General features: G+C 44.4%; 55 protein-coding genes and 1 pseudogene (2 of these 56 running past the window's edge). 29 read left to right on the plus strand and 27 right to left on the minus strand.

Annotated features, from left to right (window positions below; translation table 11 throughout):
- The 4 genes from ABFW99_RS11275 to ABFW99_RS11290 form a co-directional block, all read right to left on the minus strand.
- A protein-coding gene (locus ABFW99_RS11275) for a hypothetical protein (protein WP_349354120.1) crosses the window boundary here: on the minus strand, positions 1-68 show its 5' portion. The gene continues 301 nt to the left of window position 1, outside the view; 68 of the gene's 369 nt are visible here — the first part of the coding sequence; the start codon lies at positions 66-68; its stop codon lies beyond the left edge, outside the window.
- 72 nt (positions 69-140) lie between these two features.
- Entirely contained in the window at positions 141-1,355 is a 1,215-nt protein-coding gene (locus ABFW99_RS11280) for an alanine dehydrogenase (RefSeq protein ID WP_349354121.1), read from the minus strand.
- Positions 1,356-1,497: 142 nt separating this feature from the next.
- Positions 1,498-3,495: an NAD-dependent DNA ligase LigA gene (ligA, locus tag ABFW99_RS11285; RefSeq protein ID WP_349354122.1), complete on the minus strand. Its 1,998-nt coding sequence runs from the start codon at positions 3,493-3,495 to the stop codon at positions 1,498-1,500.
- Between the two features lie 12 nt (positions 3,496-3,507).
- The gene (locus tag ABFW99_RS11290) at positions 3,508-4,593 is read right to left on the minus strand and encodes a helix-turn-helix domain-containing protein (RefSeq protein WP_349354123.1); all 1,086 of its coding nucleotides are present in this window, start codon (positions 4,591-4,593) and stop codon (positions 3,508-3,510) included.
- Positions 4,594-4,691: 98 nt separating this feature from the next.
- On the opposite strand from ABFW99_RS11290, the gene ABFW99_RS11295 reads away from it, so the two are divergent.
- Complete coding sequence (locus ABFW99_RS11295; RefSeq protein ID WP_349354124.1) at positions 4,692-5,396, plus strand: ComF family protein; 705 nt, start codon at positions 4,692-4,694, stop codon at positions 5,394-5,396.
- Between the two features lie 30 nt (positions 5,397-5,426).
- Positions 5,427-6,098: a hypothetical protein gene (locus tag ABFW99_RS11300; protein ID WP_349354125.1), complete on the plus strand. Its 672-nt coding sequence runs from the start codon at positions 5,427-5,429 to the stop codon at positions 6,096-6,098.
- Positions 6,099-6,352: 254 nt separating this feature from the next.
- Here ABFW99_RS11300 and ABFW99_RS11305 read toward each other — a convergent pair whose 3' ends face one another.
- From ABFW99_RS11305 to ABFW99_RS11320, 4 genes are all read right to left on the minus strand, one after another.
- Positions 6,353-6,877, minus strand: a complete 525-nt coding sequence (locus tag ABFW99_RS11305; RefSeq protein ID WP_349354126.1) for a DinB family protein — start codon at positions 6,875-6,877, stop codon at positions 6,353-6,355.
- A 101-nt stretch (positions 6,878-6,978) separates the two neighbouring features.
- The gene (locus ABFW99_RS11310) at positions 6,979-9,051 is read right to left on the minus strand and encodes a M16 family metallopeptidase (protein ID WP_349354127.1); all 2,073 of its coding nucleotides are present in this window, start codon (positions 9,049-9,051) and stop codon (positions 6,979-6,981) included.
- Between the two features lie 43 nt (positions 9,052-9,094).
- Positions 9,095-10,618: a M16 family metallopeptidase gene (locus ABFW99_RS11315; protein WP_349354128.1), complete on the minus strand. Its 1,524-nt coding sequence runs from the start codon at positions 10,616-10,618 to the stop codon at positions 9,095-9,097.
- Between the two features lie 57 nt (positions 10,619-10,675).
- Positions 10,676-11,461 carry a GntR family transcriptional regulator gene (locus ABFW99_RS11320; RefSeq protein WP_349354129.1) on the minus strand — a complete coding sequence of 262 codons (786 nt, stop codon included), beginning with the start codon at positions 11,459-11,461 and terminating at the stop codon, positions 10,676-10,678.
- 117 nt (positions 11,462-11,578) lie between these two features.
- Here ABFW99_RS11320 and ABFW99_RS11325 point away from each other — a divergent pair, with 117 nt between their 5' ends.
- Genes ABFW99_RS11325 through ABFW99_RS11345 form a run of 5 tightly spaced genes read left to right on the plus strand, consistent with a single transcriptional unit; the run spans position 11,579 to position 15,171 of the window.
- Complete coding sequence (locus ABFW99_RS11325; RefSeq protein ID WP_349354130.1) at positions 11,579-12,142, plus strand: YeeE/YedE family protein; 564 nt, start codon at positions 11,579-11,581, stop codon at positions 12,140-12,142.
- Between the two features lie 10 nt (positions 12,143-12,152).
- On the plus strand, positions 12,153-12,560 hold the full coding sequence (locus tag ABFW99_RS11330; protein WP_255132987.1) for a DUF6691 family protein: 408 nt from the start codon (positions 12,153-12,155) through the stop codon (positions 12,558-12,560).
- Positions 12,561-12,575: 15 nt separating this feature from the next.
- Positions 12,576-14,006: an MBL fold metallo-hydrolase gene (locus ABFW99_RS11335; protein WP_349354131.1), complete on the plus strand. Its 1,431-nt coding sequence runs from the start codon at positions 12,576-12,578 to the stop codon at positions 14,004-14,006.
- Positions 14,006-14,758, plus strand: coding sequence for a sulfite exporter TauE/SafE family protein (locus tag ABFW99_RS11340; RefSeq protein WP_349354132.1), 753 nt, complete (start codon positions 14,006-14,008; stop codon positions 14,756-14,758). Before ABFW99_RS11335 ends, ABFW99_RS11340 begins: the two co-directional genes overlap by 1 nt.
- A 14-nt stretch (positions 14,759-14,772) precedes the next feature.
- Positions 14,773-15,171, plus strand: a complete 399-nt coding sequence (locus ABFW99_RS11345) for a rhodanese-like domain-containing protein (protein WP_349354133.1) — start codon at positions 14,773-14,775, stop codon at positions 15,169-15,171.
- A 164-nt stretch (positions 15,172-15,335) separates the two neighbouring features.
- On the opposite strand, the gene ABFW99_RS11350 is transcribed toward ABFW99_RS11345, so the two are convergent.
- Positions 15,336-15,905 (minus strand): DNA-3-methyladenine glycosylase I, encoded by a 570-nt coding sequence (locus tag ABFW99_RS11350; RefSeq protein ID WP_349354134.1) that lies wholly within the window; start codon positions 15,903-15,905, stop codon positions 15,336-15,338.
- Positions 15,906-16,015: 110 nt separating this feature from the next.
- Here ABFW99_RS11350 and ppc point away from each other — a divergent pair, with 110 nt between their 5' ends.
- The 3 genes from ppc (at position 16,016) to crcB (ending at position 20,368) form a co-directional block, all read left to right on the plus strand.
- Positions 16,016-18,817 (plus strand): phosphoenolpyruvate carboxylase, encoded by a 2,802-nt coding sequence (ppc, locus tag ABFW99_RS11355; protein ID WP_349354135.1) that lies wholly within the window; start codon positions 16,016-16,018, stop codon positions 18,815-18,817.
- Between the two features lie 68 nt (positions 18,818-18,885).
- Entirely contained in the window at positions 18,886-19,977 is a 1,092-nt protein-coding gene (locus tag ABFW99_RS11360; RefSeq protein ID WP_349354136.1) for a branched-chain amino acid aminotransferase, read from the plus strand.
- Position 19,978: 1 nt separating this feature from the next.
- Positions 19,979-20,368, plus strand: a complete 390-nt coding sequence (gene crcB / locus ABFW99_RS11365) for a fluoride efflux transporter CrcB (protein ID WP_349354137.1) — start codon at positions 19,979-19,981, stop codon at positions 20,366-20,368.
- On the opposite strand, the gene ABFW99_RS11370 is transcribed toward crcB, so the two are convergent.
- Both ABFW99_RS11370 and ABFW99_RS11375 read right to left on the minus strand, forming a co-directional pair.
- Entirely contained in the window at positions 20,365-21,294 is a 930-nt protein-coding gene (locus tag ABFW99_RS11370; RefSeq protein WP_349354138.1) for a 2-hydroxyacid dehydrogenase, read from the minus strand. The two genes, crcB and ABFW99_RS11370, sit on opposite strands and share 4 nt — an antisense overlap.
- 203 nt (positions 21,295-21,497) lie before the next feature.
- Positions 21,498-22,133, minus strand: coding sequence for an NUDIX hydrolase (locus ABFW99_RS11375; protein ID WP_349354139.1), 636 nt, complete (start codon positions 22,131-22,133; stop codon positions 21,498-21,500).
- Positions 22,134-22,225: 92 nt separating this feature from the next.
- Here ABFW99_RS11375 and ABFW99_RS11380 point away from each other — a divergent pair, with 92 nt between their 5' ends.
- From ABFW99_RS11380 to ABFW99_RS11425, 10 genes are all read left to right on the plus strand, one after another.
- Positions 22,226-22,732 carry a hypothetical protein gene (locus tag ABFW99_RS11380; protein WP_349354140.1) on the plus strand — a complete coding sequence of 169 codons (507 nt, stop codon included), beginning with the start codon at positions 22,226-22,228 and terminating at the stop codon, positions 22,730-22,732.
- An 87-nt stretch (positions 22,733-22,819) separates the two neighbouring features.
- Complete coding sequence (locus ABFW99_RS11385; RefSeq protein ID WP_349354141.1) at positions 22,820-23,815, plus strand: adenosine kinase; 996 nt, start codon at positions 22,820-22,822, stop codon at positions 23,813-23,815.
- A gap of 8 nt (positions 23,816-23,823) precedes the next feature.
- The gene (locus tag ABFW99_RS11390) at positions 23,824-24,084 is read left to right on the plus strand and encodes a PQ-loop domain-containing transporter (RefSeq protein ID WP_349354142.1); all 261 of its coding nucleotides are present in this window, start codon (positions 23,824-23,826) and stop codon (positions 24,082-24,084) included.
- A complete protein-coding gene (gene rdgB / locus ABFW99_RS11395) occupies positions 24,081-24,665 on the plus strand; it encodes an RdgB/HAM1 family non-canonical purine NTP pyrophosphatase (protein ID WP_349354143.1) in 585 nt (194 codons plus the stop codon). Before ABFW99_RS11390 ends, rdgB begins: the two co-directional genes overlap by 4 nt.
- A gap of 60 nt (positions 24,666-24,725) precedes the next feature.
- Positions 24,726-25,688, plus strand: coding sequence for an isoaspartyl peptidase/L-asparaginase family protein (locus tag ABFW99_RS11400; protein WP_349354144.1), 963 nt, complete (start codon positions 24,726-24,728; stop codon positions 25,686-25,688).
- Between the two features lie 10 nt (positions 25,689-25,698).
- Entirely contained in the window at positions 25,699-27,225 is a 1,527-nt protein-coding gene (locus tag ABFW99_RS11405; RefSeq protein WP_349354145.1) for a sodium:solute symporter, read from the plus strand.
- Positions 27,218-27,685: a nuclear transport factor 2 family protein gene (locus tag ABFW99_RS11410; RefSeq protein ID WP_349354146.1), complete on the plus strand. Its 468-nt coding sequence runs from the start codon at positions 27,218-27,220 to the stop codon at positions 27,683-27,685. Before ABFW99_RS11405 ends, ABFW99_RS11410 begins: the two co-directional genes overlap by 8 nt.
- A 63-nt stretch (positions 27,686-27,748) precedes the next feature.
- Positions 27,749-28,423, plus strand: a complete 675-nt coding sequence (locus tag ABFW99_RS11415; RefSeq protein ID WP_349354147.1) for an FAD-binding oxidoreductase — start codon at positions 27,749-27,751, stop codon at positions 28,421-28,423.
- 155 nt (positions 28,424-28,578) lie between these two features.
- Positions 28,579-29,502 (plus strand): aminotransferase class IV, encoded by a 924-nt coding sequence (locus tag ABFW99_RS11420; protein ID WP_349354148.1) that lies wholly within the window; start codon positions 28,579-28,581, stop codon positions 29,500-29,502.
- Positions 29,503-29,585: 83 nt separating this feature from the next.
- Complete coding sequence (locus tag ABFW99_RS11425; protein WP_349354149.1) at positions 29,586-30,314, plus strand: sulfotransferase family protein; 729 nt, start codon at positions 29,586-29,588, stop codon at positions 30,312-30,314.
- 125 nt (positions 30,315-30,439) lie between these two features.
- On the opposite strand, the gene ABFW99_RS11430 is transcribed toward ABFW99_RS11425, so the two are convergent.
- From ABFW99_RS11430 to uvrA, 6 genes and pseudogenes are all read right to left on the minus strand, one after another.
- A complete protein-coding gene (locus ABFW99_RS11430) occupies positions 30,440-31,714 on the minus strand; it encodes an adenylosuccinate synthase (protein WP_349354150.1) in 1,275 nt (424 codons plus the stop codon).
- A gap of 61 nt (positions 31,715-31,775) precedes the next feature.
- Entirely contained in the window at positions 31,776-32,117 is a 342-nt protein-coding gene (locus ABFW99_RS11435; protein ID WP_349354151.1) for an STAS domain-containing protein, read from the minus strand.
- Positions 32,118-32,138: 21 nt separating this feature from the next.
- A complete protein-coding gene (gene secF, locus ABFW99_RS11440) occupies positions 32,139-33,050 on the minus strand; it encodes a protein translocase subunit SecF (protein ID WP_349354152.1) in 912 nt (303 codons plus the stop codon).
- A 40-nt stretch (positions 33,051-33,090) separates the two neighbouring features.
- Positions 33,091-34,905 (minus strand): protein translocase subunit SecD, encoded by a 1,815-nt coding sequence (secD, locus tag ABFW99_RS11445; RefSeq protein ID WP_349354153.1) that lies wholly within the window; start codon positions 34,903-34,905, stop codon positions 33,091-33,093.
- Positions 34,906-35,032: 127 nt separating this feature from the next.
- Positions 35,033-35,587 (minus strand): hypothetical protein, encoded by a 555-nt coding sequence (locus ABFW99_RS11450; RefSeq protein ID WP_349354154.1) that lies wholly within the window; start codon positions 35,585-35,587, stop codon positions 35,033-35,035.
- 63 nt (positions 35,588-35,650) lie between these two features.
- A pseudogene (gene uvrA / locus ABFW99_RS11455) lies at positions 35,651-38,489 on the minus strand (excinuclease ABC subunit UvrA).
- 246 nt (positions 38,490-38,735) lie between these two features.
- Between uvrA and ABFW99_RS11460 the strand changes: the two are divergent.
- On the plus strand, positions 38,736-38,999 hold the full coding sequence (locus tag ABFW99_RS11460; RefSeq protein WP_349354233.1) for a cupin domain-containing protein: 264 nt from the start codon (positions 38,736-38,738) through the stop codon (positions 38,997-38,999).
- 1 nt (position 39,000) lies between these two features.
- Here ABFW99_RS11460 and ABFW99_RS11465 read toward each other — a convergent pair whose 3' ends face one another.
- Complete coding sequence (locus ABFW99_RS11465) at positions 39,001-40,305, minus strand: adenylate/guanylate cyclase domain-containing protein (protein WP_349354155.1); 1,305 nt, start codon at positions 40,303-40,305, stop codon at positions 39,001-39,003.
- A 124-nt stretch (positions 40,306-40,429) separates the two neighbouring features.
- Here ABFW99_RS11465 and ABFW99_RS11470 point away from each other — a divergent pair, with 124 nt between their 5' ends.
- The 4 genes from ABFW99_RS11470 to clpB all read left to right on the plus strand — a co-directional run bounded on the left by ABFW99_RS11470 (position 40,430) and on the right by clpB (position 47,327).
- A complete protein-coding gene (locus ABFW99_RS11470) occupies positions 40,430-41,788 on the plus strand; it encodes a class II 3-deoxy-7-phosphoheptulonate synthase (RefSeq protein WP_349354156.1) in 1,359 nt (452 codons plus the stop codon).
- 355 nt (positions 41,789-42,143) lie between these two features.
- A complete protein-coding gene (locus ABFW99_RS11475; protein WP_349354157.1) occupies positions 42,144-42,572 on the plus strand; it encodes an Hsp20/alpha crystallin family protein in 429 nt (142 codons plus the stop codon).
- 162 nt (positions 42,573-42,734) lie between these two features.
- Entirely contained in the window at positions 42,735-44,222 is a 1,488-nt protein-coding gene (locus ABFW99_RS11480) for a Do family serine endopeptidase (RefSeq protein ID WP_349354158.1), read from the plus strand.
- Positions 44,223-44,753: 531 nt separating this feature from the next.
- The gene (gene clpB, locus ABFW99_RS11485; protein WP_349354159.1) at positions 44,754-47,327 is read left to right on the plus strand and encodes an ATP-dependent chaperone ClpB; all 2,574 of its coding nucleotides are present in this window, start codon (positions 44,754-44,756) and stop codon (positions 47,325-47,327) included.
- A 155-nt stretch (positions 47,328-47,482) separates the two neighbouring features.
- Here clpB and ABFW99_RS11490 read toward each other — a convergent pair whose 3' ends face one another.
- The 7 genes from ABFW99_RS11490 to ABFW99_RS11520 form a co-directional block, all read right to left on the minus strand.
- Entirely contained in the window at positions 47,483-47,905 is a 423-nt protein-coding gene (locus tag ABFW99_RS11490; protein WP_349354160.1) for a VOC family protein, read from the minus strand.
- A 99-nt stretch (positions 47,906-48,004) separates the two neighbouring features.
- Positions 48,005-48,355: a VOC family protein gene (locus ABFW99_RS11495; RefSeq protein WP_349354161.1), complete on the minus strand. Its 351-nt coding sequence runs from the start codon at positions 48,353-48,355 to the stop codon at positions 48,005-48,007.
- A 15-nt stretch (positions 48,356-48,370) separates the two neighbouring features.
- A complete protein-coding gene (locus tag ABFW99_RS11500; protein WP_349354162.1) occupies positions 48,371-48,826 on the minus strand; it encodes a DUF1801 domain-containing protein in 456 nt (151 codons plus the stop codon).
- A 20-nt stretch (positions 48,827-48,846) separates the two neighbouring features.
- Positions 48,847-49,407, minus strand: coding sequence for a DUF4199 domain-containing protein (locus ABFW99_RS11505; RefSeq protein WP_349354163.1), 561 nt, complete (start codon positions 49,405-49,407; stop codon positions 48,847-48,849).
- Between the two features lie 119 nt (positions 49,408-49,526).
- Positions 49,527-49,952, minus strand: a complete 426-nt coding sequence (locus tag ABFW99_RS11510) for a response regulator transcription factor (protein WP_349354164.1) — start codon at positions 49,950-49,952, stop codon at positions 49,527-49,529.
- Positions 49,953-49,968: 16 nt separating this feature from the next.
- Entirely contained in the window at positions 49,969-51,069 is a 1,101-nt protein-coding gene (locus ABFW99_RS11515) for an aminopeptidase (protein WP_349354165.1), read from the minus strand.
- Positions 51,070-51,338: 269 nt separating this feature from the next.
- Positions 51,339-51,959, minus strand: coding sequence for an ABC transporter ATP-binding protein (locus ABFW99_RS11520; RefSeq protein WP_349354166.1), 621 nt, complete (start codon positions 51,957-51,959; stop codon positions 51,339-51,341).
- 139 nt (positions 51,960-52,098) lie between these two features.
- Here ABFW99_RS11520 and ABFW99_RS11525 point away from each other — a divergent pair, with 139 nt between their 5' ends.
- The 4 genes from ABFW99_RS11525 to ABFW99_RS11540 all read left to right on the plus strand — a co-directional run bounded on the left by ABFW99_RS11525 (position 52,099) and on the right by ABFW99_RS11540 (position 56,786).
- On the plus strand, positions 52,099-53,754 hold the full coding sequence (locus tag ABFW99_RS11525; RefSeq protein ID WP_349354167.1) for a hypothetical protein: 1,656 nt from the start codon (positions 52,099-52,101) through the stop codon (positions 53,752-53,754).
- A 14-nt stretch (positions 53,755-53,768) separates the two neighbouring features.
- The gene (locus ABFW99_RS11530) at positions 53,769-55,319 is read left to right on the plus strand and encodes an acyl-CoA carboxylase subunit beta (RefSeq protein WP_349354168.1); all 1,551 of its coding nucleotides are present in this window, start codon (positions 53,769-53,771) and stop codon (positions 55,317-55,319) included.
- Positions 55,320-55,481: 162 nt separating this feature from the next.
- A complete protein-coding gene (locus ABFW99_RS11535) occupies positions 55,482-56,351 on the plus strand; it encodes a hypothetical protein (RefSeq protein ID WP_349354169.1) in 870 nt (289 codons plus the stop codon).
- 69 nt (positions 56,352-56,420) lie between these two features.
- A complete protein-coding gene (locus ABFW99_RS11540) occupies positions 56,421-56,786 on the plus strand; it encodes a hypothetical protein (protein ID WP_349354170.1) in 366 nt (121 codons plus the stop codon).
- Positions 56,787-56,837: 51 nt separating this feature from the next.
- Here the strand turns inward: ABFW99_RS11540 and ABFW99_RS11545 are convergent, their stop codons facing one another.
- The gene (locus ABFW99_RS11545) at positions 56,838-57,641 is read right to left on the minus strand and encodes a purine-nucleoside phosphorylase (protein ID WP_349354171.1); all 804 of its coding nucleotides are present in this window, start codon (positions 57,639-57,641) and stop codon (positions 56,838-56,840) included.
- Positions 57,616-57,671: the end of an MBL fold metallo-hydrolase gene (locus ABFW99_RS11550; RefSeq protein WP_349354172.1), read on the minus strand. 757 nt of this gene lie beyond the right edge of the window; only the last 56 of its 813 coding nucleotides appear in the window; its start codon lies off the right edge, out of view; it ends in the stop codon at positions 57,616-57,618. Before ABFW99_RS11550 ends, ABFW99_RS11545 begins: the two co-directional genes overlap by 26 nt.

Below are 57,671 nucleotides of genomic sequence, written 5' to 3' on the forward strand. Positions count from 1 at the left end.
ATTGGAACAGTAAGCAACCAGTTGATGATGGAAATACGCTTATAGTTGGATTCGTTTAATTCTGACAAGGAAATGTTCAATTTTAAATGTTAAGTGTTAATGAGCTAAGACATTTAACACTTAACATTAATCATTTAAAATCAAATTTGGGAAGCAATCAGCATTTCAATTTCCCGATAGGGCATATCGAACATTTTGGCCAGCGTTTTCTTTGTAATGTGCTTTTTGTAGGAATAAGTACCATTTCTAAGTGCAACATTTTCCCATAAACACTCTTTGATTCCTCCGGCGTTTCCAATTGCCAAAACATAAGGTACCAATACATTATTCAAGGCGTAAGTAGCTGTACGGGGCACATTCGCCGGAATATTGGGCACGCAATGATGGATAACATCATGCTCGGAATAAACAGGATTTGAGTGTGTGGTTGGCCGGCTGGTGGCTACACATCCACCCTGATCAATAACGGTATCCACGATTACACTTCCGGCTTTCATTCCGGCAACCATTTCATCGGTTACCCAACAGGGAGACCGCTCTCCTTCAGCCATTGCTGCGCCAATTATAATATCCGCAAACTTTAAAGCGGTACTTAAATACTGATGATTAGCCACAGCGGTGATTATTCGCCGGTCTAGTGCATTCTCGAGCCTGCGCAGAGCGGTTAAATCAGTATCCATCACAAAAACCTGGGCACCATATCCCAGAGCTGTACGTGCGGCATATTCACCGGTAATGCCAGCTCCTAAAATAACCACAGTTGCAGGAGGGACTCCGGAAATTCCACCTAACATTATTCCCTGTCCACCGCTCATGCTTTCCAGGTAATGAGCCGCAATTTGTACCGACATCGACCCCGTAATTTCATGCATCATTCGTACGATGGGAAACTCTTTGTCTTCCCCGCGAATAAATTCATATCCAATTCCGGTAATGGATTTTTCGGTAAGTGCCTTCAGGTAATCCTCAGTTTGGCTACCCATGTGAAGAGCAGAAATCAAAGACTGGCCGGGCTGTAATAGCTCGAACTCATCTTTAGTTAGAGGGGCAATCTTCAGAATTAAATCAGACTTCTTGAAGACATCATCTGGGGAGTAGGCCACTTCAGCACCTGCATCGGCATATTCACGGTCCGGAAAATTGGCATCTTCACCGGCTCCTTTTTCGATAAAGATTTCATGTCCGTTCGCCCTCAGGATGGAAACCCCGCCGGGTGTTAGCGACACCCGACGCTCATCAAAAGAAATCTCTTTGGGTAAACCTATTTTCAGGGACACCTCACTTTTGGAACGCATAAGATGTTTCTCCAGCGTCTTTAGTCCAATCTGTTCGGTGTCCAGCGGTTTAATATCCATATACAGCGGGGCTTAGGTGAATTTCGGGAAGATAGGGAATTTTGAGGAGTGATTGGTGGTGGGAGATATGGTGATATAGTGATAGGGTGATATGGTAGTTATTCATTTCTTTCACCCTATCACTATATCACCTTTTCACTACTCATTCTCCAATTAAATCCCGGAATTTGGCTTCATCCAAAACGGTGACTCCAAGCTCATTGGCCTTATCAAGTTTACTTCCGGCTGATTCACCGGCTAAAACATAATCTGTGTTACCGCTTACGGAAGAGGCTGTCTTCCCTCCGTGTTTTTCAATCAGATTGGTAGCTTCTTTTCTTGTATAAGTGGGAAGGGAGCCGGTAAGTACAAATTTCTTCCCTTCGAATATATTGGATGCGAGCTCTTCTTCCTCTAATTCAAACTGAAGTCCTTTTTCTTTAAGGTGTCGTACAATTGCCCTATTCTTTTCATTACTGAAGAAATCAACCACCGACTCGGCTATTCTGGGACCGATGGAATCTACGTCAGTCAGTTCCTCTTCGGAGAGCGATTGTAACTTCTCCATAGATTTAAAAGCCTTGGCTAAATCTTTGGCCACGGTTTTACCGACAAAGCGAATACCCAGCGCATAAATAACCCGTTCAAAAGGCTGCTCCTTACTTTTTCCGATGGCATCAATCAGGTTCTGTGCACTTTTCTCTGCCATGCGTTCCAGTTCCACAATCTGCTCTTTCTTCAAGTCATACAGATCGGCATAGGTTTGAATAAGTCCTTCGGAAACCAGCTGATCTACCACAGATTCTCCCAGCCCTTCAATATCCATGGCATCGCGGGAAGCAAAATGTTCAATGCGAATGCGCACCTGGGGCGGACAAGTAGGATTTACGCACCGCCAGGCGACTTCATCTTCGTATTTGATGAGTTCGGAATCACAAGCCGGGCAGGTTTTCGGAAATTTGAACGGCTTACTTCGATCCTTACGATCCGGGTTGACCACACTTATAACCTGCGGAATAATTTCCCCGGCTTTCTCAACTACAACGGTATCACCAATTCGAATATCTTTTCGCTGAATTTCATCTTCGTTGTGAAGAGAGGCTCGTTTTACCGTAGTGCCGGCTAATTCAACAGCCTCCAGTTCAGCAACCGGAGTGATAGTACCCAGCCGGCCAACCTGGAGGGTAATATCGTTTATGGTAGTAGTGGCCTGCTCGGCCTCAAATTTATAGGCGATGGCCCAGCGGGGGAATTTGGATGTCGTTCCGAGTTCTTCCCTGAGATGGCTTTGATTTACCTTTATTACCACGCCATCGGTTTCGTATGGAAGCTGATGACGCAAATCGTCCCACTCTTTGATTACAGAATGAACTTCGCTTATGGAAGTACACACTTTATAATATTCTGAAACCGGAAGACCAAATTCGGCTAACCGTTCTGCTCTAAGAAACTGAGTTAATGAATGGTCTTCTTTATCCAGCAGCAAATCGAAAGCAAAAAAGCGGATAGGGCGTTGGGAAACTGCTTTAGGATCCTGCATTTTCAATGATCCTGCCGTGGAGTTTCTGGGATTAGCGAAAACAGCGAGCCCCTGTTCTTCGCGGTGTTGGTTCATACGGGCAAAAGCCTCGCGCTCCATATAGGCTTCACCCCGAACTTCAACCACCTGAGGATAATCTCCCTCCAGTTTCAAGGGGATATCACGGATGGTTTTTACATTGTTGGTGATGTCGTCTCCCTGCTGACCATCACCACGGGTAGCCCCCAAAACCAATTTTCCCTCTTCGTAGCGAAGACGGAGGGAAGCTCCATCAAATTTCAGCTCCACCATATACTCATAATCTTCATGGCCGAGTATCTTCTTAACCCGCCCGTCAAAATCATTCAGCTCTTCTTCATTATAAGTATTGTCTAAACTGAGGAGCGGGACCGGATGCTGAACGGTTTCAAATATTGAAGAGACTTCCCCACCAACTCGTTGTGTAGGGGATTCCGGATCTTGTAGATCAAATTCTTTTTCCAGCTGTTCGAGTTCTTTGAGGGTTTCATCAAACTCTTTATCGCTCATAAAAGGCTGAGCATCCTGATAATAGGCTTTATTAGCCTGGTCAAGAAGATCACGAAGTTCGTTTACGCGTTTTCGGGCTTCTTTCTTTGTCATTGTATAATGCTGCTAAAATCTGATTCTGTAAACGGTGCTGTCCGGCGGGCCTACGCTGAGTGGAAATTCATTGGGTGGCGGAGCAAGGTATCGGGGCTGATCCAGCATATCCCGTGTTATCATGATGGAGTTGAAAGCGGAATTAAAATAATTCTGGCGTGGATTCTCAATTACATGTCCGTTAAACATTAACAGCAGCCTGCTGTATTGGCCGCGAACCAGCAAGGTATCATTGAAATCGAAGTAATAGGATTCCCCTTGCTCCATCCAAAAAGGGTTGGTTCGCCAGTTTAAATCGCTGGTCACGCGAATAGGTTCAAGTTGTCCGTACGCCGCATAAACTGAAATGGTAAGGGTGTCATCCAGTTCTATAGGGTCTGCCGGAGTTGTTTGCTCATTTGCATTAGCCGGTGTTTCCCCCGTTTCGGTTTCATTATTCTCAGTGATAGCAGTGGAATCTACCGGTGCAGGGGGAATGGCATTTTGATCAGATGGTTCTTCTGTTGGCTGCTCGGTTTCTGCGGTTTCATTTTGGAAAAAAGAACCGAGATCGTCCCAGAATATATACCCTGTTGTTCCAAGGGACCCTGCAATCACTAAAATCAATACAAACAGCCAAACCCTGGAATTCTTACTCACCGTAGTGAATTTTCGTCCCATATCTGCCCAGTTAATGAAATCTTCATCCGGTGCAGGTGGAGTTCTTTTTGGTTCAGTGGACTCCGGTTTAGGTTCCGGCTCCTGAAAGGAATGTTGGTCTTTATCAGGGCTTTCAGAAGGGAGTGTGTCTTTGGGGTCTAAATTGAATTGTGCCTCGGTCATCTCTTCTGCAGATTCTCCAATCAAGCTGCCTGAATATGTGCCATCTTCAACTTCATCGAGTGCCTGAACAATTTCCTCATCATCAATTTTTAAAACCTTGGCATAGCTTCTTACAAAGCTGCGGACATAGGTTTTGTTCTTCCCTGAATCAGAGAAAATGCTATTATTCTCAATGCTTTGGAGTGTAGTGAGAGGAATTTTAATAGCATTTTGTATATCCTCTAATGAGAGGTTTTGGCTTTTACGTATAGAGGCAAGGTCTTTTCCCAGAGACATATAAAAAGATTTTGATCTGCTTACAAAATTATAAGAAGCTAAGTAATTAAATGTGATAGGAAAAGCAAACTTTTAGCTTTAATTGATGCGGAAAAATTATGCTGCTTACAAAATTTAAAGAAGGGGTTTTAGAAGTTTTATTTCCCAAAGTATGTACGGTTTGCGGGTTGAAACTATCGACCAATGAGAACTTTGTCTGTAACCCATGCTTGAATGAAAAATTCGAAGAGGCCTGCCGGACCGGAAAACAAACTTCCGGCGATATTCTGCTGCCGGAAGGGATTCATTTACAGCATGCGCTGTGGAATTTTGATAAAGGCGGTCACCTTCAGGAGCTTTTGCATCAGCTTAAGTATAACCGGTTAATAGGCGTGGGAGAAGATGTAGGGCGGCAATTGGGTAAAAGTCTGCTTGGCAATCCTCTGTTCGTTAATAAAATCAAAAATAAGAAAGCACTGCTGCTTCCGGTTCCCCTGCATAAAAAGAAAAGAAGAATGCGGGGCTATAATCAGGCTTTTCATATTGCAAAAGGGGTGGCCGAGGTAACGAATCTGCATATTATAAAGCAGGAAACGGTCATCAGGACAAAGAACACGAGTACACAAACCGGTTTCACCCTGGAAAAGCGAAGAAAGAATATTGCCGGGGCTTTTCAGGTACAGAAACCAGAAGCTATTAAAGATGCCGTGTGTATTGTGGTTGATGATGTATTTACCACCGGAGCTACCACATTTGAGCTGGCATCCAAGCTTAAGGAAGCAGGGTGCCGGGAAATTATGATAGCCACGGTTGCCCAGGCCTGAAACCTTCTGTTTTAAAGCCTATATTTGGTCATGGAAAATTTTAAAAGAGGACGTTTTGAATGGCAGATGCTGGAGCTTCCGGATGGAATTACCACTTCCAACGGAAACTGGTATCATATTACACGGGAAGGAATAGAGAAATATGTGCCGGGCTTGTTGAAGGAAAAACCCCTGGAGCATATCATAAAGGAAGCCGATGCCTGGGTAAAAAGCTCGAACGGACTGGCTTTGATGCTGTACTTCATTCTAGTGTATGCAACCGTTGATGCATTATGGGCTTTCCTGATTTCTCTGACGGTTTACTTCTTTTGGTATTTCAATACCGGTGTGTTTGTGAATGTGATCTCGACTCCGATTGCCAATCTGTTAAACAAAGATGGTTTTATCTACACCGTTTCCGGGGTATTTCTGATCGGGATCAGTCTCAATGATATGATTGCAGGACTGGGTATAAGCGTTGAATTTAATGCCCTTTGGTATGGTTTGGGACTGTTCTTCTTGTTCAAAGTGGGGTTGTTGTCTCTTCTCATTCAATTTCTGCGAAACAAGTTCTTCGGTAAACCAAATGTCCCCAAACCGGATCGTGTGTTGAACATGCTGCTTATCCGATATGGCATGAAACACGGTATTTTAACCGGCAAAATCGAGGATATGGAAAAAGAGCTTATCCGTATAGCCAATTATCATAAGGGGAAGAAGTAAGGTTCCGGTAATCTCTGCTTTTCACTTAATCTTTCTCTCGTTCCGCTGCTCTGCTGCGGAACGATTAGTAGAGGCTCTGCCTCAAACTATATATAGTGCCGAATAAAGTTGGGGGGGTAATAGCTATGAAAGTATTTGAGTTGCCGGGCAAACAATTTTTAATATGAGGCTGAGCCTCAATTGGGCATTCCGGAGCGGAGCACCGTAACGAGGGTAAAACCTGTAAACAAGGTTCAAAAGAAGAGGGACATGGTCTACAAGTACTTCTGTCGAATAATCTCTTTGTGATGTAGCTCATGTCCGGCAATGATAAAGGGGATGGATCTTACCGTAAATTCTGCATTACTGGCGGTTCCCTTCAGGGAGATCATCTCTTTGGTAATGTTTTGAAAGAGGTGGATGGTAGAGATGCGGACAGCTAAATACTCATTGGCGAGGTTGTGAATTGTCCGGCTGTTGTAGTTGGAATATTTTACATAGTCATCTTGCTCCATAGAGGGCAGGGGGTTCGGGTCGCGACGGGAAAAGGCTAACCCCCGATAACTAAATACACGCTCTGTCTCTATGATATGCCCGATCACCTGCTTTACCGTCCATTTGCCTTTGGCATACGCATGGAAAGCTTTATCGCCGGGAATGGCATTAATAAAGGTGTACATCTCATGCATTTGAGTGTTGAGTGTCTCAATGATATTCCCTTTCGGAACGTGAGAAACATAGCCTGCATAATAATGGGCGTATTCTGAACTGGATGGATATTCGTTGTCCCATGCTGACATGATGATTCTCCTCTTTTTAATTAAGCGACCAACTATATATAATAAAAAAATCCCGCATCTCAATTAAGAAATGCGGGAGTTGAAAGGGATTAAGAAATGTGTTACTCAGGTATAGAATGACTTTCAACAGTCAATTCCGCGGCAACCTGATCATCCACATAGGTAACTACAGTGTAAGCATACATTACACCGCCGGCTTCTTGCCAGTCAGAGTATACGCTTTTAGCTTCCTGCCGCTGTCCGGTTTGTGGATTCATCTCGGTATAACGGCTCATATGTGGAAGGCCGGTTTCCTGATCCAGAAGATAAGTTACCTTAACCTGATCGTTAGTCATTCTAACCACGGCATAATCTTCACCGTCAACGGTTTCATCGCCAAGGTATTCAGCCTGAATATCCTCATGGTTGATGGCTATGGAGAGGTAGTTACGCTTCATCTCATTCAGCATAGGCTTAGCCATTTGCGGTGGTAGCTGTCGTTGCTGTCCGCCCATCTGCATGGTTCCACCCCCGTCTTTGAAAGACATGGTCATTTGACCCTGAGGTGTGGTCAGATTTCGCTCTGTGGAATAATCCACGTAGTTCGTGATGGAAGAATTTTGAATGTCCATATCCCCCATCTGTGTTTTTTGGGTGATTACAGACTGTTCTTCAATGGAAACCACATCACTGCCCGGTTCAATCAGGGCATTTGCCATTTTCTCGAGCCATTCTTTTCCTTTGGTGGCATCACCGTCAACCACCGGTTCATCTGAACCCGGCTCGGGAATGGAAATATCAACTTCATTCACATCACCGAATTGCTGCAGCTGATCGCCGATTTCATCTTTGTTGCCAACCACCATAATTTGCAGGTAATCAGGATTCAGATATTCTTTGGCAACACGCTGAACATCTTCGATGGTCGTATTCTTAACGCCTTCAATATACTGGTCAAAAGCATCGCCGGGCAGGCCCCGATAATCGTAAGACATCTGCTGGCTAAGCACTTCCTCATAGCTGTCGTATTCAAATACCGATGAATTCAGGATTTGGTCTTTGGTATCCTGAAGCTCTTTTTTGGTGATCGGTTCATTCTGAAGACGACGGATTTGTTCAATAACGGCTTCGATGGCTTCAGCGGTTGTTGAGCTCTTGGTTGAAACACCGGCAAAGAAAAATCCGGGGTAGAAGGAGTTCATGCTGTACTGACCAAAGGCCGAATAGGCGAGCCCCATTTCAGTTCGGATGACTTGCATCAATCGGCCTGAAAAGCCACCGCTCAGAACCCGATTCATCACCTGGATTTGCGAATAGTCAGGATTGTCTCGCATACCACCCAGGTGCCCCATCAGGATGAAGCTCTGGTTCACATCCGATTTATGAGCAAAGTTGATGGTGCTTTGAGGCTCATAATCAACTTCAGGGAAGTCGAGAGAGGTTTCTCCACTGGAAGGAACATTACCAAAGGCTTCTTCCAATTTTTGCTTCATCTCGGAAGCATCAAAATCACCAACCACGCCAATCATCATGTTCTCAGATACAAAATGATCTTTATGGAAGTTGACGATGTCTTCCCGGGTAATATTATCGATGGTTTCATATTCCGTAGTTCGGGCATAGGCCGATTCCGGTCCATAAATTAGCTTCTGGAATTCACGAACCCCTACACTTTGCGAGTTATCATTCCGGCGTGAAATACTACTTTTGGTCTGAGTTTTTGCAAGCTCAATCTTGTCGTCCGGAAAAGCCGGGTTGGTAAGCAGGTCAATGAATACGGGAAGCAATTCATCAAAATCTTCTGCCAACACATTCATCCAGGCGCTGCCTGATGTAAACCCGATTCCGGTTTCCATACTCGCGGCTTTGTTTTCAAGCAGCACATTCAGGGAATCGGCTGGGATAGATTGTGTTCCTCCGGATCGGATTACGGTTCCGGTAATGGAAGCCAGTCCTTCTTTTTCGGCAGGCACTAAAACGCCTCCGGTTTTAATATTTACCCGCAGCTCTATCAAAGGAAGCTCAGTGTCTTCCAGCAAATAGTAGGTGATGCCATTATTGGCCGTGTAGGTTTCTACCTCAGGAACCTGAAAGCTGTTCAGCTCCGGGTATTTGATCTCATCGTACTTCTTTTGTGCAAAAAGCGCAGAGCTTGTGAGTGCTAACGCGAGGCACAAAAGGCTTAATTTTTTCATGGTTGATATCATTTTATCAGCACCTGTTCTTTTAAAAATTCTGTTATTGATTCGCATCTGCAACCTCCCCGGCCGGAGCATTCACAATGGAACCTACCGTTCGGTTTTCTTTTACTAAATATTTCTTCGCTACGCGCTGAATATCTTCAATGGTAACTGCGTCAAGGTCTTCAAGGTTGGTGAATACTTTTCTCCAGTCGCCTTGCAGTGATTGAGCCTGCCCAAGTCGTACAGCAAGGCCTGAGTTGGAATCAAGCCCCCGAATTAACCCGGCGCGTGCATTGGTGCGAACGCGGTCAAGTTCTTCCTGGGTAATTTCACCGTTCTTAATTTTTTCCAGCTCCTCGTAGATAGCAGTTTCAAGGGTATCGGTGTCATAGCCTCGGTTTGGTACGGCCAACAGAGCGAACATGCTCTCATATTTAGTTCCCGGAACCCCATTCAGGTTTTGGAAACCAAGGGCAACCTGCTCTTTTTCAACAAGTCGTTTGTACAGTTTAGATGTTCTTCCTCCCACCAGAATATTGCCGAGCAGATTCAATGCATTGTAATCAGGATGCTGATCGTTCACCGTGTGATACCCCAATAACAAAAACGGCTGAGATTGCTGCTCGATAGCGAATCTTTTTTCAGCTATTTGCTCGGGTTCTTCTGTAAAGATAGGAGGTGGGGTTGGGCCTTTTTTCAGTCTTCCAAAATAGGTTTTCGCCAGTTTCTTTACTTCATCAGGATCCACATCCCCGGCAATGGCTATGGTGATGTTGTTAGGCACATAATACGTCTCGTAAAACTCGCGGGCATCTTCCATCGTTGTTGCGGTGATGTCGGAATGCCAGCCGATGTTTGGAGTGCCGTATGGGTGAGCTTTATAGGCCGTGGTCAGAAACGCCTCGTACAATTTTCCAACCGGACTTGACTCATAACTTGAGCGGCGTTCTTCGCGAACCACTTCTTTCTCTTTATAGAACTCACGGAATACCGGGTTCAGAAACCGGTCTGATTCCAGGCTGAACCAAAGTTCAATCCGATTCTCTGGAAGGCTGTAGAAATAGTTGGTACGGTCGGCGCTGGTAGTGGCATTCATCCCCGTACCACCGTTCCGGTTTACGATTTCAGAAAACTCATTATTAACTACATACTGTCCGGCTTCTTCCTGAAGGGCTTCGAATTGATTCCAAAGACCATTTAATAATGTAGTATCCGGATTGATGGAATATTTTTCTCTCAGCCATTCCTGATAAGTAGCATCCAGCTTCTGAAGTACTTTCTTCTCTTTTTTCCAGTTGCTGGTTCCCACATCGTGAGTGCCTTTAAAGGCCATATGCTCAAAAACGTGTGCAAGTCCGGAATTGCCAAGCGGATTGTTTGCACCCCCAACATTTACATAGGTAGCAAAACTTACTACCGGTGCAACAGGGCGTTCAACTACAACAAACGTAAGTCCGTTGTCGAGCGTGAACTCGGTTACTTTCTCTTCAAACTCCTCAAGATACTGTGCCTGTACTCCCGAAAACGTAAAGGCGAACAACAGCATCGAGGTTACCAATATTTTCTCTGTTATTTTCATTAGATCAATACGATTAGTGAATAGTGATTAGATACTCAGAAAATGATGTTTTCATTACTATTTAGCAAATGAAGGAGAGAATTCTTTCAGCGGTAATCCATCTTTATAGGAACCGCTTTCATCTTCATTTCTGTACAGCTCCATTACATAGGAAACATGGGCCGTATTGTAATATCGTTTTTGGAAGTAGACTTTCTTATCTCCGGTGGTTCGGGAGCATCGGTCTATTTCCAGTACAGCACTTCCGGTTTCTATATTTAAATGATCAGCAATGGTTTTTTCTGCATTCTTTGCTGTGATTCGGTAACTGCCACCCAGAATCAAAATGTCGTACTTGTCTTCAAACACATCGTAAATGGTCTGGGTGGTGAGGTCTTCATCAAACAATAGCTGTCCATACCCGGGTGGCAGCCAGGTGATATCGAAAGCAACCGGTTTCCCGTTTGCCAGCCTTACACGTTTTATTTGAATGAGCTTCATATCGGGGCGCAGCTGCAGTACTTCATTAACCTCGGGGACAGGGTCTATGCGGTCAAGAGAAATCAGCCGGGAACTGCTTTCCAGTCCGGCCTGCCTCATATCTTCAGAAAAATCAGTAAGCCGAACCAGGGAGTTTTTTAGTTTTTTGTCACTTACAAAAGCCCCGACTCCCTGTTTTCGATAAATCAACCCTTCATTTTCAAGGGTAGATAATGCATGGCGAACGGTAACACGGCTCACCTTGAAGTAATCGCATAATCTGTTTTCTGAAGGAAGCTGGTCGCCGGGCTCATATTCCGTTCCGGTAATTTCATCACGCAGTTTTGCAGCTACTTTTTCATGTTTTGAATTATAGTCAGCCATAATGAATTCATGAATTGCAATGGAGACGAAAGATACTTGTTATAACATGTTGTAACAAATTATATCAGCTTCTTATCATTGTCACGAATCAAAAAGACATTCATCAAACAAGATCAAATGACAGAACTATTCACTCAGCCAATCCCATGGTATGTAGCCGGTCCGTTAATTGGGCTGATGCTTCCGCTGCTTTGGATAATTGGAAATAAGACGTTCGGCATATCCTCCAGTTTCCGGCATGCCTGTGCTTCGATGGTACCTTCAAAAGTGGAATATTTTAATTACGACTGGATTAAGGATGGCGCCTGGAATTTAAAACTCGTAGCAGGTGTGGTAATCGGTGGTCTAATTGCCGGTTTAACGAATGCTCGGGATTATTCGGTGCAAATTGCAGAGGCCACAAAGTCGGAACTCACCGCATTGGGAATCAATAATTTCACAGGGCTGATTCCGCCTGAAATTTTTAACTGGTCGAATATTGTGAGTCCGGCCGGCTTTGTGTTAATGATATTAGGCGGCTTCCTTGTCGGTTTTGGGGCACGTTATGCGGGTGGCTGTACATCCGGTCATGCCATTACGGGACTAGCCACACTTCAGAAAGCTTCCCTGATTGCCGTTATTGGTTTCTTTATCGGTGGGTTGATAACAACCTACGCCATATTACCACTCATTCTAAATTAAGCAGGTTCTCATGAGATTTATTCTATCCGGTATTGTATTTGGATTTATTCTGGTGAAATCAGAAGTGGTTTCCTGGTTCAGAATTCAGGAAATGTTCCGTTTCGATTCTATCCATATGTACGGCATCATTGGACTGGCCGTCGTGGTTGGGATGATTGCCACCATGTTTATTAAAAAGTGGAATGTGAAAGATGTGAATGGTGATCCAATTTCCATCAAAGAGAAAGATAATTCTAAAACTAAAAACTACATCATAGGCGGAACCATATTTGGCCTTGGATGGGGACTTACAGGTGCTTGTCCGGGCCCCATGTATGCGCTAATTGGGAGTGGATATTTAATATTTCTGATCCCAACCTTAAGTGCTATCTTTGGCGCACTAGCATATGGATATCTGAAACCAAATCTGCCTCATTAACTAATACCAAGCTTTATGTTTTTTCAGCAAATATTTGAAGAGAAATTAGCACAATACGCCTACCTGATCGGCTGTCAGCGTACCGGCGAAGCTATCATCATTGATCCCATGCGGGATGTGGACCGATACAAGGAGCTCGCCATGAAGCACAACCTTAAGCTTGTGGCTGCAGCCGAAACACATATCCACGCCGATTACCTGTCCGGTTTAAGAGAGTTAGCTGAACAGGGCCTCAAAGTGTATGCTTCAGACGAAGGCGATGAGGATTGGAAATACGAGTGGCTTGTTGACAGCGATTACGACCACAAATTATTGAAAGACGGTGATGAGTTTTCAATAGGAAACATCAAATTTGCGACGGTTTATAGTCCGGGACATACGCCGGAACACGTCAGCTACCTGGTTACCGACGGAGCGGCTACCGATGAACCCATGGGTATCCTATCCGGTGATTTTGTTTTTGTGGGAGATGTAGGCCGGCCGGATTTACTTGAATCCGCTGCCGGACAAAAAGGGGCAATGAAGAGTTCAGCCAAAGTGCTGTATCAGTCACTACAGCGATTTAAGGAAATGCCGGAGTACCTTCAGCTTTGGCCGGGACACGGAGCCGGTAGTGCTTGTGGTAAAGCACTGGGTGCAGTGCCGGAATCAACAGTTGGTTATGAGCAGCGATTTAATGGTTCCATCCGTGCGGCAATTAGTGAGCAAGAGTTTGTGGATTATATTTTGGACGGCCAACCTGAGCCGCCCCTCTATTTCTCGCGCATGAAGCGGGATAACAAAAAAGGGCCGAAAGTACTTGGGGAAATACCACATCCGGAGCACATATCTATTGAAAAAATGATTGGTGACGTAAGGCTTGGAAATGCCGTGATCGTGGACACCCGAAACCGCACAGAGTTCATGAATAAGCATATTCAGGGTGCTTTACTATCACCGATGAATAAGCAGTTCAATACCATTGTCGGTTCGTATGTGAATGAAGATGAAGACATTTATCTGATCATTGAACAGGAGAAAGTAGAAGAAGCGGTAAAAGACCTGATCCGCATTGGTCTGGATAATGTGAAAGGATATGCAACTCCGGATCAACTTGAAGAATTTTCTAAGAAAGGCGGTGAGCTTTTTACCACCGAAACCATTGACTTCAAAAAGGCAGAAGAGTATCTGGCAAAAGGAGAAGCCAATATTCTGGATGTTCGTAAGAAATCCGAGTTCAATGAAGGCCATCATCCTGAAGCTAAGAACATCGCCCATACCAGGCTTCTTGACCGACTTGAGGAGGTTCCTAACGACAAACCAATCATGGTTCATTGTAAGTCAGGTGCGCGGGCATCGGCAGCATCAGCCATGCTTGAAAGAGCCGATTATGCGGTGAAATATATTGACGACATGGTTGAACCATGGTTAGAGAAGAATAACTGGACAACTGCAGAGGCTAACTAATGTGGTTAGCCTGGTGCGGGGCCTTACTTATTGGAATATCACTTGGACTGCTTGGTTCGGGCGGCTCAATCCTCACTGTTCCGGTGCTCATCTACCTTGTAGGGGAGCCCGAAAAGCTGGCCATTGCTGAATCGTTAGGGATTGTGGCGGCAATCAGCTTTATAGGTTCGATTCCTTATGTGATAAAAAAAGAAGTTCATTGGGTGAGTTTGATCTTCTTCGGAATCCCGGGCATGATTGGTACTTATGGCGGTGCGTCTCTTTCCCAATACATCTCCGGAAATACACAGCTGATAATTTTTGCCGGAGTGATGATCATAGCCGCTTTCATGATGATCAGGGAAAGAACAAAGATTTCGTACAAGAAACCGGCATCCATACCGAAGTGGGTGTTGGTTATCGAAGGGTTGGCTGTGGGAGTGTTAACCGGCTTGGTTGGTGTAGGGGGAGGATTCCTCATTATCCCGGCGCTGGTACTCATAGGCGGGCTTTCGATGCGAGTGGCCGTAGGAACCAGCCTATTGATTATTACTCTCAAAAGCATCCTGGGCTTCTATAAGTATATAGAAGTGTTAGCCATGGAAGGCCTGGAGATGAACTGGGAGTTGATCGGAGTGTTTAGCCTGATTGGAATAGCCGGAAGCTTTGTGGGGAACAAAATCAGCCAAAAAGTTCCCCAGAAACAACTCAAAATCGGTTTTGGTTATTTCCTTATGGTGATGGGAGCCTATATCATTTACACAAATTTTTAATAATAGGGTCAATTATGAAGACAGTAATAACCGTTTTAGCTGTAGTTTTTTTAGCCGTGGTACTATTCATTAGTTTTAACTCAAAAAAAGAGGGAGCCGGAAATACGACGTTAAACCCTGAATCTTTCAAGGAAAAGCATCAGCAAACCCCGGGTGTAGTTATTGATGTTCGGACAAAGGATGAATTTAAAAGCGGGCATCTTGCCTTAGCAGATCATAATTTTGATTTGTTGAACGGGGATTTCGAATCTAAACTGGATAGCCTGGATAAGAGTGAAACGTATTATCTTTACTGCCGATCGGGTAACCGTAGCGGACAAGCCACCAAGCTGATGAAAGAAAACGGTTTTGAGAAGGTGTATAACATAGGTGGGTTCAGAAATCTTGCCAATTCCGGGCTGGAAGTGAATTAGAAAGGCATGAGTTTGATCTATCACCCCGTTTATGCTTCCACCTACGCATTTCGTGCTTTAGTAAGGAAACGGAATGATGAATATTCCTTAGAAACCATCATTCGGCTTGGTTAAAGTTAGGCACAAAGCCTGAATAAAGGAGAGCCGGGTGATGGGTGGTATTGTTATTTCAGCTCGTTGTACCTGAAACAGTCTACGGTATGATCCATCACCAACCCACAAGCCTGCATATGGGCATACATGATGGTGCTGCCGGTAAACTTGAATCCCCGCTTTTTCAGGTCCTTTGCCAATGCATCCGATTCTTTGGTGGTAGCCGGAACTTCCTTCATGCTTTTCCAGTGATTAATAATCGGTCCACCCCCAACAAAACCCCAGATGTAGTTATCAAAACTGCCAAATTCTTCCTGAATTTCGAGAAAGTGTTGAGCATTGGTCACAGCTGAGCGTACCTTTAGCTTGTTGCGAATGATACCCTCAAACTGAAGCAGCTCCTTTATCTTATCTTCATTGAAACGGGCCACTTTCTCCGGGTTGAAATCCGCAAATGCCTTCCGGTATCCATCCCGTCTTTTAAGAATGGTTGACCAGCTTAAACCGGCTTGTGCCCCCTCCAGAATCAGGAACTCAAAATGGGTTTTATCATCATGAACCGGAACGCCCCATTCCTCGTCATGGTAGGTGACGTATTCTTCGAATTGATCTTCAGCCCAGCCACAGCGTTTTATACTCATTGCATGTATATTTAGTATTGCGTTAAGTTTTAAGAAATTATAAAAGAGTTTATTTATTTCTACCTTAACTATTTAATCACTCACACGCTCATTTCAAACTTTTATTATTCATGCAGTGGAAAGAAACCGTCCGGAATCTTACTGAAAGCAGTGGGATCAGCCAAAGCTTATCAAAGAGAGTTATTAACCTCACCGAGATTTTAGAGGAAATTGCTGCCCGGCAACATGGCGCGGAATTGGTTGAGAAACTCGGAAGACTTCCCCTTGAAAGTGTTAAAGCACTTGATGAAGGAGATGAGGTAGCACTGGAATCTCTTCAGAAAGAAATGAGTGGGATGTCGCTGGAAGAAATTAAGGAAGTGCTGCGTATGTACACTACCTTTTTTCATCTTGTGAATTCGCTGGAACAATATGAAATCAGCAGGGTGAACCGAAGCCGGGAGTTTGAAGAAACACCTGAATCGCCACGGAAAGAGAGTATTGCCGAAGCCGTTTACAGGCTGAAGGAAGAGGGCTGCAGCTTTGAAGAAGCTCTGGATGTATTTCATCAAATGGACATACAGCCTACTATTACAGCTCATCCCACGGAAGCTCGCAGAAGAAGTGTATTGTTAAAGCAGCAGGAGCTGGCTTCTATGATTTCCCGGTTGGGCGACAGCGACATCACCCCGGATGAGAAAATTGATTTGCGCCGAGAAATCCTGAACCTGTTGAACCTGCTTTTGTTGACGGATGAAGTGCGTGCAGAACGTTTATCGGTGGAAGACGAAGTGGAGAATGGCCTGTTCTATTTTACACATTCCATCTGGGATTCAATTCCGGTTTTGTACAGAGATATTCGCCACGCTTTTGACACTTACTACAACCGGCGCCCGGAAGTGCCTATCGTGCTGAAGTACCGCTCCTGGATTGGAAGTGACAGAGACGGGAACCCGAATGTAACCTCCAGTGTGACCTGGGATACAGTTATTCAGCAACGCAAAACAGTGCTCAGTAAGTTTTTGAAAGATCTTAATGAGCTCAGAAGGTACCTGAGCGTTTCCAATAAGCAGGGAACGGTTTCTGATGAACTGAAAGAATCCCTGAAAGAGGATGAAAAAGAATTTCCGATTCCCGAACGGATCAGCAGAAGGTATGTGCACGAGCTTTATCGCCGTAAAGTGGTCCACATTATGGAGAAGATTCAGTATTTGCTGGATGCTCTTGAGGGGGATAAAAACGACATTCTGGAGAAATCTCAGAAATACACCGCCTCCGAATTTATAGCTGATCTGGAATTGATAAAAGAGAGTTTGGCAGAGAATGGCCTGCCGGGACTCTCTCAGCAGGGTAAACTTCAGGATATGATTATTCGGGCTAAGACCTTTGGCTTTCATTTAAGTGCTCTGGACATCAGGCAGCACAGCAGCCTGCATGAAGAAACAGTGACCGAGTTGCTGTCACAAGCTAAAGTAGTTGATGAATACGGAGACCTCAGCGAAGATGAAAAAATTGAGGTTTTAGTTCAGGAGCTTTCAAATCCACGTCCGCTTAGCCCTATAAAAAGCGATCGTTCTGATGTAGCCAGTCGGGTTATGACGGTGTTTGAGGAGATTGGTGATATGCTGGCGCTTAATCCGGATACATTCGGCAGCTATATCATCAGTATGACTCATGGCATAAGTGATATGCTGGAGGTGATGCTGATTGCCAAGGAATCAGGTTTATGGAGCCTTTCAAAGGGAGAAGTGGATAGTAAGTTAGATATCGTACCTCTTTTTGAGACTATCGAAGACCTGGAGAACAGTGCAGGTCTGATGGGACAAATGTATGAGCATGAACTATTCTCCCGACACCTGAAATCAAGGGATACCTTTCAGGAAATTATGCTGGGGTATTCGGATAGTAATAAAGACGGCGGATATTGGATGGCCAACTGGGCGTTGAACAAAGCCCAGTATGAATTAGGTACGGTTTGCCGCAAACATGAAGTTGATTTTCGTCTTTTTCATGGCCGCGGAGGTACGGTAGGCAGGGGCGGAGGCCAGTCTAACCAGGCTATTGTAGCCATGCCTGCGGTTGCCAACAACGGGCGTATTCGCTTTACCGAACAGGGAGAGGTGATCTCATTCCGATATATGCTGTCATCGATCACTCACCGCCATCTTGAGCAGATTGTGAATGCCATGACTAAAGTAACGATGGCCCAATATTCGGAGGCGCCGGGGTATTTATCCGGTAAAGCTGAGGAGCGCGAAATCGTCGAAGCACTGGCAGAACATTCCATGAAAGCTTATAGGAACCTGATTGACGATGCGGATTTCTGGGATTGGTATTCCGGAATCACCCCGATTGAACACATTGGTAAGTTGCCGATAGCTTCCCGGCCGGTATCACGAGGATCATCTGATTCCATGACTTTTGATACGCTAAGGGCCATTCCCTGGGTGTTTGCCTGGACACAGGTTCGTTATAATACTCCGGGCTGGTACGGCATCGCTGAAGGGCTGGATGCCGCCAGGCAAAAGAATGATCAGGTACAGGAAATTCTGAAGAAATGGAACAAAGAGTGGACCTTTTTCCGGACAGTTTTAAATAACTCTCAGCGTGAAATGGCCCGCACGCATTTGCCAACTTCGGATTTGTACAACACTAAATCCTCGAAATTTCATAAACTTTTGATCGAAAATTTCGAAAGAGCCAAAAACTGGGTCACCTCCATCACCGGGTACGAAAACATACTCGACCATAACAAAGTGATTCAGAATTCGATTTTATTCAGGAATCCGTTCACTTATCCACTCAATATTATTCAGGCAGAATTGTTATCAAGATGGAAAGAAGCGGACGAAAAAGAACAGAAAGAAGAACTTACTGAGGTTTTATTCCTGAATATTAACGGAATTGCCGCTGCCATGCAGAGCACCGGATAGAGATTAATGAAACATTAATTAAGTCAGGATGTTCTGTTATTTAACCCGAAACGTGTTATTTTAGGAGCATGATGAACGAGATAATTTCAGGCACCAATATCACAGTAAACCCAACGGAAGAAAGCCGTATTCATGAGGTTGATTTTAATAACCTTGTGTTCGGTAAAAAGTTTTCGGACCACATGTTCGAAATGAAGTTTTCTGAAGGTGAATGGCAGCAGCCGTTGATCAAACCTTTTGGGACGTTTGAAGTTTCACCTGCTACCAATACATTTCATTATGGTCAGGCCGTTTTTGAAGGGATGAAAGCTTTTTATGTTGATGAGAATACCATCAACATTTACCGGCCGGAAACACACCACGAACGGTTCAATCACTCCTGCCGCAGAATGTGTATCCCGGAAACATCGTATGAAACATTTATTGATGCCCTTGAAACACTAATTCGTTTAGATCATCAGTGGGTACCCAAGAAAAACGGTACGGCGCTATATATCAGGCCATTTATATTTGCGTCAGATGATCTGCTTGCAGCACGTTCATCCGATAAATTTACTTATCAAATCATTACTTCACCGGTGGGTGCCTATTACGCAGAAGGCTTTAATCCCGTTTCGCTGACAACGCCCGAAAAATATGTGCGTGCCGTGGTGGGCGGAACCGGCAACGTAAAAACGGCCGGAAATTATGCAGCCAGTTTTTTGCCAGCTCAAAAGGCTAAAGAAAAAGGGTTTACGCAGGTACTTTGGTTAGATGCCAAAGAGCAAAAATACATTGAAGAAGTGGGAACCATGAACATACACTTCCTGATTGGCGATACGTTGATAACTCCCGGACTCAATGGCTCTATTCTGCCCGGTGTTACCCGACGGTCGGTAATAGCTTTAGCCAAAGAATGGGGCTTAAATGTGGAAGAACGTAAGATTTCTCTTCAGGAAGTTTTTGAGGCTTATGAAGATGGAAGTCTTAAGGAAGTTTTTGGTTCCGGTACAGCAGCGGTTGTATCTCCGGTGGGACTGATTGAGCACAATGGAAACACTATTAAACTGGATCAGGATAAGCCCGGTGAGTTTGCCCAGAAATGCTTCGACGAAATCACTGATATCCAGTACGGCCGCAAGGAAGATACCTTTGGATGGGTGCATCCGGTAAGTATTTAGGATGAATATAGATTGGCTTAAAGTCGTAGCAGTGGGTTCCGGTGGTTTTGTCGGGGCTGCTGCGCGATACTTGCTCTCCCTTTTTACCCAATCCCGGTTTCCGGACAGTTCATTTCCTTATGGCACTGCATTGGTAAACATTGTTGGGTGTCTTCTTATTGGCTTTTTCGCCGGCCTGTTTGAAATGAAATCGTGGGTAAACCCGGAATTCCGTCTGTTTATTTTCGTGGGAATTCTCGGCGGTTTTACTACTTTTTCTACCTTCTCTCATGAATCCTTTTTGTTGTGGGAAAACAGTAAGCTTCTGCTGGGTTTTTTGAATCTTGGGCTGCAGGTAATCTTTGGCCTTTTCTTTGTATGGCTGGGATACCAGCTAGTCAGGCTTTTTTAATAGCCCTTATTCCTGTCCACTTCATACAGCAAGTCCATCCCGGATAAAGCTCGTTTATAATTCTCAACGATTACTTCGGCCGCCTCTTTAGCAGGTGTGATTGCCGCGATGTGCGGGGTGATCATGATATTTTTTCGATTCCAGAGGGGGTGATTTTCGGGCAAAGGCTCCGTTTCAAAAACATCAAGGCAGGCTCCTTCAAGGTGGCCGGAGTCCAGAGCGTAAATCAGATCTTCTTCCACCAAATGACTTCCTCTTCCAACATTAATCAGGAAACCGGGTTTTTGGAGCTTTTTGAATACTTCGAGGTCCAGAATTCCTTCTGTCTCATCAGTTAGCGGGAGCAGGTTGACCAGGATTTTAGTTTGCTTCAGGAAGTCATCAAGGTCTTCATTCCCAGCAAATGATATCAAGCCTTCAATGTCTTTTTTACTTCGTGACCAGCTACTTACTATATATCCTTGTTGTAACAATAATGTTGCAACAGCTGAACCCATTTCTCCCATACCTAAAATCCCTACAGGGGAATGTTTTTTGGGTATAGAGCTCTTTGGTGCCCAATTAGCTGTTCTTCTTTGGTCGGCATAGGTGATTGTATGTAACCGGTAATTGGTAATGCCATTCAGAATATACTCGGCCATTTGGTCTTTGAGGGAGCTGGTAATCAAACGACAAATGTTTATATCCTCAGAAAGATCTTTATCATTTAACAAATGGTTCACCCCGGCACCCAGCGAGGAGACCGCACGAAGGTTAGGGTAGCTGTCTAACACATGTTTGGGATGGTTCCAGCAAACGGCAAACTGCACCCGTTTCCTATTCTCAACACCCGGCCAGATTTCTACATCCAGATTGGGGTCTTTCTCTAGTAATGCTTTCTTAAGGGAAGTGAAATCCCGGTTCTTTGTAATCAGTACTAACGACATAAACCTCTTTTAAAATTGATAAGTATAAAATAGCGATTAGTTGTTTTAATAATTAATGACGAATGTCTAACGACCAACGACCAACGACCAACGACCAACGACCAACGACCAACGACCAACGACCAACGACCAACGACCAACGACCAACGACCAACGACCAACGACCAACGACTAACGACCAAGGACCAATGAGGATTAACGAATTACCGATTAACGAATTCCCTATACAGTTCAACCAGTTCGCTCATCATCATGGCGGTTGCTCCCCACAGTGGAACGCGGTGAATGTTCCAGAAGGGCACGTGATAGGGAGTGCCTCTTAAATTCCATTCTTGTTCCACACGGTTATGCTCTGTGATTAAATCAGAAACCGGAACCGTGATGATTTCGTCCACCTCATTTGGGTTTGGAGTGAACGACTGTTCTTCCTTTAAAAAAGCAATGACCGGTGTTACCATGTTGTCAGAATGACCTACATACAGCGGGGTAAGTTGCCCGATAATCTCAACCTTTTGAGTATGCAAACCGATTTCTTCCTGAGCTTCACGGAGAGCAGTTTCTTCAATGGTTTCATCTCCTTCCTTTCCTCCGCCGGGAAAGCTTAGCTGACCACCGTGATTGATAGATTGAGTACGTAAGGTCAGAAGGATTTCCAACTCCGGTTTCCATGCTATAAATGGGATCAAAACACTGCTGTTCCGAAAATCATCATGTGAAGGTTCATAATGTGTTTTATTTGGTTTACCATTTTTTGGAAGAGGGGCCATTATGCGTTGGGCATCCTGTCCGGGGAGGGCTTGAGATAGTCTATCTTTCAGAAAAAGTTGGAATGAAGTCATAGCTTTTTATTTCAGAACCCAACATAACAGGGGAACTCAGCATTTCAAAGAAATAGTCTCTGAGCTTATTATGAATTTTTATATAATGAATAATGATGAAGAAGATATTGCTTACATCCGTGATTTTCCTATATCTCACCCAAATAGGGTATAGTCAACTTGGAGTAGATTCATTGGAGACTAAGGATAAGGTCCAAGCTAAAAATGCCATCTTCTTTGAAATTGCAGGAAGTGGTGGGCTTTATTCCATTAACTATGAAAGAGTTATTGCGGAAAACCGGACACTTCGCGGTGGTATAAGTTATGTAAACGGTGATGGCTTCATATTTGGTCATATGCTTACGATACCTGTATCAACATCTTATTTATTCCCTACGGATAAAGACTCACACATCGAATTGGGTGTGGGAAATACATTTATTCTTAATGAGGGTGAGTTCTCAAATGCAATAGGACCCATTTTTGGACTTAGGGAACAGGATTTACTTACTGGGGGAGCTTATGCCCGAATTACCTTTACCCCGGTTTTACTGATAGGAAGAGAAGTTGAGATGGTACCTGTCTGGGCCGGCATTTCTTTCGGCAAGAGCTTTAAATAGCCAAGGCCTTAATTGGTTTTTAAAGCTTAGTTCATGTCCGTACTTTTAGGGCTCTGAAAATTTGATACAGAGTCACAAAATTATTCCATGAGTAAAAAGCATAATGTGTACGGCATTGGGAATGCCCTGGTAGATTTAGAATTTAAAGTAACTCCCGAGTTTCTTCAGAAACATGAAGTTCAAAAAGGATTGATGACCCTGGTAGACGAAGAAACACAGCACCGGCTGATTGGTGCCATTGATCATCAAAAAACAGAGAAGAAGTCGGGCGGGTCGGCAGCCAATACGGTTATTGCCGTAAGTCAGTTCGGCGGAAAAGCATTTTATTCTTGCAAGGTTGCTGCTGATGAATTTGGAGATTTCTATCTGAAAGACATGGAAGATGCCGGTATTCCCACCAATTTTGAACGACAGCAGCGTGAGGAAGGGGTAACCGGTAAATGCCTGGTGATGATTACCGACGATGCCGACCGAACGATGAATACTTATCTGGGAATTTCATCCGGACTTTCAACAAATGAAGTAGACGAACAAGCCATAAAAGATTCGGAATATGTGTACCTGGAAGGGTATCTGGTTGCAGCCGAAGAAGGGCTGTCAGCGATGAAGCGAGTAAAAAAAATCGCGGAGAATAATAACGTGAAGACAGCCATCACCCTTTCGGACCCATCTATCGTTCAAGCCTTCAAAGAAAACTTTAAAAATGTGATTGGAGCTTCTGTAGATCTCATGTTCTGTAATGAAGAAGAAGCCAAAGCCTTTACCGGAAAGGATGATTTGCTGCAAGCACGTGAAGAGCTGAAACAGGAAGCCAAACGTTTTGTGATTACCCAAGGCCGAAATGGAGCTATGATTTTTGACGGTGATACTTTTATCGATATCGAGCCATATGAAGTAAAAGCCGTGGATAGCAACGGGGCGGGAGACATGTTTGCCGGCGCTTTTCTATACGGCATTACCAATAATCTTGGGTTCGCCAATGCAGGGAAACTGGCAAGTTTGGCCGGCTCTAAGATTGTATCGCAATATGGGCCACGATTGAAGTGGCATGAAGCACAGGAAATTTTACATCAGCTAAAATAAGGCAGACAATGACAGGAATAGAATTATTAGGATGGGCCGGATTCGGCATTTTGGTAGCCGCATGGATACCTCAAACCTGGGAGACCATTAAAGAGGGCGGTACCTCCATGAACATCGCCTTTATCATCATGTACTTTTCATCAAGCCTGATGCTTACCGTTTATTCTGTGCTGATTGACGACACGGTTTTTACAGCACTGAACGCTTTGCTTACAATCGGGAGTGGAATTAACCTGTACTTTAAACTTTTTCCGAGGAAGAAAGGGTGAAGCTCAATAAACTTGTAATAGCATCTCAGAATCCGCATAAGATTGAAGAACTTGAGCAAATTCTAAGGCCTCTTGGAATTATAGTGCTTTCCACAAAGGACTTTCCGGAGCTGGAGGAGGTAGTGGAAGATCAGCCTACCCTGCAGGGGAATGCGCTCAAAAAAGCTCGCTATGTTGCCAAACAAACCGGGCTACCGGCTCTATCGGATGATACCGGCCTGGAAGTGGAAGCCTTGAACGGAGAGCCGGGGGTGTACTCAGCTCGATATGCAGGAAAACGGGCAAGCTATCAGGATAATGTAAACAAACTGCTAAGCGAATTAGACGGGATTACAGATAGGAAAGCTCAATTCAGAACCGTGGTGGCACTCGTAAATTCTGATCAGGAACATGTTTTTGAAGGGATCTGTGCAGGTGAAATCCTGACCGAAGAAAAGGGCGATAAAGGATTTGGATATGACCCCATTTTTAAGCCGGAAGGCTTCGAAAAAACCTTCGCCGAACTGGATGCCGGTATTAAGAATGACATTTCACACCGGGGGAAAGCCGTTCAAAAGTTTGTCGCTTTTTTGAAGAGATAAAAGAATTGACGAATTTGAGACAAAAGTAGAGAGCAGGTTGCACCCCTCAATGGAGATAACATGTTCAACAGAAAAGATTTTTTAAAGACTACAGCCCTGGGGTTGCTTCCACTCAGTGTTTTAAAGTCTAAATCCGGCTCGGTTCAAACCGGAAAAAAGCCGGTGGTGGTTTCTACCTGGAAAACCGGAGTGAGGGCAAATGAAGCGGCCTGGAAGATTTTAGAAAAAGGTGGCTATGCCCTTGATGCTGTGGAAGCCGGGGTAAAAGTGGAAGAGGCAAATCCAAAAAATAGTACGGTGGGGTATGGAGGGCGCCCCGACAGAGAGGGTAAGGTAACCCTTGATGCCTGTGTAATGGATGAGAACGGAGACTGTGGATCGGTAGCTTTCCTGCAGGATATCAAACACCCGGTATCGGTGGCCCGAAAAGTAATGACGGACACTCCCCATGCTATGCTGGTGGGAGAAGGAGCCCTGCAATTTGCTCTGTCTCAGGGGTTTAAGAAAGAAAACCTGCTTACACCTGCTGCAGAAAAAGCATGGAAGAAATGGCTGGAGACCTCGAAGTATAACCTTGAAGTCAACATTGAAAACCACGACACCATTGGAATGCTTGCTCTCGATAAGGATGGCAGGCTCTGTGGGGCTTGTACAACCAGTGGTGCGGCTTTTAAGATGCACGGACGTGTTGGTGATTCCCCAATAATAGGAGCCGGCCTGTTTATCGACCCCAAAACAGGCGGGGCTGTTGCAACCGGAGCGGGAGAAGAGGTAATCAAAACGGCGGGCTGCCATTTGGTTGTTGAAATGATGCGTGCGGGTCATTCTCCGGAAGAAGCCTGTAAAATAGCCGTTCAGCGAATTATTGAAAGAGATCACACAAACAAGAAAGATACACAGGTTGGATATGTAGCTCTGAATAAAGATGGTGTTTATGGCGGGTACAGCATCGTTAAAGGCTTTGATGTTTCGGTTTACAACGAAGATGGAAACAGGGCAGAATCCACTTCTCATCTAATCTGACCAAAGTTGTATGCAATTTTCTGTTATCGATTACATTGTTATTGTTGTTTACCTGGTCGGGGTAGCTTTTTTAGGGTTGAAATCATCCGGAAAGCAAACTTCCAATAAAGACTATTTTTTAGGAGGTGACGGTATTCCGTGGTGGGCAGTGCTGTTCTCCATCGTAGCTACTGAAACAAGCACCCTTACCTTTATCAGTATTCCGGCGGTGGCTTATGGAGGGAACCTGACCTTCCTGCAAATAACGGTGGGATATGTCATTGGCAGGATCGGTGTGGCGTTGTTTTTTCTCCCCAAATACTATGAGGGCGAACTGTTCACGGCTTATACCTTTCTTGAAAAGCGATTCGGTGCCGGTATGCGCAATGCGGCTAGTTCCACCTTTATGGTTACCCGCCTGCTAGCTGATGGAGTTCGGTTGTTTGCTACAGCCATTCCACTTGCCATTATTCTGCGTTTGGGTGGTGCTTTTTCAGGCTGGGGAGACCTTGAGCTCTACATTCTTTCCATTTGCGTGATTACGGCCATAACGCTTGTTTATACATTCTTTGGAGGCATTAAAGCGGTGGTCTGGATGGATTTTGTGCAGATGATGGTGTACATAGGTGGAGCAGTTATTGCGGTAGGTGTTTTGTTGGGGAACTTGCCAGCCGGGTTCGAACTACCTTCCGAAAAGCTTCAACTTGTCAATCTCGGTTTTGACATGAACTTCAAAGAGTTCATCGCTCAACCCTATACCTTAATTACAGCTCTTGTGGGAGGAGCGGTGTTTTCCCTGGCTTCTCATGGAACCGATCAGCTGCTGGTGCAACGGGTACTGGCTACCCGGAATCTCAAATCCGGACAAAAGGCGATGATCTGGAGCGGGATTTTAGCCATGCTTCAGTTTGCTCTTTTTATGGGGATCGGACTGTTGCTTTTTAAGTTTTATGAAGGGGTGGCAGCCTCAGAAATGGGGTTGGCTACAACCGATGAAGTATTTGCTAAATTCATTGTAGAGCAGCTACCGGTAGGGGTTTCAGGACTTATTGTGGCTGCCTTGTTTGCAGCTGCTATGAGCAGTCTGAGCTCCTCGCTGAACTCACTCGCTTCTTCCACCACCTACGATTTGTATAAACCCTACTTTGGAAAGAACAATACTGAAGCCGAAGACCTGTCTATCTCCCGCAAAATTACAATGGGCTGGGGGATAATTCTCACAGCATCGGCTATTTTCTTTGCCATACTACAGCTTCAGGGAGGGGAGCGTCCGGCAATTGTGGAATTGGGGCTCGGGATAGCATCCTATACCTACGGTGGATTATTGGGTGCATTTTTGCTGGGGATGTTTTTCAGCAAACCCGACAAAACAGATGCATTAATTGGCTTTTTCTGTGGGTTGATTGCCTTGCTTTTCATGGTTCAGGGGCCTATCCAAAACCTGCTTCCCGGAGATGGCCTGGCCATTGCCTGGCCATTATACACACTGGTAGGAAGCTTTATAGTGGTAACCACGGGTTTAATTTCAGCTATACTACGAGGGTCAAATCATGCATAAGAATCAAAAACTGATAACCCGATTCTACACCGCTTTTCAAAATCGGGATGCTGAAACCATGATGAAGTGCTATCATGAACATGCATCTTTTAAAGACCCGGTGTTTGAGCTGGAGTCAAAAGAAGAAATTGATGCCATGTGGACCATGTTATGTGCCAGGGCAAAAGAATTTGATCTCAGCTTTCACTCGGTTCAGGCCAATGAGTTAAGGGGTTCAGCCCACTGGGAGGCTTCCTATCTTTTTTCTTCAACCGGAAGGAAAGTCCATAACAAAATTACCGCTCACTTTGAGTTTCAGGACGGGTTGATTGCGGGGCATCTCGATGAGTTTAATTTCTGGAAATGGTCAGCAATGGCATTAGGTATGCCGGGATATGTATTGGGATGGACCCCATTGTTGCAAAAGAAAGTCCAGGCCGAAGCCATGAAAAACCTGAAGCTATTTCAAAGCAACCAATAAGTATAGCGAATGTTTTTAAGGCCATAATTGTAATTACTATCGAAGATTAAAAAAGATAGAATTATGGCACATACACTGAAGATTAAAGACATTCAAAACGTAACGCACGACGTTAAAAAATTTACACTTGATAAGCCCGGGGGATTCACATTCGAGCCCGGCCAGGCTACTGAAGTGGCTATCGATAAGGACGGCTGGCGTGACGAGAAACGACCGTTCACCTTTACTTCACTCAATGAAGACCCAGACCTCGAGTTTGTGATTAAAATCTATCCGGATCACGATGGGGTTACCGAGCAGCTTGGGAAGTTGAAAGTTGGAGATTCGCTGATTGTGGACGAAGCCTGGGGAACTATTCAATATAAAGGTGAAGGTGTGTTCCTGGCTGGTGGAGCTGGTGTTACCCCATTCATTGCGATCTTCAGAGATTTACATAAGAAAGGGAAGGTGGGTAATAACAAGCTCATTTTTTCCAATAAAACGGAAAAAGATATCATCCTGAAAGACGAGTTTGAAAATATGCTGGGTGATAATTTTGTAAATGCCATTACAGATGAAGAACCTTCCGGAGATCACCTGTTTCTGGATGGCTTTATCGATAAGGAATTTCTGGAGTCTCAAATCGATGACTTCAATCAGCCATTCTACGTTTGTGGCCCCATGCCTTTCAATGAAGCCGTGATGGGTTACCTTAAAGAACTGGGAGCCGATCCTGATGCCCTCGTTTTTGAAGAATAAGTAATTTACCCAACTACCGGAATTTTAAGAAGGTATTACGTGCAGCGAACGAGCTGAAGAACCGGAAAAACCGTCTCACAACACCTTTAAAATCGAAATTCGCAACCGAGCGTTATATTTCTTTTATTTGAGGGCAATCATTATTGAATAAAAGCATGACGCACGGCACACATAATGCGGTTTATGATCCGCGAAACGAAGATGTACTTATCTATATAAACGGGGAGTTGTTTCCCCGCAACGAAGCTAACATATCTGTTTTTGACAGCGGATATTTAGTGGGTGATGGCGTTTGGGAAGGATTTCGCCTGCACAAAGGAGTATTGGTGTTTCTGAAAGAACATTATGACCGGCTGTTTCAGGGAGCCAAGACGGTGGGTATGAATTTGGGCATGAGCCGTGATGAGATCACCAAGGCCATCTGGAAAACACTGGATGCCAACGATATGAAAGATGGTGTACACGTGCGTCTTATGTTTACCCGGGGGATCAAGAAAACCCCATCACAGGACCCACGCCTGACCATATCAGGACCAAATCTTGTAATTATCGCAGAATATAAGAAAGCTGACCCGGAGAGCCGGGACAAAGGAGTGACCTTATTCACCAGTACCATTCGCCGGGGTTCACCCGACTATCTTGACCCACGGCTCAACTGCCATAGTAAGATCCATGAAGTGCAGGCTCTGGTTCAAGCCCTGGAAGCCGGCGCTGATGAAGCTTTAATGCTGGATATCAATGGCTTTGTTTCTACCTGTAACGCTACCAACTTTTTTATGGTGAAAGGCGGAGAAGTATGGACATCGACCGGGCAGTATTGCATGAATGGAATTACCCGTGGCAAAGTGATTGAAGTTTGTGAACAATCAGGAATCCCATGCTATCAGAAAAATTTTTCCTTATTTGACGTTTATGGAGCAGATGAAGCTTTCGTAACCGGCAGCTTTGGAGGGCTTACTCCGGTAACGGAAATAGATGGACGAATGATTTCTGAATCTGTTCCGGGCACGATGACTCAGCGTCTTCAAAAGCTCTATGAGCAGGCTATTGAGGAGCAAGTGAATGAAGTTAAAGTATAATTTATTAAAAAAGATATAGGTCGTCCGCAGAGTAGGATCAATTGTGAAGGATCGGACCGACCGCTAAAGTAAAAAACGGAGAAATGTTAAAGACAAAACGAATTTGTTTGTGGAGCGGTCCACGTAATATCTCAACAGCACTTATGTATTCATTCGCCCAGCGCGAAGATACCACGGTTTTTGATGAGCCCTTGTATGCTCATTACCTGGCAAATACGGACGCCAAAAATTACCATCCGGGTGCTGATGAAGTGCTTAAAAGTCAGGAGAATGACGGGCAAAAAGTGGTGGATGAAATTTTCATGGCCGATTATGACATGCCGATCGCTTTCTTTAAGAATATGACCCATCATTTAGTAAATCTGGATTGGAGCTTTCTTGAAGAAACGATTAACGTAATTCTGACTCGCCCACCGAAGGATATGCTGCCATCGTATGCCAAACAGGTTAAAAACCCAACTATGCAGGATGTAGGCTATGCCAAGCATCTCGAAGTTGTGAAGTATCTGGATAACATTGGCAAGAAGCCGCTCATTGTTGATTCGAAAGATATTCTGCAATATCCGCAATCCCGCCTTCGGGAGTTATGCGGAACGCTGGGTATTCCTTTTGATGAGGCCATGCTGAAATGGCCGGCCGGACCCCGAAAAGAAGATGGGGTATGGGCTAAGTATTGGTACCACAATGTGCATCGGTCAACCGGATTCAGAGCTTATAAATCAAAGAATGATCCTTTCCCTGAAGAACTGGAAGACCTGCTGGAAGAGTGTCAGGAAGCCTATGATGAGCTGCTGGAGTACGCCGGGAAGTAATCAATCAACCCCGTTAAGTTATCGCAGGCATTGACTTGCGATCTCCTAACGATAGTTAAGATAGATGGGTTAAAAAGATCCCGGCTTGGGGCCGGGATGACATTAGACACAAAGATTGAATTGTTCTAAAGCACGATCGTTTCGGTGCGCTTCGGTCCGGTGGAAATGATCGTAAATTTCACTCCAAGATATTCTTCAATAAAGTGAATATATGATTGAGCAGTTGCCGGAAGGTCGTCCCAGTTTGTGATACCTTCGATTGAGTTTTTCCATCCCGGAAGGGCTGTGTACACCGGTTCCACTTCCCGAATGTCATCAAGGCAGAGCGGGAACACGTCTGTTTCTTCCCCGTTCAATTTGTATCCGGTACACACTTTGATTTCCTCAAAACCATCCATCACATCCATTTTGGTGAGTGTGAGTTCGTTAATGCCGTTCAGCTGAACCACATATTTCAGGGCTACCAAATCGAGCCAGCCACAGCGGCGTGGGCGCCCGGTGGTGGCACCGAATTCAGCTCCTTTTTTACGCAACTCTTCGCCGGTTTCGCCCAGCAGTTCCGTTGGAAAAGGACCATTTCCTACACGGGTGCAATAAGCTTTGGTGATTCCCATCACTTTATTCAAAGCCGTGGGGGGAATGCCCGAACCGGTGCAAGCTCCACCTGAAGTAGGAGAGGAGGAGGTGACGTATGGATAGGTTCCATGGTCCACATCCAGCATGGTACCCTGTGCGCCTTCAAGTAAAATGGATTTATTATCCCTGATTCCTTCATGCAGCATATTGGTGGTGTTGCAGATAAACGGTTCCAGGGTTTGGATGGCATCTTCCAACTCGGCCATCAGTTCTTCTGTGTTGAGCGTGGGTTCCTTATACAGATTTTCCAGCGCAAAATTGATGTCTTTAAGATTCTGCTCAATCTTCTCTCTAAGGATTTGACGATCCAGCAGATCAACCATGCGGATACCCACACGGGATACTTTGCTGACATAGGCAGGGCCGATTCCACGACCAGTGGTACCGATGGCATCCCCGCCACGCCGTTTTTCTTTAAGCTGATCAAGGAGCTTGTGGTAGGGAAGGATAACATGGGCTGTTTGACTTATGTGGAATCGTCCTTCGAGGCTGAAGCCCATTTCTTGAACGCCTTTAATTTCTTCCACTAAAGCGATAGGATCGATAACTACCCCATTTCCGATCACACAATTGGCATCTCCGTTAAAAATCCCGGATGGAATAAGGTGAAGAACTACTTTTTTATCGTCGAATTTAAGGGTGTGTCCGGCATTAGCACCGCCCTGGAAACGAACTACGTAGTCGGCTTTGCTGCTGAGAAGGTCAACAATCTTACCTTTACCCTCATCACCCCATTGTGCTCCAATAACAACTCTTGTACTCATAATCAGTTCAATAAAAAAGGGGTGCGGAACACCCCTCTGTATTCAGTTTTAATTTAGGATATCACTCTTCAAATGATTCAGCGGCTTCTTCAACAGACTTAAAGTGTTTGAACACCGTGATCAGTTTTGTGACAATCAACAGGCTTTCGATCTTATCGGTTGCATTAGCAATTCTAAGATCACCACCGGCTTTACGCATGGTGGTCAGAGCTCCAATCAACATGCCAAGCCCGGATGAATTCATGAATTTCACTTTGCCAAGATCAACCACAATGTTGGTTTTATCACTGTCGATGAGTTCATGCAATTTTTCATTCAGACTAACCGCATCAGGGCCACCCATAACGTTCCCTTTGAATTCGATAACAACGCTGTTGTAGCGTTCTGATGTATTAAAGCTCATAGATTTCCTGTTGTTTTATTTTTAAGATTTTTTTGTACGTGCTTCGAGTTCAACGACCAACGAGCTGGCTACAAATAGTGAACTGTATGTACCAAGTACAATACCGATTAAGAGGGCAAAAGAAAAGCCTTTCAACACCTCACCGCCGAAAATAAACAGCACAGCTACCACAAACAAGGTGGTAATAGAAGTTATGACAGTACGGCTTAGGGTATCATTCAGGCTTTTATTCACCATCGGCATGAAGTCCATTCCTTTGTGCACGTTGGAGTTCTCCCGGATACGGTCAAATACAACTACCGTATCGTTTAATGAATAACCCACGATGGTGAGGAAGGCTGCAATAATGGCCTGATCAACCTGAAGGCTGAATGGAACCAAATCGGCCATTATGGTGAATATACCCAATACAATAACCACATCGTGAATCAGTGCAGCTACAGCTCCGGCCGAGAACGTCCAGTTCCGGAAACGGATGAGGATGTAGATGAAGATGATTACGATAGCATAGATAACGGCCTGCAATGCTCCGGATTTCAAATCCTCGGCAAAACGCGGACCTACTACATCGGTTTTAATCACCGTGAATGGGTTATCGGGATAGAGCTCCGTCATCGAGGAGGTAATTATTTGTTGTACCTCACTGATGGGTTGCTCATTGTCGGTACGGATAAGGATTTCACTTTCAGAGCCGAACAATTTCAGTTCCGGCGTGGCCCCAAGGGGCTCGGAAAGATCAGATCTCATGTCAACTACGCTTACCGGACTCTCAAAATCCAGGACGAACTCCTTACCGCCTTTAAAGTCGATACCATACTGGAGTCCTTTTGTAAGAATTGCTCCAAGCGAAGCGAGGAATAGAATAGCCGAGAAAATATAGGCTGCCTTCCGTGCTCCGTTAAAGTCAAAATTAGGGGTTTCAAACCATCTCATAATATTATTCCTTTTGTCGTTTTAAATTTCTTTTTACTGATTAACCGAAGCTTACAGCAGATTTTTTGGCCTGTGTCAGGTAATCAACAACTACCCGTGTAATCACAATAGCACTAAACAATGATGCTACAATACCGGCCATCAGTGTAACCGCAAAACCTTTAATGGGGCCAACTCCAAAACTGAAGAGAATGATAGCCACAAAGAAGGTGGTTACGTTGGCATCTACAATGGCACTCATGGCGTTGGCATAACCTGCTTCAATAGATGCTTTGAGTGTTTTTCCGGTTCGCTGCTCTTCCCTGATCCGGTCAAATATCAGCACGTTGGCATCCACCGCCATACCAATTGTCAGTACAATACCGGCAATACCCGGCAGAGTAAGGGTAGCTTTGAATGCCGCCAGAATACCGAGGATGAAAATAATGTTGAGCAGCAGTGCGAGATCTGCAATTCCACCACCGGTGCGGTAATAGATAATCATGAAGATGGCTACAATACCTAATCCAAACAGGATGGAGTTTAAACCGGCCTGAATAGATTCAGCACCAAGAGTGGCACCAACGGTACGCTCTTCAAGAATTTCCAATGGAGCAGGCAGAGCACCTGAAAGCAGGATGTTCACCAAATCCTCGGCTTCTTCCACACCATCTAATCCTGTGATGGATGAACGACCGTTGGAAATTTTGGTATTTACATTCGGGTAAGAGAATACGAATCCATCCAGAACTATAGCTACCGGCTTTCCAATATTTGCACCTGTAATGCGGCCCCATTTACGGGCGCCTTCGCTGTTCATAGTCATAGAAACTTCGGGCACGTTGGTAGCAGGATCAAATTGTACACTTGCTGCCTCAATTACGTCTCCGGTCAGCTCTACTTGTGTTCGCACACCAATCAGTTGATAAAGTTCAGAACCGCCCTGGCCTTGAAGGGGGTTGGCACTCCACATCATGGTGGTGCTTCTCGGCATCATGCGCTGAATTTCTTCTGTAGTCAGAAGGTCCATCACCCGAGCTGTATCTTCAGGTGTTGCCAGGCCAACGAGGTACGGGCTTTGTGGAGGTATCAGTACTTCTTCTAAAGGGTTGAATTGACCAGAAGCAACTGAATCGGCTGTGTCAGAATTAGCAGTGTAGTTATCATAGTACTCATACACTGAGTTTACAAAAGCGCGGAATTCCTGAGCATCAGCCGCCAGCCGGAACTCAAGACGGGCTGTCCCTTTCAGAAGGCTTCTTACACGTTCTTTGTCTTCCACTCCGGGAAGCTCAACGACGATACGGTTATTACCCTGCTTCACGATAGAAGGCTCCGTTACGCCGTAACGGTCAACACGGGTTCGAATAATTTCGATGGCCCGGTCAAGAGCTGACTGTCGTTGGGTTTTGAGGAATGTCGCTATCTCATCGTTAGTAGAGCGACGGGTGATGTCCATGGCGTCATTGCGGTAGTACCGGCTGAGGCGGGCATCGGGATCACGTGATTCGAATTCAGCAACCATCTCGTCGATGAAGTCGGAATCGTTTTCGAGCGATCGTTCAGCAGCTACATCAATCACGTCATTCAGAAGCTGATCGGCATTCTCGCCGGCCAGTTCTCTTATCAATTGAGGCACACCCACTTCAAGAGTTACGTGCATACCACCCTGAAGGTCAAGTCCCAGGGAAAGGGTATTGGTACGAAGATCTTCCAGCTTTTGCTGTTCTTCTTCCTGGTACTGAGCTCGTTCAGAAGGACTGAGCTCTTCCATATAGTTCTGTTCTAACGACCATACTACTGTTGGGTAGAGGTAATAAATTGTAAGGGCCAGAAAAGCCACGATACAACCGATTTTAAATCCGTTTCCTTGCATAATTTCGTTATTTGTAAATTAGTAATTAGTTAATTGTGGCTCTAAGAGATAATAAAGGAGCCGATTTCTTAAAAAAAGGTGGGAGTTATTGTTATTCAAAAAACGAATAACAAGTAACCTAAAATGGCTAAGGCGCGCCGATAGCGGTGCCGCCGGAAAGGGGGGAGATATTAAAGTTATATTGGCTGACAGACTGCTGCTCAAATTTTTCCACAGCATGTGAAAAAGTAAATGCTTGCTGTTCTGTAACCATTTTGCCATAAAAGGCTAACCCATCAACAGGTAAAACGGAATGAGGTTGAGCCTGCTTAATAAAAACAGCTTTGCCCATTCCGGAAGATGAATTCTGAAAAGCGTTCCATTCCTTCAGCAGAACACGAAATACTTCACTTTCGTCTTTGGATTGTGCATCCAAAGAAAATTGAAAGTCGTCGGGATGAGCTTTAACCAAAGCGGATGCCTGACGAATCACAGATTCCAGTTCATCGGTGCCGGAGGAAAGTTTTTTAAGCTGGTCTACTACCGATGTATTATCACCGGACTTTAAATTAGATTTCAGCCACGAGGTAAACGCATCCTGTTCTGCATGGTCGCTTACCGGTTTCATGAAATAGAAAACCATACCGGCAAGCAGCAGGCCAACGCTAAGCGATCGGGTGATATGTGTTCTGAAAAAGTTCATTCAGACTCAAAATATAATCAACAAATACCCCATTGTGAAAGTAAAAGTTGAAAAGAAATGAAGCTATGCCGGTTGTTTGCTCAGTCGCACAAATTCCTGCTTCAAAAATTGACCGGTGTAGGATTTTTCTACTTCAGCAACATCTTCCGGAGTACCGGTCGCGATGATCTCACCACCTCCGGCTCCGCCTTCCGGGCCGAGGTCTATAATCCAGTCGGCTGCTTTGATGAGATCCAGGTTGTGCTCAATCACCATCACGGTATTCCCTTTTTCAACCAGCTGTTGTATTACGTTTACAAGCATGCGTACATCCTGGAAGTGAAGTCCGGTTGTAGGCTCATCCATCACATAGAGTGTATCACCGGTCCCAACCTTGGAGAGCTCCCTGGCCAGCTTAATGCGTTGAGCCTCACCCCCGGATAATGTGGTGGAAGATTGACCAAGAGTAAGATATCCGAGCCCAACATCTACTAAGGTTTCCAGTTTGCGGCTGATGGCAGGCTGTGCATCAAAAAACTCAGCGGCATCTTTGATAGGCATTTTCAATACATCCGAGATGTTTTTGCCTTTGTAATAAATTTCGAGCGTTTCCCGGTTGTAGCGTTTCCCATTACAGGTTTCACAGGTTACATACACATCAGGCAGGAAGTTCATTTCGATTTTACGGACACCATCCCCACCACATTCTTCGCATCGTCCACCTTTTACGTTAAAGGAGAATCGGCCCTGATCATAACCCCGGATTTTTGACTCCGGTAGCTCGGCAAACAATCGGCGAATGTAGTCAAATACTTTGGTGTAAGTTCCCGGATTGGAGCGTGGTGTTCGGCCAATCGGGCTTTGGTCAATGGAGATAATCTTATCCACATTGTCGATGCCTTCAATGCCGTCGTAAGTAAGTGGAACCGTTTTTGATTTGTAGAAATAATTAGAAAGAATTGGCACCAGTGTTTGGTTAATCAAAGAACTTTTGCCGCTTCCACTCACACCGGTTACGCAAATGAACTTGCCAAGAGGAACTTCCAGGTCCTGGTTTTTTAGGTTATGTCCCCGGGCATTGGTCACTTTAATGGATTTGTCGTTTCCATTACGACGGATTTCGGGCATTTCAATCACTTCCTCATCGTTCAGGAATTTTGCCGTGCTGGATTCCGGGTCGAGCTCATCCGGCTTGCCGGCCGTTACAATGTGCCCCCCATTAACGCCTGCACCGGGACCAAGATCCGCCACAAAGTCAGCATGCTCGATGGTTTCGCGGTCGTGTTCTACCACAATTACGCTGTTTCCAAGGTCGCGAAGGGTTTCTAAGGATTTTATCAGTTTGATATTATCGCGCTGGTGGAGACCGATGCTTGGCTCATCCAAAATATAGAGTACACCCACCAGTTGGGTTCCTATTTGAGTGGCCAGTCGTATTCGTTGAGCCTCACCCCCACTCAGCGTTTGCGCTTCTCTGTCAAGGCTAAGATAGTTCAGCCCAACATTTAGCAGGAAGTCGAGCCGGTCACGGATCTCCTTTAATACCTGATTTCCGATAATCTGCTGGCGTTCATTAAGGTTAATTCCATATAGCGTGTCGCGCAGCTCCTGAATATCCTTTTGCACAAGGTCATGAATAGTGTGCCCGTCAATTTTATAAGAGAGGGCTTCTTTGTTGAGCCGGCCACCATCACATTCAGGGCAGGTAACCTTGTCCATAAAGGCTTTGGCTTTATCCCGCTGTTTATTGGATTTACTATTGTGATACTGATCAATAATGGTATTCCGTAAGCCTTCAAACTTGTGCTTGTACGTCACCGAGTTGTCTTTAAAATCGTAGCTGACAGAGAACTTCTTATCTCCGCTGCCATTCATCAGGACATCTATCAGCTCTTCAGGATAATCCTTTATGGGTGTTTCAAAATCCAGGTCAAAAGAATCCAGGATAGCTTTTAGCTGCTTGAACACGAAAATATCGCGGGGTGCACCCAGAAAACGAATTCCGCCATCAGCAATACTTTGGTCTTTATTGGGAACGAGCAAATCCCAGCTTACATCATAAGTATATCCAAGTCCTTCACACTCTTTACAATTTCCATAGGGAGAGTTGAAGGAAAACAGGGTTCGGAGCAGGATCTTCATAAGCGAGTCCGCTTTCGGGATCGAACAGTTTCTGGGAGAACAGTCGGTCTGTAGTTTCTTCTCCGTCTTTGATGGCAAGGATCACATTTCCATCGGCCATTTCCAAAGCCAGCCGAATGCTGTCGGCTATGCGTTTCTCGCTTTTTTCTGAGATCACGAACCGGTCAACCACAATCTCAATATTGTGGGTTTTATAGCGATCAAGTTTCATATCGTCTTCCAGATCTTTAAACTCGCCGTCAATTCTGGCCTGCACAAACCCCTGCTTTATGGTTTGTTCAAATAACTCCCGATAGTGCCCTTTTCTACCACGTACCACCGGAGCCAGGCAATAGGCTTTGGTTCCTTCAGTCATATCCATAACGGCCTGCACCACCTGGTCGGCCGACTGTTTTTTCATCTCATTCCCGGTTTTGTAGGAGTAGGGAATACCAACGCGGGCGTAGAGCAGGCGGAGGAAGTCATAAATTTCAGTGACCGTACCTACGGTAGAGCGCGGATTTCGATTGGTGGTTTTTTGATCGATAGATATAACAGGAGAGAGGCCGTCAATAAAATCTACGGCAGGGCGTTCCATCATCCCCAAAAACTGGCGTGCATAAGCGGAAAGAGATTCCAGAAACCGTCGCTGCCCTTCAGCATAAATAGTATCAAAAGCCAGCGATGATTTCCCCGAACCCGAAAGCCCGGTAATCACGACCAATTGGTCGCGGGGAATGTCTATGTCAATATTTTTGAGGTTGTGTTCGCGGGCGCCGCGTACTACAATATTATGTTGCAAAGTCTCTCGTGTTTTTAGATTTCAGAACTTTGAAAAATACAAAACAGAGGCCGGAATTCCTTCATTCCTTTTTTAAAAACATTTGAATGAAATGTTGAAGCAAAGCCAGATATAGAATTTGGGGAGTGAATTTTGCTAATTACCGTGAAATAGAAAAAGTGCATATGAAAGAAACAAAAACTACTACCCACCAATCTCACTCCTGAAAAAGCATCCGAACTGTTAGAAAAGACGGAACAGGAATTCATCAGGTTATTTGAACACGGTAGCCTTGAAGTAGAGTACTATAAACCCGATAAAGTTGACAAGCAAAAACCCCACGATCGGGACGAAATTTATGTTGTGATATCCGGTTCCGGAATTTTTGTAAATGGGGATCAGAGACATGCTTTTGAAACCGGTCAGGTTTTATTTGTACCGGCCGGTGTCGTTCACCGGTTTGAAGATTTCACCAAAGACTTTGCCACATGGGTGTTTTTCTATGGTCCTGAAGGAGGAGAAAAAGGATAACTTATTCTTCTTTTTCTTCTCCGGAAGTTCGAATCAGGCTGTTGTACTCCCTGATAAATAAACGGTTCGGAAAAATCCCTTCATCATCTTCAGATAATTCGGGTTTTATTCTTTTTACAAAATACATCTGAAGGTTGCCGATGTACTTGGTTTCAATTTCACCTCTTGATTCACACTCAAAGAAATCCTTAACCCGCTCGTAAGTTGACTCGGAGATATTAATGGCATTTCCCATAGAGTGTTCTTCCAGCCTGGCTGCAATGTTTACCGTTTCTCCCCAAATGTCGTAGGCAAAGCGGGTTTTCCCAATTACTCCAACTACTACCTTTCCGGTATGTATGCCCATTCGAACGGGTAGGTATGGAGTACCTGAGTTATTCTTTTCTCCAAAAGTTTGAACAAAATCCCTGATTTTAAGAGCTGTAAGAATAGTGTCAATAGGGTGTGAGTGGTTACGCTCTGGGATTCCCCCTGCAGCCATATAGCTGTCGCCGATGGTTTTAATCTTAATAAGATTATGCTGACGGGTGAATTCGTCAAACCGGTCGAAATAGAATGAGAGGCTTTCGATGAGTTTCTCCGGGCTTAGTTCAGGAACTACTTTCGTGAACCCTTCAAAATCTGTGAACATGATAGTGGTATCGTGGTAGCGCTCGGGAGTTACGGTTCCATATGCCAGCAGGTTTTCCGCAATTTTTTCCGGGAAAATATTATGAATCAGTTCTTCATGCTCGTTTTTGGTAAGCTCGAGTTCTTTGTTAGCGGCATTTAATCCACTTTGCATTTTGCTCAGCTGATTATTCTGAGCAAGCGTATTCTTATAAGTGGAGATCAACAGATTAACCAGGTAGGAATAATCCGCTTTGATTTCATATTCTTTGCCTTCAATTTCCACCTTCACGGTATCGTCTTCCTGAACCGGAGGGGGTGGGTTCAGCATCAATTCATCGATCTTGCTGTACAGGGTTTCATCATCAAATGGCTTGGTGAGGTAATTATCGGCACCTGCTTCAATTCCTTTCATGATGTGTTCGGTGGTAACCATTGAAGTAACCAAAATGACCGGAATCTTATTGAGGCGTGTATCTTTCTTTATATGCTCACAAAGTTCAAACCCGTTCATAATAGGCATGTCCACATCACTGAGGATGAGGTCAGGGTATTCCGTTCGTGTTAATTCCAGAGCGTCTTCACCATTCTGAGCGGTTAAAACCTCGTACCCCTTTTGAATTAATTTATGCCTTGTAAGTGTTACCAATGCCGGGTGGTCATCAACCACCAGAATCCGCGGTTTTGTTTCTAACATGATCTGACTTTAAAAATTCTCCGGTAATATATTCGATTAGGTAAAACAATGTGCATGAGAATTTTTTAAGCATTAACCCCAAAAAACCGATAGTTTACCTGTTCATTCATCAATAATTGTACCTATGCAAGAAGTAGCACATAAGAATTGGTCACCAACATCGTGGAAAGAGAAACCGGTAAAGCAGCTTCCGGAGTATCCTGATCAGGGCCGATTGGATCAAAGTTTCGAAACCCTGAAATCTCTGCCCCCGCTTGTCACTTCCTGGGAGATTGAAGCATTGAAAGATAAACTGGCCAATGTTGCAGCCGGAAAAGCATTTTTGTTACAGGGGGGAGACTGCGCTGAAAGTTTTGATGCTACCAAAGCCCCCAAGATCGTGAATATGGTGAAAGTGCTGCTTCAAACCAGCTTTATATTGATCCATGAGATGGGGGTACCGGTATTAAGAGTTGGCCGTATTGCCGGACAGTATGCCAAGCCTCGCTCCAATGATTTTGAAACGGTGAATGGGGAAGAAATTCACAATTATCGCGGAGACCTTATTAATGGATATGAGTCTGAATCCGGCATTCGTATGCCTGATCCACAGCGATTGCTGGAAGGATATCACAAAGCCGGTCTGACCCTGAATTTCCTCCGGGCTCTGGCTGACGAAGGTTTTGCTGATCTCCATCACCCCGAGCAATGGGAACTCGATTTTATGCAGAACAATGAGTACTACGCTGAGTACGAAGATATGGTGAACTCTATCACCAAGGCGGTACGCTTTGTGGAATCAATTGCCCCGGATACGTTTTCAACCCTGCAAAAAGTAGATTTCTATACTTCACACGAAGCATTGAACCTGTATTACGATTCAGCCCAAACACGACCTGTTCCCCGTAAGAAAGGATACTTTAACCTGAGTGCACATATGGTGTGGCTGGGCAACCGAACCCGTGATTTGGATGGGGCTCATGTTGAGTATTTCAAAGGAATCAATAATCCTGTGGGTATTAAAGTGGGCCCGCCGTACGAAATTGATGAGACGATGAGGTTAATCGAAACCCTGAATCCAAATCATGAGGCAGGTAAAATTGTGCTCATTACCCGTTTCGGAAAAGACATTGTTGAGAAAGAACTTCCCAAACTGATACAAGCCGTTCGTCGGGAAGGCTTCCCGGTTGTTTGGAGTTCGGATCCTATGCACGGAAATACATTCAGCACTGATGGCGGCATTAAGACCCGAAACTTCGACGATATATTAAGTGAGGTTCAGTCATCTTTTGCGATTCACCGGTCGGAGGGGAGTTACCTTGGCGGAGTGCACCTGGAGCTTACCGGTGATAACGTGACCGAATGTGTTGGAGGAGCCAAAGGATTAGGTGAAAAGGAATTGCAGCGTAATTATGAGACTTTCTGTGATCCGCGCCTCAATTATGAACAGAGCCTTGAAATGGCCTTCCTCGTAGCCCGTGAGTGGAAAAAGAGTTATTCTTAGAGGTGTTAGGGGCAAGGTTTTAGGTGTTAGGTTTTAGTTAGTCACTCAGCGAAAGCGAAGAATCTTTCTTTTCTTAATTACCAAGTATTAAGGGCAAAGATCTTTCGCTTCCGCTCAAGATGACCCTAAAACCTAACACCTAATCCCTCCCACACCTCTGTCATTTTTGTCTGAAATCTGTCATTCATGAAACGGCTTCACTGCCAACCTTTCCTTTCCGCTGATGTTGTCTGAAATTTCATCAGTATTCGTTTGCCCGTCTGTCAGTATATCTCTTTGCTGATTCTGTTGGCATATACCTTGCACCAGTAAAAGTGAATTAACAAAAAACTAAAACTTAAATGCGAGGTTAATTATGGCACTTATTAATTATACCCGACCCAATGTTGATCTTCATTCAAAAAGATTCAGTGACATTTTAGATGAGTTTTTCAATGAATCGTTGAACTATCGAAATGATTCGTTCATGCCTTCAGTAGATATTTCTGAAACAGAAAGTCAATTTGACGTTTCGGTATCACTTCCAGGTATGAATAAGGAAGATATAAACGTTGATCTTAATAACGGCCACCTTACAATTAGCGGTGAGCGTAAACTCGAGAATGAAGAGAACGGTAAAAACTATCACAGGGTAGAATCAAGTTATGGCTCGTTCAGCCGTTCTTTCCAACTGCCCGACAGCATTGATGAAGAAAGCATTACCGCTAAATATGAGAATGGTATTCTGAATATTACCATTGCCAAAAGCGAAGAAAAAGTTAAGAAGCAGATCAAGATTTCATAAATCTGATCCATTAGGTTAAGGGAGCCGAAGTCCCTTGAATGGGGCTTCGGTTTCTTATTTATCTCTGCTGAATTGTAAAGGTTTGTGGAAGTACACAATTTTAAAAACGTGCTGCGTTGTTAATACCGCAATCCATTAATAACAATTAAATCAGAAATACATATGAGTACCACAGTTAAGAATATATTTGGGGTGGCTGCAGCAGTTGTTGTACTGTTAGGCTTCAATCTTGCCATCGATAATGAATCGGTAACGCTATCGGACTCTGCGGCTATTGATAAGGTAGAGTCGGCCGAAAATAAGCCGGTTGCTTCACTCAAAGATTTTAATGACGCCATTGTTGATATCGCGGAAAACACAAACCCCTCTGTTGTAACCATTACCACCAAACGAGTGGAAGAAGTCAGGGTTATCAATCCTTTCTCCCAGTTTTTTGGAAATCCCCGGGGTGATGGAGAAACCCGGGAGCGTGTGCAGCGTGGGTTAGGATCAGGAGTGATTGTGTCGGAAGAAGGATACATACTCACAAACAATCACGTAATTGAACAAGCAGATGAAATTCAGGTACGATTGTTTGATGGAAACCAGGTAGATGCCGAATTGATTGGTACAGACCCTCAGACCGATATCGCTGTTCTGAGAATAGATGTAGATAACCCGCCTGCCGTTCAAATTGGAAATAGTGATGAATTGAAAGTGGGTTCATTTGTGCTGGCGATTGGAAGCCCACTTAGCGAGAATTTAGCTCACACGGTGTCTTTTGGAATTGTGTCAGCCAAAGGCCGGAACATTGGGTTGATCCAAAACAGGCAGGAGCAATGGGTTGGTTATGAAGATTTTATTCAGACTGATGCTGCCATTAATCCGGGTAACTCAGGCGGTGCCCTCATTGATATTAGCGGTGAATTAGTAGGAATTAATTCAGCAATTGCATCCCGGTCCGGTGGAAATGATGGAATTGGATTCACTATTCCTATCAACCTTGCTAAACGAATTATGAACGACCTGATAGATGACGGTGAAGTTTCCAGGGGATATCTGGGAATGTACATGGCCGGAGAAGTAGATCAGACCATGGCACGTGGATTGGGACTCGGGGACATCCGTGGAATTATGGTAGGTCGTGTTGAAGAAGATGGCCCTGCGGATAAAGCCGGTTTGCAGGAAAAAGACATCATCGTATCATTGAACGGAGAAAAGGTAAAAGACTGGGCTAGTTTCCGAACACGAATTGCTGCGTTCAAACCCGGTGATGAAATTGCCTTGGGTATTATCCGTAACGAAGCTAATATGACACTTGAAGTTACGCTGGGTATTCGTCCTCAGGAACAAACAGCTTCTGTTACCCCTCAAAATAAAGAAGAGATGGATGAGCGACTTGGATTTACGGTACGGGAGCTTACATCGGAAATTCGAAGTCAGCTCAATATTGAAAACGAAACCAAAGGAGTTGTTGTTCTGGAAGTGAGAGAAGGAAGTAATGCCTATGAAAGAGGACTCAGATCTCAGGATATTATTACCGAAGTAGGAAGAACTTCTATTGATTCAGCATCAGATTTTTACGAACAGCTTGAAGAAATAGAAAGCGATGTTGTTTTGTTGACTGTAAAAAGGAATGATCTGGAACAATACATCGCTTTTGAGATATAAAGAAAATCGAAGCATGGATTTTTGTACCCCGAAAACCCAAATCTTGATCCCTGATACGGATCAGGGTTTTTTCCCGATTCTGGAACTAAACCAGAGTCAGTTGTTGTTATCCATTTACTAAAAATTACACGGATACTTTATAAACATTTTGTATCTTAAGGCATAAGATTTTAGTAAAGAATTTGTACCCCGAAAAACCCAAACCCTGAACTCTGATACAGTTCAGGGTTTTTTATTTTAAGCAATTTCAGGGGGATAGCACCTACTTCAATAGAATATGAGCTTCCATTAAGTACAGGTTAATTTGGAATAATTCTGCGCACAGGATTCTTCTATTAAATTAGATTCTAATTTTTCACTCCTACTTATCACACTCTTAGCGCATCTCCCCGGAATAAACAGGTTCATCTTAAACTGAATCCAAGTCACCACTTTACAACTTTATGTGTTCTGCAATTCTGTCAATAAAACAGGGTAGGCACGGTTTTGGTTTTCACACGGATAGAAAAGGGAAAACAAGGAGATTAAAAAATGAACCTGAACAAATTTACACTAAAAGCGCAGGAGGCTGTTCAAAAAGCAATTGAACTGGCCCAAAGCGGAAATAACCAAGCCGTAGAGCCGGCCCATATTTTAAAAGCATATCTGAGAGATCAGGAGAGTATTGTAAATACGTTATTGAACAAACTGGGGGCAACTCCTGCAGCTATTGAAAAAGTTGTGGATTCTACTCTTGAGAGGCTTCCAAAAGTGCAGGGAGCTTCTGTTTCCGGGCAGTATCTATCCAATACCAGTAAAGAACTATTTGATGTAGCGCAAAAAGAAGGGAATAAACTTGGTGATGAATACATCAGTTCTGAGCACATCCTGATTGGAATGACCGCTATAAAAGGAGAGATCGCAAACCTTCTCAAAGATCAAAGCGTGACCAAAGAAAATATACTGAAAGTACTGAAGGATGTGCGAGGCAATCAAACAGTGGACGACCCTAATGCCGAAAGCCGCTATGGAGCTTTAAAAAAATATGCGCGGGATCTGAATGAGCTGGCCGAAAAGAATAAGCTGGACCCGGTGATTGGACGTGACCAGGAAATCCGGCGTGTGATGCAAATTCTTACCCGCAGAACAAAGAATAACCCCGTTTTAATTGGTGAACCCGGTGTAGGTAAAACTGCTATTGCCGAGGGAATGGCTTTGAGAATAGTCCGCGGTGATGTCCCTGAAGGACTCAAAACCAAGCGAATTGTAGCCCTCGATATGGGCTCGCTGGTAGCCGGTACCAAATTCCGTGGCGAGTTTGAAGAACGGCTCAAAGCGGTAGTTAAAAATGTATCTGATTCTGACGGGGAGATCATTCTATTTATTGATGAGATCCATACTTTGGTTGGAGCCGGTGCTACAGAGGGAGCCATGGATGCCGCCAATATTCTGAAACCGGCGCTGGCCCGGGGAGAGCTCCATGCCATCGGAGCCACTACACTTGATGAGTACCGAAAATATATTGAGAAAGACAAAGCGCTTGAACGCCGACTGCAAACTGTGTTGGTGGGTGAACCCTCTGTAGAGGACACCGTTTCGATTCTCCGCGGATTGCAGGAACGATATGAAGTACATCACGGTGTTCGGATAACCGACTCTGCGGTGATAGCTGCCGCAGAGCTTTCACACCGCTACATCGGTGACAGGTTCCTTCCCGATAAAGCCATTGATTTGATTGATGAAGCGGCATCCCGGTTGCGACTTCAGATCGACTCTCTCCCGGAAGAACTGGATGCACTGGAACGACAAATTCGACAGCTGGAAATTGAACGGGAGGCTTTAAAACGTGAAAAAGATCAGTCCAAGATTAAAGGAATTGAAAAAGAGCTGGCTGATTTGGAAGAAGATCGAAAATCGATGCGGGTGCAATGGGAGCAAGAGCGCGAACTTATACAAAAGGTACGGGAGCTGAAGCAAGCCATCGAAACTGCCCGAAATGAAGCGGATAAAGCTGAGCGACAAGGCAATTACGAAAAGGTAGCCGAATTGCGTTACGGTACCATTAACCAGCTTGAAAATGACCTGCAGGAATCCCAACAGAAACTGGATGACATGCAGGAGAATCAGTCATTGCTGAAAGAGGAAGTGGATGCAGAAGACATTGCGGACATTGTGGCTCGCTGGACCGGTATCCCGGTTCGGAAAATGCTCCAAAGTGAGCGCAAAAAATTACTGCTTCTCGAAGAAGAACTGCATAAACGTGTGATTGGGCAGGATAAGGCGATTGAAGCTGTCTCAAATGCTGTACGCCGTTCCCGGGCCGGATTGCAGGATGAACAGAAGCCCATCGGCTCGTTCTTTTTTCTGGGATCAACCGGAGTGGGTAAAACAGAGCTCGCCCGTTCGCTGGCAGATTTCCTCTTCAATGACGAAAATGCCATGATCCGAATTGATATGAGCGAGTACATGGAGAAGCACAGTGTAAGCCGTTTGGTGGGAGCGCCTCCGGGATATGTCGGATATGATGAAGGCGGTCAGCTTACCGAAGCTGCAAGGCGCCATCCGTATTCGGTGATTCTTTTGGACGAAATTGAAAAAGCACACCCGGATGTATTCAACATCCTGTTACAGGTGCTGGATGAAGGCCGCCTGACAGACAATAAAGGCGTTACGGTGGATTTCAAAAATACCATCATCATCATGACCTCGAATATAGGTTCACACCTGATTTCCAATGAGATCGAAAAAACCGGGGGTGATATGAGTGATGAGAAATACGAAGAGCTTCAAAACAAACTGATTGAGCAACTGAAGCAAACTATCCGTCCGGAGTTCTTGAATCGTGTTGATGATACCATTGTGTTTCATCCGCTGGGTCAGGAGCATATTCGCGCCATTGCGGATATTCAGCTTCGAAGAGTTCATGAAATGCTCGCCAAGAGCGAAGTCACTCTGGATGTTTCTGATAACGTCAAAGACTGGCTGGCTGCCCGCGGGTACGATCCGGTGTATGGCGCACGTCCGTTGAAGCGGGTGATTCAGCAGAATATAACCAATAAGCTGGCTACGAAGTTAATAAGCCGTGAAGAAGAAGGGCCGGTTTCATTACGAAGCCACCATCAATAAAACAAAAGACGGAATTGACTTTGCTGAAGTTTTGGATGATGTAGAAGCCTGGGCGGAAGAGGATTAGTAATTCAAAATTTAAAGTGTAGAATTAAAAATTGGGTGGATATATAAAGCCCAACCCAATTTTTAATTTTTGAATTCTCAATTTCAGCTTAGCTGGACAGGTTCGTTTCACCCTTAATTTTATCGTACTCTTCATCATTTGGTTCCCACAGTTCGATTTTATAGCCGTTGGGATCCATTATCCAGCCAAACTTCCCGTATTCAAAGACTTCCATTTCACCGACAATTTCCACTCCTTCTTCCTCAAGTACCTTCAGCAACTCTTCCAGGTTCTCTACCCTGTAGTTGACCATCGTATCTTTCTTGCTGGGATCGGTGTATTCTGTGTTTTCATCAAACATGCTCCAGGCGGTGTAGCCTTTTTTATCCGGGTTTTCGGCATGTCGCCACTCGAAGGTACCTCCATACTTTCCGCTTTCAATTCCCAAATGATCCCGGTACCAATCCCTTGTTGCTTTGGGATCTTTCGCTTTCAAAAATACGCCGCCAATTCCGGTTACTCGCTTTTTCATAATGTTTGTTTTTAGTTGTTAGCTATAAGACGTCTGCTTTCAGTTTTTTGTCTCTTTAAAAACTGAAAGCTGATCGCAGATGGCTGAAAGCCTTTTCAATTAATCGTTATGCTGATCGAACAAAATCTGGTTGCCGTCCGGGTCTTCAATACAAAAGTGGCAAGGACCTTTTTTCTCATGTATAGAATCTGATTCCATCAGAAATGTTACATCTTTATTTTTTAAGTCTTTATAGACACTTCGTGCATCCGTCGGATTAAAAGTGATGATGTTTTCCTCAAACATATCCTGAAACAAGCCGATCAGGGAATGTCCTTTTTTCATGATAATCCAGTTGTTCTCTATGGGGCCGGTGCCTTCAACCGGTTCAAACCCCAGTTTTTCATAAAATGTTTTGGATGCGTGTATGTCTTTAACAGCCAGTGAAAGAGAGTGGTTGTTCGGGTTCATAATTATGTGATTTAGTTAACCTTTAATGTTCTTTTCGTAAAGCTCGATCCACTCTTGAGGGGTCATCTTTCCGGCCAGTTCCCCGATCAATTCATAAGGGATGTGGTCGGGATTTCGGAACCGGATACAGCTTTTGCCCATATCCAACTTGGTCTTTACGTATTTGGGATATTCGTTGGCGAACCATTCCATCAACTCATCATTTGCATAAACTCCGGAGTGATATACTGCAATGTGATTCTTTTGGGAAGCAATGTTAATAAATGGTAGTGGTAACTCGGGCGTTACGTGATATCCATCGGGATAGAGAGAATGCGGAACCACATACCCTATCATGTTGTAAATCATCACCTCTTTAAAACCCTCTGGCAGATTTTCTTTTATGACTGCCCGCAATTTTTTGATGGGCTCCTTTCGGTCTTCGGGTACTTTTTGGATGTATTCTTCGGGATTGTGGGCTTCAATTTTCATAAATAAAAATGGTTTGGATGTTAAGTGGCGGACGCTTCCGGGTTGATATTTTCCTCAGATGGCATAAAGGTGCTTTTTCTTAATAATGCAGCACTAATCACCGAAATGATAAGACCGACAGGTAAAATTTCTGTTAGTGTGATGAACATTCGTGAGATGGGGTTTTCATACATTTCGGTATAATATTGCATCTGTTCTTCCATTTCAGAAATCTCTGATGGGGAAGCTCCTTCGGCTTTCATGCTTTCAATTACCGAGGTTGAATAGGTTTCCATGAAATTCAAATCGGTTGCTGCAAGATACACTTCCCAGGTTCCAACATAGATAGCACCTGCAACCAAAGAGATGTAAAGTCCGATCAAAAAAGCTTTCCCGAACTTGATGACGCCCCCAAGGTATTGATCCCGGTATTGCTTCACGCCTACAAATATCAGGGAAAGGGCAATGATCATAACCAGGTAGCCAATCCACTGGGTGTTAGAGTGCATCATCTCTTCGCCACCCAGGTTGGTGAGCAGGATGCCCGTCATGATGTTGATGAACCCGGCAATAATTCCAAAAGTAAATACGATTTGTTTCATGTGCTCCTTACGGTTACTTGTTAAGCTCCCACAAGTAAGGAAATCTGCCAGAGGAATGCATCACCCGAAAGTATGATTTTGCCAAAATCGTGCTTAAAGGTGGTTAGAAAAGAGAATTTTTAAGGGATGAGCTTTAACGACCGGGCTTTTTTAACAGCCATGCTTCGTCGGCTGACTTCCAGTTTTTGATATACACTGGAAAGATGTGTTTTCACGGTATTGATAGAAATAAAAAGCTTGTTGGCTATTTCCTGATTGGAGTGACCTTTCCCGAGGTGTTCGAGAACATCCAGCTCGCGATCGCTAATCCCCAGCGATTTCCGGGCCTTTTCGTTTCGTTTGAAGGGAGTATTTTCAGAATCTTGTGACGATCTCGCTGTGAGTTTTTTACCCAGCCAGATACCCAAAACAGTAAAAAGTATTGCAACAGCAACGATATAAACCGGGGTTGATATGATTTGTATCGTGTAGAAGTGCTCGATTAATTCTACGACCAACACACCGATAGCTAGTATAGCCCCATAAATAAATACTGTTTTCTTCATCCTACAACCTGATCCGTTATAGCAGTTCTTCGGGGTTCAAACCTTTAAGGTCGTCTGCCACAAACTTCCGTCCTTTGCGCACAAGCTCTCCGTCCAGGTACACATCGGCGCCGATACAAACGAGATCCCAGTGGATGTTACTGGAGTTACCGTTAGGGGCCACTTCGTAATCTTTTCCGAGAGTAAGGTGGTTAGACCCGTAAATTTTTTCATCAAACAGGATGTCGTACATCGGGCTTTCGATGACCGGGTTCAAACCAAAGCTGAATTCCCCAAATCGCCGGGCTCCCTCATCGGTATCCAGGATGTCTTTAAGGGCTTCGTTGTTGGAAGAATCAAAGCCTGTAACCACACCATCTTTCACTTCCAGTTTTACGAATTCGAAAGGTTTGCCCTGATAGACGGATGGAGCATAGGAAATCACGCCATTCACTGAATCCAGAACGGGCGAAGTAAAGAGCTCTCCATCAGGAATATTCCGCTTACCAAAGCAGGGCACCCAGTTCTGTTCTTTTACAGAGAATTTGATGTCGGTGCCTTCTCCTTTCAGGTGAATTTCATCGGTAGCTCGCAGTCGTTTTTCCAGCGGTTTCATCGCCTCTTCCAGCTGCGCGTAGTCAACCAGGCAGGCATCGTAATAAAAATCAGCGAAGGCCCGGGTAGGCATTTTAGCGTTCATAGCGAAGGCCGCTGATGGATAGCGCATAATGCACCAGTTGGTATTGTTGACGCGTTCATCAAAGTGAACCGGCTTCAGGAAATGCTCGGAATAGGCCTTGTTTGCTTCTTTACTGGCTTGCGAATTTTCATAGATGTTTTGCGAAGCACGGATTCCGATAAAAGCATCCATTTGTTTCATCAGTGGAAGCTGATCTACAGAAGCCTGATTCTTCCAAAATTCTTCATCTCCGTTTTCAATTAAAATGCGTTGCGTATCGGCATCCTCGATCTTAATAAACGGATGTGCTCCTTTTTGGCGAATTTGTTCAACCAATGCCCGGAGCAGGTCGATACCATTTAAGCCGATAAGCTGAACCATCACATTGTGCCCTTTCTGAACTTCGGTACTGTGTTCAAGAATCAGGGTTGCTAGTTTCTGATCATTTTCTGAGATCATATTGCAGAATTGAATTTGGAATGATGAATATTCGAATTTCAAGCAAAGTTAAGAGAAATCGGAGACAGTTGAGAGTTAAGAAGTTATAAGAATGGGGTGGGGGATGAGTGAAGAGTGAGAGTTGATAAAGTGATGAGTAGTGAGTAAGTATGTATGTATAATGTTGATTGAAATTAAGTAATTGAATGAGTGTGATACGTTCTCGTGCCTTAAAATCACTCTATCATCCTATCACCCTATCACCCTATCACTTTATCACCTCTCACTCCTCACTCCTCACTAACATTCAGGACGGTATCGCAGAGGGAAATTTCGTCGGGATCGTTGGAGGCGAGGAAGACCAGGGTGCCGGCCTCAGCCGCTTCTTTGACTATTTCAGAAACCAGCGTATGACCTTTTTCGTCAAGATTAGAGCCGGGTTCATCCAGCATTAAAATCTGAGGCTCACGAACAAGAGAGGCGGCCAGTTTAGCCCGTTGCTGCTGACCGGTTGAAAGGCTTCCATAGAGTTGATCACATAAATGAGGAATCTGGACCTTCTCAAGTAAGGCTGAAAGTTGACCTCCTTGTGCAGTTCTGCCTCCGGCTTCCACTAAAAAGCGCAGGTTTTCTTCAACCGAAAGCTCTGAGTACAAATTAATATAGGGAGCTGCATAACCCATGTGAGCTTTTACCTGCTTTTGATCCATCACTTCATCATTCTGCTTCCAAATAATGGTTCCTGAGTTAGGGCGTAGAAGATATGACAGGCATTTTACCAATGTTGATTTACCACTGCCATTGGCGCCAGCGATACCCAGAACTCCTCCTTTGTGCTCAAAACTGAGGTCAGAGAAAATGGTGTGCCGGTTAAATTTTTTGGTAAGTTTATCTACCTGAAGTGAAATCATGCCCCAAAGGTAGCAAGTTTGAGATTAATAAGAATATGCTTTCGGTTCTTAAAATTTGAAAACTATAACAGAATATCTAAATCCTTAATTGTATTGCGAGCCGGCAGGCTTTATTTTCAGTGAAATACTAAAACGACTTATGCATCAGGCAGTAGAAGAAATCATCGATCGGCTTATCGGAGTTGTTAAATCCGACAAGCCCTATTATACCCTGAAAGATTGTCTTTCAGCGGGGTTTCCTTCCTTTATTGTTGAACGAATTCGTATTGAGATCAACGAAAAGTTGAAGATGGAATTCATACTGGAGGATACCGAATGGGCGAACACTGATCAGCAGCTGGTAAAAGATGCCTGGAAAGAATTTCAGCAAGCATTATTTGCGAATTCACGCATTCCCAAAGATAAGTTCTATGTGGTTACCAGCCGGGTAATGACCGAGATTGTAAAGGTATATCTGGAGCCCCGTCAGCATATGGCTGAATATATTTATAAAGGAGAAGAGGAACTTGATTATAAGGAACTGGTACACCGAACCGATAAGCTGACTATCTATAAGCACTTTGGTAAAGCTATCCCGCTTTATATGAAAAAACGAAAGCTGGAAACATTGGAGAAGAAGCGTTGTAAGCTGCTTATCCACAATCTGGATGCAAATTTGGTAGCTTCCTACACGGCCAAAGAATGGGCTCAGGTACTCGAGCTATTGTTTACCCTGTTTGGCGGGAAAATCGATTCAAAGCTGATCCAATTGTTTTTTGAGGACAAAGGGCTGTATTTAACGGCCAAAGCATTTAATGAGCTTGATGAGCAGATTACCAAAGAGCGTTTTGTAGAAATACTTTCCTATCCTGACTTATTGGATGTGAAACTGCAGGAGAAATTCAGAGATCAGTTCCGGGAAGAGTTGATCGCCCAGAAAAATCGCTTTGATGATCCTGACGAAGAGGAGATGGAAGAAATTGATGAGAAGGAACAACGTCTGCTTGATAGCTTCTTCGGGGATTATAGCGGAGAGGGGCCTCAAATGACAGACGAAGAGTCTTTTAATGCGTTGTTTAAATCGGAACAGGAAGATAAATCCATCTTTGAAGAGTTTGAAGAGGTTCCGGATGCTGAAAAGATATCAGAATCTTTAAAAAGCGGAGACCAAACCGATGAAATAAAAAAATTCCGCGAAAATCTGGTAACAGTACTCGATCAGGCAGCTCACTCATTTAAAAACCTGACCGAAGAAGAACAGGAAGAGGAAAAAAAGAAATCAAAAAAGAAGAAAAAGAAAGCCTCCAAAAAAGAAGCGGAACCCGATGAGCCGGCCCCTGAAGAAGATGATGAAGTGCTGAGTGAGTTAGTAGCGGAAGACGATATCGAAGATTCCATTATTGATGATGAGGCAGAAGACAATGATGAGCAGCCGATGTGGCAGCAGTTTATACGACCAGATCAAATGGATATGTTGATGGGCAGTAAGGGTTCGGATGGCGATGATATGCTCATTGATGAAGACACTCTGGTTGATGATCTTGTGGACGAGGAAGGTGAAGAAGATGACACAATACCGACCCTGAAGGATTTTTTGATTAATAATGAGGGCTTTTTTGTAGAAGAAATTTTCAAAGGTTCAGATAAGAAGTACAGGAAGGCTCTAGGAAAAATTGAGGAACTCGGCAGTTGGGATGACGCTACTGCATTCATAGAAAAGAAAGTATTTACTTCCAACACAGTTGACATGACATCTGAAGTAGCCATCGATTTTACCGATCGGCTGCAAACTTATTTTGACGAATATAAATCTTAATCAATACGTTAATTATGGCATCCAATCCAAAAGTAGAACGACTACAAAAACTGCGGGAAGAAGCACTTAAAGGCGGAGGTGAAGCCCGAATCGAGAAGCAACACGATAAAGGCAAACTAACTGCTCGCGAGCGAATTGATCTGTTGGTTGATAAAGGTTCGTTCGAGGAGATTGACAAGTTTGTGACTCACCGAAGTTCAGCTTTCGGGTTGGATAAGAAAAAGATTTTAGGTGATGGAGTTGTAACCGGCCATGCTAAAATACACGGGCGTCCGGTTTATATCTTCAGTCAGGATTTCACCGTTTTTGGTGGTTCACTGTCCGAAACCCATGCGGAGAAAATCTGCAAGATTATGGACCTTGCCATGAAGAACGGCGTGCCTATCATAGGACTTAATGACTCCGGTGGAGCCCGCATCCAGGAAGGGGTATCCTCGCTGGGCGGTTATGCGGAGGTATTCTGGAGAAACAGCATGGCTTCTGGCGTTGTTCCTCAAATATCAGCAGTGATGGGACCTTGTGCCGGTGGTGCTGTGTACAGTCCGGCGCTTACCGACTTCATTTTTATGGTTGAAAACTCCAGCTACATGTTTGTTACCGGGCCCAATGTGGTGAAAACGGTAACGCACGAAGAGGTTACTTCAGAAGAATTGGGAGGCGCTTCAACGCACAGCACTAAATCGGGAGTTTCCCATTTTTCCAGCCCGAATGATGCAGTTTGCCTGAACGACATCCGGGAGTTGATGAAATACGTTCCTCAGAATTGTGAGGAAAAAGTACCTATGATCGAATCTAAAGAACCGGATTCGGCTAAAGCCAAAGCACTCGAAGATCTGGTGCCGCTGAACCCGAATAAACCATATGACATCCATGATGTGATTGATGGAATTATGGACAAAGATTCCTTCTTTGAAGTTCACAAAGATTATGCGGATAACATCGTGGTCGGTTTTGCCCGACTTGGTGGCCGAAGCGTTGGTGTGGTTGCCAATCAACCGCTTTCTCTGGCCGGTGTGCTGGACATTGATGCTTCACTGAAAGGAGCCCGTTTTGTACGCTTCTGTGATGCTTTCAATATCCCGCTGGTTGTATTCGAAGATGTGCCCGGCTTCCTTCCCGGAACCGATCAGGAGTGGAATGGAATTATCAAGCATGGTGCCAAGCTGCTGTATGCATTTTGCGAAGCTACGGTTCCCAAGATGACCGTAATCACCCGTAAGGCATACGGAGGCGCTTATGATGTGATGAACTCCAAGCATATCCGTGCCGATTACAATGTAGCGTGGCCCACAGCCGAGATTGCGGTAATGGGAACCAAAGGGGCGGTAGAGATTATCTTCCGCAAAGAAATAGCTAAAGCGGATGATCCGGAAGCCAAGCAGAAAGAACTGGAAGATCAGTATAGCGAGAACTTTGCTCATCCATACAAGGCTGCAGAACGTGGTTATGTGGATGATGTGATTCTTCCTTCAGAGACCCGGGAAAAACTGATTAAGGCACTCGAAGTATCTCATAACAAAGTGGATTCCGTACCGAAGAAAAAGCACGACAATCTGCCGTTGTAATATTTGGTTCTTTCTATATGCCCGATTTTTGTCCTCAATCATCTGATTGGGGACATTTTTTTACGCTTTCCAAATAAGTGTTTTTTGAGCTACATTCAGGATGGATAGCTTAAACGGATATCCGTATATCTGAGAGAAATAATCGTTAAGGGTGCATTAATTATGAAAAATCCATTCCTGTTAATTTGTATTCTGATTGCCATTCTGCTGGGTTCTTGTGCGAAATGGAAAAGTAAAGAAAGAGTTACGGCTCCTGTTTGGAGTGATGATAATTCTGAAATAGCCTACATCCTTAACAAGTACGAATACAAAAGAAATTACCCCACCGGTGGTGATGTGAAGAATGAAAAATACTCTATTTACCTGACGGATCGGGAATTGGATGGGAGTTTTGAAGTTTCGGAGATCTTAAATGGCAATGCGGAAGATTTGTTTTATATGAAAGAGGCCGGGTACCTGATCTCAGGAAGTTTTTCCGAAGAATACCACCTGACAAATGCCGAAACCGGTGAATTGCTACACACGTTTTCACCGTCCGATTCAAAGATTTGTGGGAATAAACTTGGAAACTTTCAGTCGATAAATGTAATACCTTCTTTTGATGGTAGCGTATTGGCCGTACTCGAAACCCGTTCAGACTGTACCATTGATATTTCTTTTTGGGGAGAACAAAACGGTCAGTGGAGGTCACAAACCACTTTTGATGTGTCTGGGAATGATTTTGACGGAGCAGCCTGGATTGACTCAGACCGGTTATTGTTGAGTGCGTGTGAAGAGTTTTGTTCAGAAAAGTATTATCTAGTTCATGTTTCCGATGGTGTGAGTGAAATCAACCGAACAGACAATTTTGCTGACCCATGTCTGTTTGTACCTACCACAAGCAGCTGGGTCGACAGTACCGGTCAAGCCATTTTTGTGGATGAAAACCGGGAACTGGCAACAGCCTCCATCTGGGATGATGAAGAGCTAATCAATTCCTATCCCGATTTCAATGAAGAATACTACCGGCCCGGCTGCAATGATTTTGAATGATAAATCTGACAGATTTTTTAGTGAAAGGGTACATTTTATAAGAAATCGAACGAATCACAGAGCTTAGTAATGAGAATTAGCTTAACTCAAATATCAGTATTTATACTTTTCAGCCTTATAGTTGTTATTTGTATTTCATGCTCTGATATCACAAGTATTTCCAACGATCAGATTAAAGAATATTCAGTAAGGATTGACGGCCCCGGATCTAAAACATTAAACGTACAACATCTGCCTCTTTTCCTGGTGAATGACCATATAATTTCAGAGGAAGTAGGATTGCGTCTTAAGTTAGAGTACATAAAACACATCAAGGTACTGAAAGGGAAAACAGCTTTAGAACTTTATGGCAAAAAGGGAGAGTATGGGGTTGTAAAAATTTATGCAGATCAAAGAATATTAAGTGACTTAAAGCCGGTAGAAGATCAAGAATAGTAGGTAATAAAAACATTCTGTTAGCTGAATCCTGTTAGCTGACAGCCAACTCTAAAACTCCCTGATCAAGCCCTTCACCAGCTTAGCAAAAACATCTTTTTTCTGATCGGCTGCTTCTTTCACTTCGGCGTGATCCAGTTTTTGGTCGATAACTCCTGCAGCCGCATTGGTGATGAGAGAAACAGCAGCTGTTTTAACACCCAATTTAGCTGCTTCAATTAATTCCGGTGCCGTGCTCATCCCAACCGCATCACCGCCCATTTTGCGGAAGGCCCTTATTTCGGCTTTACTCTCGTAGTTTGGCCCTTTCACATAAAGATAGGTTCCCATTTGGGTTTCAATATTCAGGTTGCGGGCGATAGCTTTTACCTCTTTTGCGTACACTTCAAACTGCGAACTCCACGTATTCAGAGCGGGTTCAGAGACCATCATGTACTGTTTGATGATGCTGTCGATAATCATCAAGTCACCAACAAGATAGCGAAGGTTTATACCCCCGGCTGCATTCGAGATAATAAGTTTGTCTACATTAAAAGCTTTGGCTAACTGCACCGGAAGTACGGTTTTGGCAAAATCATGTCCCTCGTAATGATGAAAACGGCCGGAAAAAGCGAGCACGGTTTTACCATCCACTTCACCACAAATAAGAGAACCGGAATGACCAACCACGGTAGACTGTGGGAAATCCGGAATTTCGGAATACTCAATGGTTAATGCTTCCTGGATATGACCTCCGAAGGTACCCAGCCCGGATCCCAGGATTACGGCTGAATCTATCTGTCCGGGGAAGTCATTATCCGTCAGAAATTTTTTGATATCTGTTATGTAATCAGGCAGGGACATAAGACTCGACATTTTCGGTGCTGTACCCGGTTTTCTCATTAT

This window comes from Gracilimonas sp. BCB1 (assembly GCF_040117685.2).
Taxonomy (GTDB): Bacteria; Bacteroidota; Rhodothermia; order Balneolales; family Balneolaceae; genus Gracilimonas.

Bases quoted from the DNA above. Each gene is read 5' to 3' on its own strand.
- secD (WP_349354153.1), bottom strand. From the start codon at position 34,905: ATGCAAGGAAACGGATTTAAAATCGGTTGTATCGTGGCTTTTCTGGCC.
- ABFW99_RS11510 (WP_349354164.1), bottom strand. From the start codon at position 49,952: ATGAAGAAAACAGTATTTATTTATGGGGCTATACTAGCTATCGGTGTG.
- ABFW99_RS11415 (WP_349354147.1), top strand. From the start codon at position 27,749: ATGGCACATACACTGAAGATTAAAGACATTCAAAACGTAACGCACGAC.
- ABFW99_RS11435 (WP_349354151.1), bottom strand. From the start codon at position 32,117: ATGAGCTTTAATACATCAGAACGCTACAACAGCGTTGTTATCGAATTC.
- ligA (WP_349354122.1), bottom strand. From the start codon at position 3,495: ATGACAAAGAAAGAAGCCCGAAAACGCGTAAACGAACTTCGTGATCTT.
- ABFW99_RS11525 (WP_349354167.1), top strand. From the start codon at position 52,099: ATGCATCAGGCAGTAGAAGAAATCATCGATCGGCTTATCGGAGTTGTT.
- ABFW99_RS11505 (WP_349354163.1), bottom strand. From the start codon at position 49,407: ATGAAACAAATCGTATTTACTTTTGGAATTATTGCCGGGTTCATCAAC.
- ABFW99_RS11410 (WP_349354146.1), top strand. From the start codon at position 27,218: ATGCATAAGAATCAAAAACTGATAACCCGATTCTACACCGCTTTTCAA.
- ABFW99_RS11490 (WP_349354160.1), bottom strand. From the start codon at position 47,905: ATGAAAAAGCGAGTAACCGGAATTGGCGGCGTATTTTTGAAAGCGAAA.
- ABFW99_RS11340 (WP_349354132.1), top strand. From the start codon at position 14,006: ATGTGGTTAGCCTGGTGCGGGGCCTTACTTATTGGAATATCACTTGGA.
- ABFW99_RS11545 (WP_349354171.1), bottom strand. From the start codon at position 57,641: ATGTCGAGTCTTATGTCCCTGCCTGATTACATAACAGATATCAAAAAA.
- ABFW99_RS11310 (WP_349354127.1), bottom strand. From the start codon at position 9,051: ATGAAAAAATTAAGCCTTTTGTGCCTCGCGTTAGCACTCACAAGCTCT.
- ABFW99_RS11465 (WP_349354155.1), bottom strand. From the start codon at position 40,305: ATGTTAGAAACAAAACCGCGGATTCTGGTGGTTGATGACCACCCGGCA.
- ABFW99_RS11405 (WP_349354145.1), top strand. From the start codon at position 25,699: ATGCAATTTTCTGTTATCGATTACATTGTTATTGTTGTTTACCTGGTC.
- ABFW99_RS11315 (WP_349354128.1), bottom strand. From the start codon at position 10,618: ATGAAAATAACAGAGAAAATATTGGTAACCTCGATGCTGTTGTTCGCC.
- ABFW99_RS11430 (WP_349354150.1), bottom strand. From the start codon at position 31,714: ATGAGTACAAGAGTTGTTATTGGAGCACAATGGGGTGATGAGGGTAAA.
- ABFW99_RS11520 (WP_349354166.1), bottom strand. From the start codon at position 51,959: ATGATTTCACTTCAGGTAGATAAACTTACCAAAAAATTTAACCGGCAC.
- clpB (WP_349354159.1), top strand. From the start codon at position 44,754: ATGAACCTGAACAAATTTACACTAAAAGCGCAGGAGGCTGTTCAAAAA.
- ABFW99_RS11470 (WP_349354156.1), top strand. From the start codon at position 40,430: ATGCAAGAAGTAGCACATAAGAATTGGTCACCAACATCGTGGAAAGAG.
- ABFW99_RS11330 (WP_255132987.1), top strand. From the start codon at position 12,153: ATGAGATTTATTCTATCCGGTATTGTATTTGGATTTATTCTGGTGAAA.
- ABFW99_RS11500 (WP_349354162.1), bottom strand. From the start codon at position 48,826: ATGAAAATTGAAGCCCACAATCCCGAAGAATACATCCAAAAAGTACCC.
- ppc (WP_349354135.1), top strand. From the start codon at position 16,016: ATGCAGTGGAAAGAAACCGTCCGGAATCTTACTGAAAGCAGTGGGATC.
- ABFW99_RS11385 (WP_349354141.1), top strand. From the start codon at position 22,820: ATGAGTAAAAAGCATAATGTGTACGGCATTGGGAATGCCCTGGTAGAT.
- ABFW99_RS11370 (WP_349354138.1), bottom strand. From the start codon at position 21,294: ATGTCGTTAGTACTGATTACAAAGAACCGGGATTTCACTTCCCTTAAG.
- ABFW99_RS11400 (WP_349354144.1), top strand. From the start codon at position 24,726: ATGTTCAACAGAAAAGATTTTTTAAAGACTACAGCCCTGGGGTTGCTT.
- ABFW99_RS11345 (WP_349354133.1), top strand. From the start codon at position 14,773: ATGAAGACAGTAATAACCGTTTTAGCTGTAGTTTTTTTAGCCGTGGTA.
- ABFW99_RS11290 (WP_349354123.1), bottom strand. From the start codon at position 4,593: ATGTCTCTGGGAAAAGACCTTGCCTCTATACGTAAAAGCCAAAACCTC.
- ABFW99_RS11515 (WP_349354165.1), bottom strand. From the start codon at position 51,069: ATGATCTCAGAAAATGATCAGAAACTAGCAACCCTGATTCTTGAACAC.
- ABFW99_RS11360 (WP_349354136.1), top strand. From the start codon at position 18,886: ATGATGAACGAGATAATTTCAGGCACCAATATCACAGTAAACCCAACG.
- ABFW99_RS11480 (WP_349354158.1), top strand. From the start codon at position 42,735: ATGAGTACCACAGTTAAGAATATATTTGGGGTGGCTGCAGCAGTTGTT.
- ABFW99_RS11295 (WP_349354124.1), top strand. From the start codon at position 4,692: ATGCTGCTTACAAAATTTAAAGAAGGGGTTTTAGAAGTTTTATTTCCC.
- crcB (WP_349354137.1), top strand. From the start codon at position 19,979: ATGAATATAGATTGGCTTAAAGTCGTAGCAGTGGGTTCCGGTGGTTTT.
- ABFW99_RS11350 (WP_349354134.1), bottom strand. From the start codon at position 15,905: ATGAGTATAAAACGCTGTGGCTGGGCTGAAGATCAATTCGAAGAATAC.
- ABFW99_RS11325 (WP_349354130.1), top strand. From the start codon at position 11,579: ATGACAGAACTATTCACTCAGCCAATCCCATGGTATGTAGCCGGTCCG.
- ABFW99_RS11530 (WP_349354168.1), top strand. From the start codon at position 53,769: ATGGCATCCAATCCAAAAGTAGAACGACTACAAAAACTGCGGGAAGAA.
- ABFW99_RS11420 (WP_349354148.1), top strand. From the start codon at position 28,579: ATGACGCACGGCACACATAATGCGGTTTATGATCCGCGAAACGAAGAT.
- ABFW99_RS11535 (WP_349354169.1), top strand. From the start codon at position 55,482: ATGAAAAATCCATTCCTGTTAATTTGTATTCTGATTGCCATTCTGCTG.
- ABFW99_RS11380 (WP_349354140.1), top strand. From the start codon at position 22,226: ATGATGAAGAAGATATTGCTTACATCCGTGATTTTCCTATATCTCACC.
- ABFW99_RS11335 (WP_349354131.1), top strand. From the start codon at position 12,576: ATGTTTTTTCAGCAAATATTTGAAGAGAAATTAGCACAATACGCCTAC.
- ABFW99_RS11425 (WP_349354149.1), top strand. From the start codon at position 29,586: ATGTTAAAGACAAAACGAATTTGTTTGTGGAGCGGTCCACGTAATATC.
- ABFW99_RS11390 (WP_349354142.1), top strand. From the start codon at position 23,824: ATGACAGGAATAGAATTATTAGGATGGGCCGGATTCGGCATTTTGGTA.
- ABFW99_RS11280 (WP_349354121.1), bottom strand. From the start codon at position 1,355: ATGGATATTAAACCGCTGGACACCGAACAGATTGGACTAAAGACGCTG.
- ABFW99_RS11305 (WP_349354126.1), bottom strand. From the start codon at position 6,877: ATGTCAGCATGGGACAACGAATATCCATCCAGTTCAGAATACGCCCAT.
- ABFW99_RS11320 (WP_349354129.1), bottom strand. From the start codon at position 11,461: ATGGCTGACTATAATTCAAAACATGAAAAAGTAGCTGCAAAACTGCGT.
- ABFW99_RS11475 (WP_349354157.1), top strand. From the start codon at position 42,144: ATGGCACTTATTAATTATACCCGACCCAATGTTGATCTTCATTCAAAA.
- ABFW99_RS11300 (WP_349354125.1), top strand. From the start codon at position 5,427: ATGGAAAATTTTAAAAGAGGACGTTTTGAATGGCAGATGCTGGAGCTT.
- secF (WP_349354152.1), bottom strand. From the start codon at position 33,050: ATGAGATGGTTTGAAACCCCTAATTTTGACTTTAACGGAGCACGGAAG.
- ABFW99_RS11540 (WP_349354170.1), top strand. From the start codon at position 56,421: ATGAGAATTAGCTTAACTCAAATATCAGTATTTATACTTTTCAGCCTT.
- ABFW99_RS11375 (WP_349354139.1), bottom strand. From the start codon at position 22,133: ATGACTTCATTCCAACTTTTTCTGAAAGATAGACTATCTCAAGCCCTC.
- ABFW99_RS11450 (WP_349354154.1), bottom strand. From the start codon at position 35,587: ATGAACTTTTTCAGAACACATATCACCCGATCGCTTAGCGTTGGCCTG.
- ABFW99_RS11495 (WP_349354161.1), bottom strand. From the start codon at position 48,355: ATGAACCCGAACAACCACTCTCTTTCACTGGCTGTTAAAGACATACAC.